This is a genomic window from Streptomyces tritici, from assembly GCF_048500665.1.
GTDB lineage: Bacteria > Actinomycetota > Actinomycetes > Streptomycetales > Streptomycetaceae > Streptomyces > Streptomyces tritici.
Genome location: NZ_CP183183.1, coordinates 1,462,604 through 1,519,910, shown reverse-complemented (window position 1 = coordinate 1,519,910; position 57,307 = coordinate 1,462,604). Strand labels below are relative to the sequence as shown.

Sequence of the window (57,307 nt, the reverse complement as noted above, 5' to 3'; positions counted from 1 at the left end):
AGAAGACCGACCGCTACGGCGGCTCCACCGCCCTGTCCGGCGGCGCGATCTGGGTCCCCGGCAACCTGCACCTCGACGCGGCCGGGCTCGGCGACACGTACGAGAAGGCCCGCGCCTACCTCGACGCGACCGTCGGCGACCGTGTCCCGGAGGACCGCAAGGACGCCTATCTGCGCCACGGGCCGCGCATGGTGCGGGAGTTCCACGAGCGCACCGAGGTGCGCTTCATGTACACCCCCGGATACTCCGACTACTTCCCCGAGGCGCTCGGCGGCATGGCGCAGGGCCGCTCCATCGAGCCGCAGATCATGGACCTCAGGCGGCTCGGCCCGCTCGCGGCCACGATGCGGCGGGCCGGACTGCCCACGTACGGGCTGACCATGACCTCGTACGACTTCCGGTACCTGAACATGGTCGCCCGCACCTGGGCCGGGAAGCGGACCGCCGTCCGCGTCGTCCTGCGCGCCGTCGGGGCCCGGCTCGCCGGCCGCAGGCCGCTCTCGCTCGGCGAGGCGCTGATCGCCCGCATGCGGTACGCGCTGGACCGGCTCGGCGGCGAGCTGTGGCTCTCCGCACCGGTGACGGCGCCGACCCGGGACGACACGGGCCGGGTCACCGGCGTACGGGTGCGGCGCGACGGCGCGGAGACGGAGGTGCGGGCCCGCCTCGGCGTCGTCCTCGCCTCCGGAGGCTTCTCGCACGACCAGGCGCTCCGCGAGAAGCACCTGCCCGCGCCGACCTCCACGGCCTGGACGCACGCCGCCGAGGGCCAGACCGGGGACGCGCTGCGGTTCGGCGAGGAACTGGGCGCGGCGACGGACCTGCTCGACAAGGTGTGGGGCGCGCCGTCGGTCTGCCCGCCGGGCGAGAAGCCGTTCTTCCTGGTCGCCGACCGGGGCATCCCCGGCATGGTGATCGTCAACGCGGCGGGGGAGCGGTACGCCAACGAGGCCGCGCCGTACCACGCGTTCGTGGACCGCATGTACGCCTGCGACCGGCCGGAGGCGACGACCGTCCCCTCCTGGCTGATCCTGGACGCCCGCTCCAGGGCCCGCTACATCTTCGCCGGGCTGTTCCCCGGGCAGCCGTTCCCGAAGAGCTGGCGGGACTTCGTCGTCGAGGCCCCGACGCTGGCGGACCTGGCCGCCCGGATCGGCGCACCGCGCCTGGAGGCCGAGATCGCCCGCTTCAACCGCTTCGCCGAGGCGGGCCGGGACGAGGACTTCGGCCGCGGCGACTCGGTCTACGACCGCTACTACGGCGACCCCACCCTGAAGAACCCGAACCTCGCGCCCCTGGACAAGGGCCCGTTCCACGCGATCCCCGTCCACCCCGGCGACATCGGCACCAAGGGCGGCCTGGTCACCGACGCCGACGCCCGCGTCCTGCGCGAGGACGGCACCCCGGTCGAGGGCCTGTACGCGGCCGGCAACTGCTCGGCAGCCGTCATGGGCGACACGTACCCGGGCCCGGGAGCGACGATCGGCCCGGCGATGGCCTTCGCCTGGGCGGCGGTCGACGCGATGGCGAAGGAACGGAGGGCGGGGGAGTAGAGCGCCACGCGGCACCCGCCCGGGCGGCGTCAGCGTGGCGTCGTCCACTCCAGGCGGGTGCGCAGTCGCGGGTCGCGGATGTACTCCAGGGCGGCCAGGGCCGTCTCGCGGGCCGGGCTCTCCGGGCCTTCGGAGGACAGCAGCCGCAGCAGCGCGTCCACCGCTCGCGGGTCCTGGCGGATCGCCAGCCCGCGGGCGGCCTCGGCCGCCGTGTCCGGGTCGGGGTCGGCGAGCCGCGCGGCCAGCGCCTCGCGGACCGCGGGCGCGTCGCCCGGCGTCTCCGCGAGGGCGAGCGTCGCCCAGTCCCGCACCCCCGCGTCCGCGTCGCGGCTCAGCGCCACCAGCGCGTCGACCGCGCGTGCGTCGCCCTCCGGGACCAGCCCGGTCGCCGCCACCGCGACCGTGCGGCGCACGTCCGGGTCCGGGTGGCCGGCGTGCCGCAGGATCTCCGGCAGCGCGGCCGGGTCCCCGTACTGGCCGAGCCCCGCCACCACGGCCTGCACCAGCACCCCGTCCCGCGCCTCCCGCGACAGCTCCCGCAGCAGCGGCAGCCCGCGCGCCGCGAAGTCCTTCAACCGGCCGAGCACGCTCGCCCCGAACGCCTGCCGCAGCTCGTCCCCGAGCCCGCAGTACGCGGCCGCCGCCCGGTACGTCTCCTCGTCGCCCCGCCGCCACAGCGCGGCGACGGACTCCGTCCAGTCGTCCAGCTCCGGGTCCGCGCAGTTCAGCGCCCGCTCCGCCAGCTCCTCGAACGGGGTGCGCAGCCCCAGCTCGCCCTCCAGGAGCGTGACGATCGCCGCGTGCCCGGTCTGCCGTTCGTCGCCCGCGCCGGGCGCGCCGTCCTCCCGCAGCAGCTCCACCACGACGGTGATCCCGCCGTCCTCCGGGATCCGCCGCACGACCGTCTCGTGCCCCGTCCCGTACGTCTCGGCCAGCGAGCGCCGCAGCACCCCCTCGATGTCGGCGCCCACCCACGTCCGCGCCTCCCGCAGCGCGTCCTCCACGGGGCCCGCCCCGAAGTCGAGCAGGGCCCGGACACAGCCGGTGGAGCCGCGGCGGGCCGCGGCGACCAGCGGCGGCAGCCCGTCGGGGCCGGGGAGATTGGGGTCCGCACCGTGCTCCAGGAGGGCCTGCACGGTGTCCGCGTGGCCCTGCCGGACCGCCCACGCCATCGCCGTGAAGCCGAACTCCTCCTGGCGGTCGGCCACCGCCCCCGCGGACAGCAGCGCCCGCACCGCCTCGGTGTGCCCGCCACAGGCCGCCCCGCACAGCGGCAGGTCGCCGCCGTCCTCGCCGCTGCCCCGCTCCGGATCGGCCCCGGCGGCCAGCAGGATCCGCACCGCGGCCGGCCGGTTCGCCACCGCCGCCAGATAGAGGGCGGTCTGCCCGTCCTCGTCCGCCGTGTCGGCGGGGACGCCGGAGCGCAGCAGCCGTACGAGGGCGTCGTCGTCTCCCGCGTGCACGGCCTCGAACAGATCGTCCATACACCGACCATCCCCCGCAAAGCCCCCGTTCGCCAAATCAACTCGGCGGACCGACGCGGCGCGAGCGCCTAGGGCTCGCAGTCGAGGACCGTCCGGCACAGCCCGCAGCGCGCCCGCAGCGGCCGTCCGGCCGCCGGCACGCGGATGCGCTGGCGGCAGGCCGGGCACGGGAACGAGACCCGCAGCGAGGAGCCCGCGCCCTCGAAGGCGTACGGGGCGTCCGGCCCCGCCCGGCCGTGCCGGCGCTCCTTCACGTACCGGTGCCGGCTCAGCCGGCCCGCGCCGGCGAGCGGCGGCCGGCGGGCCTCGCGCAGGGCCCGGTCCCGGCCGCGCGCATACGCCTCGTACGCCTGCGGGCTGGTGAACCAGGGGGAGGGGTCCTCGCCGAAGACCTCGGCCCGCAGCGCGAGCACGTAGCCGAACTCCTCCGGGGTGAGGTAGCCCAGCTTCTGGCTGGTCAGCGCGTCCTCGCGGAAGGCGTCGAGGAGCAGCCAGCCCGCGCCGAGGTAGGCGGTGACGGTGTCGGTGAGCACCTCGTTGGCGCGCCGGCCGGGGAACGCGAGGTCGAGCCGGTGCAGCAGCACATGGGTGATCTCGTGGGCGAGCGCCGCTCCGATGTCCCGGCGATGCCGCCGGAACCGGTCGTTCAGCTCGACGAAGTACTCGGGGCCCGCGGCCAGTTCGACGGCGGCCGCGTGCTCCATGGGACGGAAGCTCACGACCATCCGGGCCTCGGGCAGCCGCAGGTGCCGCACCAGCGCGCGGGCCACCCGCTGGGCGCCCAGGTGGAGGTCCTCGTCGTCGCGGAGGGCCACGTCGGCGGGGGTGACGCTGGCCGCGTAGGCGAGCACCCCGTCCGCCGAGAGCCGCCGGTACAGCGCGGTGATCGCGCCGTGGACCGTGTCCAGGTGCGGGAACCCGCGTACGACCTCGCCACCGTTCGCCACGACAGCCCCCTCAGCGTGTCCGCCCCCGTCTCCCACTGTACGGGCGGCCCCGCGCGCGTCCCCCATGGCCGAAAACGTGGTCTTGTGAGGCCGCCGCGCCGGTCCCGACAATCGGACGGCAGCTTGACGGGCTCATGCCATTCCCGTCGGGTCTGCGCGTCAACCCCCCACGAAAGGCAGTCAGTTGAAGAACACGCTTGCGCGTTTCCTGAAGAGAGCGGTGGCGGCCGGCGCGGTCGCGCTCGCCGCGGTCAGCCTCCAGCCCGTCTCCACCGCCACCGCCGCGCCCACCCCGGTCGTCGGCGGCACCCGCGCCGCCCAGGGCGAGTTCCCTTGGATGGTCCGGCTCTCCATGGGCTGCGGCGGCTCGCTGCTGACCCCGCAGATCGTCCTCACCGCCGCCCACTGCGTGAGCGGCTCCGGCCCCAACACGAGCATCACCGCCACGGCCGGCGTCGTCGACCTGCAGAGCAGCAGCGCCATCAAGGTCCGGTCCACGAAGGTGTACCAGGCCCCCGGCTACAACGGCCAGGGCAAGGACTGGGCCCTGATCAAGCTCGCCTCGCCGATCACCTCGCTGCCCACGCTGAAGATCGCCGAGACGACCGCGTACAACAGCGGCACGTTCACCGTCGCCGGCTGGGGCGCCACCCGCGAGGGCGGCAGCCAGCAGCGGTACCTGCGCAAGGCCACCGTGCCGTTCGTCTCCGACGCCGAGTGCAAGGCGGCCTACGGCAGCTCCCTGGTGGCCGCCGAGGAGATCTGCGCCGGCTACAACGAGGGCGGCGTGGACACCTGCCAGGGCGACTCCGGCGGCCCGATGTTCCGCCGCGACAACGCCGGCGCGTGGATCCAGGTCGGCATCGTGAGCTGGGGCGAGGGCTGTGCGCGGCCGGGCTACCCGGGCGTCTACACCGAGGTCTCCACCTTCGCCTCCGCCATCAAGTCGGCCGCGGCGACGCTGTAACGGCACCAGCCGCGGCGACGCCGTGACGGCACCACCCGGGGCGGACCGAACCGGACGGCCCGCCCCGGGCACGTCACCCGGGCGTGTCACACCCCTGGGCCCGTCGCACCCCCGGGCCCGTCACGCCCGGGCTCGCCGCACCGCGCGGCGCGTCACGTCAGGGCCGCGCCCGGGCCCGCCGGGCCCTCCAGCTCCAGGATCCACACCTCGTTCCGGCCCTCGCGCAGCACCGGACCCGGGACGTACAGCGACAGCTGCGGGCCCACCGACCAGTAGCGGCCCAGGCAGAAGCCGTTGACCCACACGAAGCCGCGGGTCCAGCCCGGGAGCGCCAGGTCGGCGTCGCCCGCCCCGGCGACCTCCACCGCCAGCCGGTACAGGCCCGGACCACCCGCGCCGTCCGCCCCGCCGTCCGCCCTCCGAGGCGCCGTGAACGGCAGCTTCGCCACCGCCTCCGGCTCGAACGCGTCCAGCCGCAGTCCCCGCGCCGTCACCCCGTGCAGGTACTGCCGCTCGTGCCGCAGCCCGCCGGTGATCCCCTTCGGCTCCGCCAGCCGCGGCCCGTAGTTCACCCGGCCCAGCGACTCCACCCACAGCTCCACCGCCGCCGGCCCGGCCACCGGCTCCGGCAGCACCGCGTCCTCGCCGTCCCCGGGCTCCAGGACCGCCGCCCGCACCCCGTCCACGTACACCACCGCGAGGTCCCGCAGCCCCGCCGCCGTCAGCGGGTACGGCTGCCGCGGCCCCGGGACGTCCACCCGGTACCGCACCACGCCCCGCTCCACGCCCAGCTCCTCGAACGTCGGCGGCAGCGGCGCCCACCGCTCCGCGTCGCCCAGCGCCTCCAGGACCTCCGGCAGCGGCAGCCATCCCTCCACCACCCCCGACACCGGCACGGCCAGCCGCGCCGGCGGCTCCGGCACCGGAGGCGGCGGCCCGTCCGCGTACGCGGCCAGGACCTCGCGGAACGCCCAGTACTTCGCCGTCGGCCGCCCTTGCTCGTCGACCGGCGCGTCGTAGTCGTACGAGGTCACCGTCGGCCGCAGCGGCCCGTCGTGCAGCTCGCCCGCCCGGTTCGCGCCCGCCCGGCCGCCGAAGCTCGTGCCGCCGTGCGCCATGTAGAGGTTCACCGACGCCCCGCACTCCAGGATCTCCCGCAGCGCCGCCGCCGCGTCGTCCGCGTCCCGCAGCGTGCGCTCCGTGCCCCAGTGGTCGAACCAGCCGCACCAGAACTCCATGCACATCAGCGGCCCGCGCGGCTGGTGCCGGCGCAGCGTCGCGAACGCCTCCCGCGCACCCGAGCCGAAGTTCGCCGTCGCCAGCACGCCCGGCACCGAACCGCCGGTCAGCATGTGGTCCTCGGGCCCGTCCGAGGTGAACAGCGGCACCGTCACCCCGCAGTCCCGCAACAGCTCCGCCATCTTCCGCAGATACCCCGCGTCACTGCCGTAACTGCCGTACTCGTTCTCCACCTGCACCAGCACCACCGGCCCGCCCCGGTCCACCTGCCGCTCCACCACCTGCGGCAGCAGCCGCCGGAACCAGCCGTCCACCGGCCCCAGGAACTCCGGGTCGTCCGTCCGCACCCGCCGCCCCAGCAGCCCGGTCAGCCAGTGCGGCAGCCCCCCGTTCTCCCACTCCGCGCAGATGTACGGCCCCGGCCGCACGATCGCCCACAGCCCCGCCCGCTCCGCCGCGTCCAGGAAGCGGCCGAGCGCGGCCACGTCCCCGTACCGGCCGGGCTCCGGCTCGTACAGGTTCCACGGCACGTACGTCTCCACGCAGTTGAGCCCCATCGCGCGGAGCATCCCGAGGCGGTGCTCCCACTGGCCCTCGTGCACCCGGAAGTAGTGCAGCGCCCCCGACAGCAGCCGCACCGGCCGCCCGTCCAGCAGAAAATCCGTCTCACCCACCGCGAACTCGCTCATGGGCCCCACCTTCGCCCTCTGGCGGAGGACGGGTCCATGGACAAAGATCGTCGCTGTTTGGACGTACGGGCGGACGCGGGAAGGGACGGCGGGGATGTACCACACCTGGATGCGCTACTTCACGCCCGGCCCGGTCCACCACCGCCTGGGCCTGGTCTGTCTCGGCGTCGGACTCCAGCACGGCGCCCTGCCCACCGTCGGCCCGCGCACCCTCGACCACCACGTCGCCGTCGTCGTCAGCGCCGGCAGCGGCTGGTACCGCACCCCCGACGGCCGGCGCACCACCGTCACCGCGCCCGCCCTGCTCTGGCTCACCCCCGGCGTCCCGCACCACTACTCCGCCGACCCCGGCACCGGCTGGGACGAGGCCTTCGTCGACTTCACCGGCCCGGCCACCGCCACCTACACCGAACTCGGCTACATCGAGCCCGAGCGCCCCGTCGTCCCCCTCTCCGACGCCGGCCCCGCCCGCGGCGTCGTCGGCCGCATCGCCCGCGCCGCCCGGCGCGGCAACCCGCTCCTGGAGGTGGAGACCGCCGCGGCCGTCCACGAACTGCTGGTCGCGCTGCGCCGGGCCCGCGCCGACACCAACGCCGAGGGCGACCCCGTGCTCACCGCCCTCGCCCGCGACGCGTTCCAGTCCCTGTCGGTCGCCGAGCACGCCGCCCGGCACGGCATGACGGCCGCCGAGCTGCGCACGGCCGTGCGGCGGGCGGCCGGCTGCAGCCCCAAGGACTATCTGCTGACCATCCGGCTCGGCCGGGCGAAGGAACTCCTCGCCGCCACCGAGCTGCCCGTCGCCGCCGTCGCCCGCCGGGTGGGCTACGACGATCCGGCGTACTTCTCCCGGCTGTTCACCCGCCGGGTGGGGATCGCCCCGGTCCGCTTCCGCGAGCAGCAGGGACGGGTGGTGCCCGGCGGCTGGAGCGACCGGATCCCGGATCCCGAACACCCTCCGACGATCGCCGGGTGATCGGGCTAGGCTCGCTGCCCATGAGCGACATCGACGAGTCCGTACGGGCCGAGCTGACCCGGCTGCGCGAGAGCATCGACAACATCGACGCCGCGGTCGTCCACATGCTCGCCGAGCGCTTCAAGTGCACGCAGCAGGTGGGCGTCCTCAAGGCGCAGCACCACCTGCCGCCGGCGGACCCGGCCCGCGAGGCCCGGCAGATCGCCCGGCTGCGGCAGCTGGCGGAGAGCGCCCGGCTCGACCCGGCGTTCGCCGAGAAGCTGCTGAACTTCATCATCGCCGAGGTCATCCGCCACCACGAGACCATCGCCGACTCGGCGGAGACGGACGCGGAGGCTCCGCCGACGGACGCGGAGACGCACGGGCCGGAGGCCGCGGAGACGCACGGGCCGGCGGGCGCGGGCGGCGCCCCGGAGGAGGCACGCTGATGGGGCGCGTCACCGTCTTCACGCTCGGCGGGACCATCTCCGCGCGGGGCGGTGACGCCAGCCGCATGTCCGGCGCCGAGGTCCTCGGCGCCGCCGGCGACGGCGTCGAGCTGCGCGACTTCCGCCGCCTGCCCAGCTCCTCCCTCTCCCTCGCCGACCTGCACGCCCTCGCCGGCGAGGTGCGGGCCGCGGTGGCCGCCGGCTCCGGCGTGGTCGTCGTCCAGGGCACCGACACCCTGGAGGAGACCGCCTTCCTCCTCGACCTGCTCGTCGAGACCCGGGAGCCCGTCGCCGTCACCGGCGCGATGCGCCGCCCCGACCTGCCCGGCGCGGACGGCCCCGCCAACCTGGCCGCCGCGGTCGCCGTCGCCGCCGACCCGCGCTGCCGCGGCCTCGGCGTCGTCGTGGTGCTCGCCGACGAGATCCACGCCGCCCGGCACGTCCGCAAGACCCACACCACCTCCGTGGCCACCTTCGCCTCGCCCGGCGCCGGCCCGCTCGGGCACGTCGTCGAGGGCGTCCCGCGGATCCTGCTGCGGCCCGCCGCCCCCACCACCGCCCACCCCCTGACCCTCGACCCGGACCTGCGGGTGGCCCTCGTCAGCCTGTCGCTCGGCGACGGCGGCGAACTCCTCGACGCCGTCGACGACCGCTTCGACGGCCTGGTCGTCGCCGCCTTCGGCGCCGGCCACGTACCGTCCTGGCTGGTCGGACCGCTGGAGGCGCTGGCCGCCCGGATGCCCGTCGTCCTCGCCTCCCGCACCGGCTCGGGCGCCACGCTGTCGCACACGTACCGCGGCCCCGGCTCCGAGCACGACCTGCTGCACCGCGGCCTCGTCCCCGCCGGCCCGCTGGACCCCGCCAAGGCCCGGCTGCTGCTGCACGCCCTGCTCTCCAGCGGCGCCAAGGGCCCGGCCGGCTACGACCGCCCGCGCATCACCGCCGCCTTCGCCCACCTCACCGGAACCGGCCTCGCCTGACGCGCGGGCGACCCCGGGCCCCGGTCCGGCCCCGCCGGGCTGCTCGCCCACAGCGGAACCCCGGCCCCTGCCCCGCCCCCGCCCCCATCAGGCAGCATGGGGCCCATGTCCGTACTCACGCGCGACGAAGCGCAGACCCGTGCCCGGCTCCTCGACGTCCACCACTACGCCGTGGAGCTCGACCTCACCACCGGAGACGAGACCTTCGACTCCACCACCCTGATCCGGTTCACCGCCCGCGCCACCGGGGACACCTTCGTCGAGCTGAAGCCGGACACCCTGCGCTCCGCCACCCTCGACGGCGTCCCGCTCGACCCCGCGGCGCTCACCGAGAACCGGCTGCCCCTCACAGGGCTCACCGAGGGCGCGCACGAACTGCGGATCGACGCCTCGATGCGGTACTCCCGCACCGGCGAGGGCATGCACCGGTTCACGGACCCCACCGACGGCGAGACGTACGTCTACACCCAGCTGTTCATGGAGGACGTCCAGCGCGTCTTCGCCGCCTTCGACCAGCCCGACCTCAAGGCGGTCTTCGAGCTGACCGTCACCGCCCCCGACGGCTGGACGGTCCTCGCCAACACCGTCACCGAACGGCAGGAGGACGGCCGCTGGAAGGCCGCCCCGACCCAGCTGCTGTCCACCTACTTCGTCGCCGTCGCCGCCGGCCCCTGGCACTCCGTCCGCACCGAACACGCCGGACTGCCCTTCGGCCTGCACTGCCGCCGCTCCCTCGCCCCCTACCTGGACGCCGACGCCGACGAGCTGTTCGACATCACCCGGGCCTGCTTCGACCGGTACCACGAGAAGTTCACCGAGCCGTACCCGTTCGACTCGTACGACCAGGCCTTCGTGCCCGAGTTCAACGCCGGCGCCATGGAGAACCCCGGACTGGTCACCTTCCGCGACGAGTTCATGTTCCGCTCCGCCGTCACCGACACCGAGCGGCAGACCCGCGCCATGGTCATCGCCCACGAGATGGCCCACATGTGGTTCGGCGACCTCGTCACCCTGCGCTGGTGGGACGACATCTGGCTCAACGAGTCCTTCGCCGAGTACATGGGCTACCAGACCGTCAACGAAGCCTGCTCCGACCGCTTCCCCGACACCTGGATCGACTTCGGCGTCACCCGCAAGTCCTGGGGCTCCGACGCCGACCAGCGCCCCTCCACCCACCCCGTCGCCCCGGACCCCGGCGCCGTCCCCGACACCGCCTCCGCGCTGCTCAACTTCGACGGCATCTCGTACGCCAAGGGCGCCTCCGCGCTGCGGCAGCTCGTCGCGTGGCTGGGGGAGAAGGACTTCCTCGCCGGCATCAACGCCCACTTCGCGCGCCACAAGTTCGGCAACGCCACCCTCGCCGACTTCATCGACAACCTCGCCTCCGCCACCGACCGCGACGTCCACGCCTGGGCCGAGCGCTGGCTGCGCACCACCGGCGTGGACAAGCTGACGCCCCTGGTCGCGCAGGCGGAGGGGTACTGGCACCTCACCGTCGACCAGGCCGGCGACCGCCCGCACCGCGTCGCCGTCGGCGCGTACGACCGCGACGACGCCGACGCCCGCCGCCTCGTCCTGCGCGAACGGTTCGAGATCGACGTGCCGCAGGGCGACTCCGTGACCGTCCGCCCCGGCCGCCGGCCCGACCTCGTCGTCCTCAACGACGGCGACCTCACCTACGCCAAGGTCCGCTTCGACGCGACCTCGGAGGAGACCGCGCTGCGCTCCCTGTCCGGCATCCCCGACGCGCTGACCCGCGCCGTCGTCTGGAACGCGCTGCGCGACATGGTCCGCGACGGCGAACTGGAGCCGGCCGCCTACCTGGAGACCGCCCTCGCGCACCTGCCCGAGGAGACCGACCTCGCCGTCGTCCAGGGCGTCCTCACCTTCGCCCGCACCCAGATCGCCGACCGCTACACCGCCCCCGAGGAGCGCCCCGCCGCCCTCGCCACCCTCACCGCCCTCGCCCGCGACCTGATCCGCCGCACCGAGGACGGCGACTCCCCGGGCCTGCGGCTCACGGCCGTGCGCACCCTCATCGACAGCGCCACCACCCCCGACAAGATCGCCTCCTGGCTCGACGAGGGCACCGTCCACGGCGGCCCCGAGCTCGACCCCGAACTGCGCTGGCGCATCCTCGCCCGGCTCGCCGTCCTCGGCGCCGCCGACGAGGCCGCCATCGAGGCCGAACTCGCCCGCGACCCCTCCGCCTCCGGCCAGGAGGGCGCGGCCCGCTGCCGCGCCTCCCTGCCCACGGCCGAGGCCAAGGCCGCCGCCTGGTCGGCCATGTTCACCACGGACGACCTCTCCAACTACCTGTTCACCGCCACCGCCCACGGCTTCTGGCAGCCCGAACAGGCCGACCTGGTCCGCGCGTACGTGCCCCGCTTCTACGAGGACGCCCCGGCCATGGCCGTCCGCCGCGGCCCTGCGATGGCCGAGGCCGCGGGCCGCTACGCCTTCCCCGTGCACGCGATCGACGCCGAGTCCCTCGCCGCCGGCGAGAAGGCCCTGAAGGACCCGGCCCTCACCCCCGCCCTCCACCGCAAGCTCGTCGACCAGCTCGACGACCTCGCCCGCGCCCTGCGCGTCCGCGAGGGCTGACCCGCCCCCCGACGAGCGGACGGGCGCCCCTGTCAAGGGCGCCCGTCCCCCGTTCGGGTCACACGATCCGGGAACCCGGGCCCGGCCCACCGCCCCGGCGGCACCCTGTCGTCCATGTGTGCCGCAACCCCGCCCCCGCCCCTCGCCGGAGGAGCGTCCGGCCCCGAAGCCCTGCGTCCGCTGCTCGACACCGTCCTCGACGCCCTGCGCTCCGGCGCCGCCGAACGCGGCGGGCCGCTGCCCGCCGGAGGCCCCCGCGCCGTCGCCGAGCGCGTACGCCAGGCCCTCCCGGAGGCCCTGCCCGAGACCGGCACCGGCGCCCGCGAGGCACTGCGGCGGCTCGTCCACGTCCTCGCCGCCGGCGCCGCCGACCCCGCCGAGCCGCTCTGCGCCGCACACCTCCACACCCCGCCGCTCGCGCTCGCCGCCGCCGCCGACCTGGCCGCCTCCGCGCTCAACCCCTCCATGGACTCCTGGGACCAGGCCCCCGCCGCCTCCGCCCTCGAAGCCCGGGTCACCGCCGCGCTCGCCGCCGAGGTCTACCCCGGCGCCCCGCGCCCCGACGCGCTGGTCACCACCGGCGGCACCGAGTCCAACCAGCTCGCCCTGCTCCTCGCCCGCGAACGCCACGGCTCCGTGCGGGCCGTCGTCGGCGCCAACGCCCACCACTCCTTCGCCCGCGCCGCCTGGCTCCTCGGCCTGCCCGAGCCCGTCCTCGTCCCCACCCCCAACGGCACCATCGACCCGGTCGCCCTCGACGAGGCCCTCACCGACCTCACCGGGCCCCTCCTCGTCGCCGCCACCGCCGGCACCACCGACACCGGCAGCGTCGACCCGCTGCCCGAACTCGCCGACCTGTGCGACGCGCACGGCGCCGAACTCCACGTCGACGCGGCCTACGGCGGACCCGTGCTGTTCAGCCCCACCCACCGCCCCCTGCTCACCGGCCTCGACCGCGCCCGCAGCGTCACCCTCGACCTGCACAAACTCGGCTGGCAGCCGGCCGCCGCCGGCCTGCTCGCCGTCCGCGACGCCGGCGACCTCGCCCCCCTCGCCCACACGGCCGACTACCTCAACGCCGACGACGACACCGACGCCGGCCTGCCCGACCTCCTCGGCCGCTCCCTGCGCACCACCCGCCGCCCCGACGTCCTCAAGACCGCCGTCACCCTCGGCGCCCTCGGCCGCAGCGGCCTCGGCGCGCTCGTCGACGCCTGCATGGCCCAGGCCCGGCACCTCGCCGACCTCGTCGAGAAGACCCCCGCCCTGGAGCTGTACGCCCGGCCCACCCTCACCACCGTCCTGTTCCGGCCCGCGGACGCCCCCGACGACACCGTCGCCACGATCCGCCGCACCCTCCTCGACGACGGCCGCGCCGTCCTCGGCCGCGCCCGCGCCGACGGCCGCCTCTGGCTCAAGGCCACCCTGCTCAACCCGCACACCACCCCCCGCGACCTCGAACAGATCCTCACCCTCGTGGAAGGCAGCACCGACCGATGACCGCCAGCACCCCGCGCAGCACCCACGAACACCCCCACGACCTCGTGGGCGTCGGCATCGGCCCGTTCAACCTCTCGCTCGCCGCCCTCGCCCACGGCGTGCCCGGCGGCCTCGACACCGCCTTCTACGAGCAGCGCCCCGCCTTCCACTGGCACCCCGGACTCCTCATCGACGGCGCCACCCTCCAAGTCCCGTTCCTCGCCGACCTGGTGACCCTCGTCGACCCCGCCAGCCCCTGGAGCTTCCTCAACTACCTGCGCGGCATCGACCGGCTCTTCCCCTTCTACTTCGCCGAGACCTTCCACATCCAGCGCGCCGAGTACGACGCCTACTGCCGCTGGGTCTCCACCCGGCTGCCCGGACTGCACTTCGGCCACCAGGTCGACTCCGTCCGCTGGAACCCCGAACGCGCCCTCTTCGAGGTCGACTACACCCAGCTCGACGCCTCCGGCCAGGCCGAGGCGCTCGGCCGCGCCCACGCCCGCAACGTCGTCCTCGGCGTCGGCACCGAGCCGTACGTCCCCGAACCGCTGCGGCCCCTCGCCGACGCCCCCGGCGTCCCCGTCCTGCACTCCGCGGACTACCTCGACCACCGCGAGAGCCTGCTCGCCGCCGGGCACGTCACCGTCATCGGCTCGGGCCAGTCCGGCGCCGAGATCTTCCTCGACCTGCTGCGCGCCCGCCCCGCCGGCGCCGAGAGGCTCCACTGGCTCAGCCGCACCGAGGCCCTCGCCCCCATGGAGTACTCCAAGCTCGGCCTGGAGCACTTCACCCCCGACTACACCCGCTACTTCCACGCCCTGCCCGAGCCCGTCCGCAACGAGCTCGTCCCCCGCCAGTGGCAGCTCCACAAGGGCGTCGACAGCGACACCCTCGCGGCCATCCACCAGGAGCTCTACCGCCGCACCCTGCACGGCGGCTGGCCCGACGCCGTCATCACCCCCGGCGTCCGCGTCCGCACCGCCGGGCGCGTCGCCACCACGAAGGTCGAACTGCACCTGGAACACGTCCAGCAGAGCAGCCGTTCCCGCCTCACCACCGACGCCGTCGTCCTCGCCACCGGCTACCGCGAACGCTCCGTCACCCGCATGCTCAGCGGCCTCGACCGGTACCTGCGGCACGACTCCGCCGGCCGGCCCCGCGTCGACCCGGCGTACCGCCTCGTCCTCGACCCGTCCGTCACCGGCCACGTCTACGTGCAGAACGCGGAGAAGCACACCCACGGCGTCGGCGCCCCCGACCTCGGCCTCGCCGCCTGGCGCAGCGCCGTCATCCTCAACTCCCTCACCGGCAAGGAGCCCTACCCGCTGCCCCGCCGCACCGCCTTCACCCGCTTCGGCCTCGACGCACGAGAGGCGCCCCGCGTCCCGGCCCAGAGCCCGGAGCTGACGCCTCTCGCACAGGACTGACCGGCGACCCGGTGACGGGCCCCCCGCCCCGTCACCGGCCCACCGGTCCGCACCGCCGTCCTAGAACACCGGCACGCCGTCCCGGGTCAGCTTCCAGTCCACCGACGCGAACTGCCCCGGGTTGATCGTCCCCCGGGCCTTCACCCACTGGATGATCGTGTTGCGGATCTCGTCCGAGTTCGCCCACAGCTGCGGGGCCTTCGCCACGTGCGGGAACGCGCCGCCGCCGCTCGCCCGGTAGTTGTTCACCGCCAGCACGAACCGCGCCGCCGGGTCGACCGGCCGGCCCTGGAAGGCCAGGTCGACGATCCGCGAGCCGGCCGGCTGCGCGATGTCGATCTCGTACGTCAGCCCCGACACCGCGTCGTAGTTGTAGTCCGGCGTGCCGTCCGCGTTCGTGAGCTTCGCGGTGTCCACGGGAGCGCCCGCCGGCGTCCGCACGTAGTACTTCGCCGAGTACTCCAGGTACTCCTTCAGCTGGGCGCCCGTCATCAGCCGCGCTTCCAGGGTGTTCTCGAACGGGTACAGGCCCGCCGCGTCCTTCAGCGTCACCTGGCCCGCCGGGATCCGCGCCGTGCGGGAGAAGCAGGACGCCTGCGAGAGCACCGGCAGATCCGCGTACGCGCCGCCCGCGAGGGCCGCCTTCACCGTCTCCGCCTGGACGTGGTTGATGAGGTCGATGATCGGCTCGTCCTTCCACGGCGCGTCGGCCGTGGTCATCGCGGCCGTGGAGGTGCCGATGACCTGGTTCACGTACGCCACGACCTTCGCGTGCTCGTCGCCGAGCAGCTTGGTGATCGCCGGGTCCTCGGCCACCGTGTTCGAGTTCAGCACCTGCGCGCCGACCTTCTCGACCACCCAGCGGCCCTTGCTCCACACCACCTCGAAGTCGAACAGGGTCAGCCGCTGGCCCCACTTCAGCGGCTCGGACAGCACGACGTCCTGTCCGGTCTCCTTGTTCCGCACGAGGTACTCAGGGATCTCGGTGTGCGCGTGGCCGACGAGGATCGCGTCGATCCCCGGCACCTGCTCGGCGACCAGGCCGGCCGCGTTCTCGATGTACGGGAGCTGGTCGCCGTACGAGGACGTGCCGCTGGAGCCGGAGTGCGCCGAGACGATCACCACGTCGGCGCCCATGGAGCGCAGCTTCGGCACCCAGGCCGCGGCCTGCTCCTCCAGGCCGGGGAAGACCATCCGCCCGGTGACGTTCGCCTTGTCCCAGATCGCGATGCCCGGGTTGGTCAGCCCGAGGATGGCCACCTTCACGTCCCGGCCGTGCGGCGTGCGCAGCCGGTGCATGCTGTACGGGGCGAACGCGGGCCGCAGCGTGGTCGCGTCCAGGGCGTTCGCGCCGAGCAGCGGGAAGTCGCACTGCTCCTCGAACTTCCGCAGCACCGGGATCCCGTAGTTGAACTCGTGATTGCCCAGCGCGGCGGCGTCGTAGCCGATGGCGTTCATGGCCTGGGCCATCGGGTGCACCGGGCCGCCGGTCTGCGTGATCGGGTCGACCTTGGCGTAGTAGTACGACAGCTGCGTGCCCTGGATGGTGTCGCCGGCGTCGATGAGCAGCGTGTTGTCGCGGCCCTTCGCCTCGCGGACCTGCTCCACCAGGGTCGAGATCTTCGCCAGGCCGACGTCGTTGTGCGCCTTGTCGTCGAACTCCCGGTCCGTGAAGTAGTCCCAGTTGAAGACGTTGCCGTGCAGGTCGGTGGTGCCCATGACGGTGAACGCGTACCGCTTGGCGCGCCGCCCCGGCCCGGCGGCGGCAGGGGCGGAGGCGGCCCGGGCCGGGGCGGCGACGCCCGCGGCGAGGGCGGCGCCCGCCCCGGCGGCGACCGAGCTCTCCAGGAACGTCCGGCGGTTCAGCGGCATGGGTACTCCTCGAATTCGATGTGCACAACGCGCGTAGATTCTGGCTCACCCGCCACTTCGGCAACAGCCCTCCCGGGTGACGGGATGGGAAAGTGTGCGCAGCAGGAGGCACGATCCGAGCCGCACGCGACGAGGGAGCCCGCCCATACCCACCGACGCCTTCACCGCCGAACCCGGCCCCCACCCCCACGCGCCCCGCGTCACCGTGCGCGGCGAGGCCCGTCTGGAGACCGACCCCGAACTCGCCCGCATCGGCGTCACCGTCGGCGCCCGCGGCGCCGACCGCGACGCCACGCTCCGCGACCTCACCCACCGCAACGACCGGGCCCTGGAGCTCGTCAGGAGCTACGGGGACGCCGTCGCGCGGCTGGAGACCGGCGCGTTCACCCTCACCCCCGAGCCCGCCCGGCACGGCCGCGGCGAACGCGTCCGCGCCTACACCGGCCGCGTCCACCTCACCGCCGAACTCACCGACTTCACCGCGCTCGGCGAGCTCGTCACCCGGCTGGCCGAACTCGACCTCACCCGCGTCGACGGCCCCTGGTGGACCCTGCGCCCCGACTCCCCGGTCCACGCCCGGGTCCGCCGGCTCGCCGTCCAGGCCGCCGTGCAGCGCGCCCGCGAATACGCCGACGCCCTCGGCACCCGCCTCGACGCGCTGCTCGAACTCTCCGACACCGGCGCCGACCTCGTCCCGCCCGCCCCGGCCGGCGGCCTGCGCATGGCCTTCGCCGCCGAAAGCGTCGAGGCCGCGCCCCCGCTCTCCCTGGAACCCCAGCTCCAGACCGCGTCCGCCGAGGTCACCGCCCGCTTCACCCTCCACCCGCCGACGCTCTGAGGCGCTTTCCGACGACGCCCGAAGGCGCTCATCGGAGCAGAGGCCCGCACATATTCAAGACTTGTCAACAACCTTTCATCCAAAGGTTGTTGGCGAGTCATGGCAGACCCCTGTACTACCCGTTGGTAATGCCTACGCTCGACCCATGCGCCGAGCGAAAATCGTCTGCACCCTGGGCCCCGCCACCGCCACATACGACCAGATCAAGGCCCTGGCCGAGGCCGGGATGGACGTCGCCCGCCTCAACCTCAGCCACGGCAGTCACGCCGAGCACGAGGAACGCCACCGGCACGTCCGCAAAGCCTCCGAGGAGACCGGACGCAACATCGGTATCCTCGCCGACCTTCAAGGCCCGAAGATCCGTCTCGGCCGATTCCGCGAAGGCCCCGTACTCCTTGAACGCGGCGACCGGTTCACCATCACCGTCGAACCCGCCGACGGCGACCGCCACGGCTGCGGCACCACCTACGCCGGCCTCGCCGCCGACGTCAGCCCCGGCGAACGCATCCTCGTCGACGACGGCCGCGTCGCCCTCGACGTCACCGAGGTCGACGGGCCCCGCGTCCACACCCGCGTCGTCGAGGGCGGCATGGTCTCCGACCACAAGGGCCTCAACCTCCCGGGGGTGGCCGTCTCCGTCCCGGCGCTCTCGGAGAAGGACGTCGAGGACCTCCGCTGGGCCCTGCGCACCGGCGTCGACGTCATCGCCCTGTCCTTCGTCCGCACCGGCCGCGACATCGACGACGTGCACCGGATCATGGACGAGGAGGGCCGCCGCGTCCCGGTCATCGCCAAGATCGAGAAGCCCCAGGCCGTCGAGAACATCGACGACATCGTCGCCGCCTTCGACGGCATCATGGTCGCCCGCGGCGACCTCGGCGTAGAAATGCCCCTGGAGCAGGTTCCCATCGTCCAGAAGCGCGCCGTCAAACTCGCCAAGCGCAACGCCAAGCCGGTCATCGTCGCCACCCAGATGCTCGACTCGATGATCGACAACTCCCGCCCGACGCGCGCCGAGGCGAGCGACGTGGCGAACGCGGTGATCGACGGCACCGACGCGGTGATGCTCTCCGGCGAGACGAGCGTCGGCCGGTACCCGGTGGAGACCGTCCGCACGATGAGCCGCATCGTCGAGGCGGCGGAGGAGGACATCCTCGCGAAGGGCCTGCCGCCCCTGACCGAACGCAACAAGCCCCGCACCCAGGGCGGCGCCGTCGCCCGCGCGGCCGCCGAGATCGGCGACTTCCTGGGCGCCAAGTACCTCGTCGCGTTCACCCAGTCCGGCGACACGGTCAAGCGCCTCTCCCGCTACCGCTCGCCCATCCCGCTGCTCGCCTTCACCCCGGACCCGGCGACCCGCGCCCAACTCAACCTCACCTGGGGCGTGGAGGCGTTCCTCGGCCCGCACGTCGACTCGACGGACGCGATGGTGGCCCAGGTGGACGAACACCTGCTGAGGATCGGCCGCTGCGGCAAGGGCGACACGGTGGTCATCACGGCCGGCTCCCCGCCCGGAGTGCCGGGCTCGACCAACCTGGTCCACGTCCACCACATCGGCGACCCGGTGACGGGCTGAGACGGCCGCGGCGCACCCGCGAACTCGCGACCATGGGAATGAAGGGAAAGTGCCCCGGGTGGGATTCGAACCCACGCTGGATGGTGTTTGAGACCACTGCCTCTACCGCTGGGCTACCGGGGCGCGCCTTCGAAACAAAGGGTGACGGTAACCCGTCGTGTCCCTACCTTACAGGAGGTGGGTAGGCTCGTGGTGAGCAGTATCGCCCCGCAACGAGGAGCCCCCGTGACCGCCCCCGAGTCGCCCCAGCCCGTCGCCGACGACGACCAGTCGCACGTCCCGCCGCTGACGACGCGAGTCGTCATCGCCGAGGACGAGGCCCTCATCCGGCTGGACCTCAAAGAGATGCTGGAGGAGGAGGGCTACTCCGTCGTCGGCGAGGCCGGCGACGGGGCCACCGCCGTGGAGCTGGCCCGGGAGCACCAGCCCGACCTGGTGATCCTGGACGTGAAGATGCCCGTCCTCGACGGCATCTCCGCGGCCGAGAAGATCGCCGGCGAGTCCATCGCCCCGGTCCTGATGCTGACCGCCTTCTCGCAGCGCGAGCTGGTCGAGCGGGCCCGGGACGCCGGCGCCATGGCGTACCTGGTGAAGCCGTTCAGCAAGAGCGACGTGGTGCCGGCCATCGAGATGGCCGTGTCCCGGTTCGCGGAGCTGAAGGCGCTGGAGAAGGAGGTCGCCGACCTCGCCCAGCGCCTGGAGACCCGCAAGCTGGTGGACCGCGCGAAGAGCATCCTGCAGACCGAGTACGGGCTGACCGAGCCGGCCGCGTTCCGCTGGATCCAGAAGACGTCCATGGACCGCCGCATGTCGATGCAGCAGGTCGCGGAGGCCGTCATCGAGGACTCCGAGGAGAAGAAGGCCGCGAAGGGGCAGCAGTAGCTCCGCCGGTACGTGAAGAAGGCCCGCCCCACAACGCTGTGGGGCGGGCCTTCCGCCTGTCGGGGAGCTCCCCGGGCTTACTCCTCGCCGAGGTAGGTCTTGCGGACCTCGTCGTCGACGAGCAGGTCCTGTCCGGTGCCGGACAGTTTGATCTTGCCGACCTCGAGCACGTAGCCGTAGTCCGCGAGGGACAGCGCGGCCTGCGCGTTCTGCTCGATGAGCAGGATCGTCATGCCCTCGGCCTTGAGCGTGGCGATGGTCTCCATGATCTTCTGCATCATGATCGGGGAGAGGCCCATCGACGGCTCGTCCAGCATCAGCAGCTTGGGCTGGGACATGAGCGCCCGGCCCATGGCCAGCATCTGCTGCTCACCGCCGGAGAGGGTGCCCGCCGCCTGCTTGCGACGCTCGCCCAGGATGGGGAAGAGGTCGTAGGAGCGCTGGATGTCCTTCTCGATGCCCGCCTTGTCCTTCCGGAGGAAGGCGCCGAGCTGGAGGTTCTCGGCGATGCTGAGCTTCGGGAAGATGTGCCGGCCCTCGGGGGAGTGGGCCAGGCCCAGCGAGACCACCTTGTGGGCCGGGATGCCGTTGAGCACCTGGCCGTCGAAGACGATCTTGCCGGACGACGGCTTGATGAGGCCGGAGAGGGTCCGCAGGGTCGTGGTCTTGCCCGCGCCGTTGGTGCCGATCAGGGAGACGACCTGGCCGGCGTCGACGGAGAAGGAGATGCCCTTGACGGCCTCGATCTTGCCGTAGGCGACCCTGAGGTCCTGGACCTCGAGCAGTGCGGTCACTTGGAGTCTCCTTCGGTGGTGCTGTCCGCGTCCGCAGCGTTCTCGGAGGCGGGGTCGGAGGCGGCTTCCGGGGCGTCGTCGGACGCGTCGGCGTCCGCGGCCTCGTCGGACTCGGCGTCCTCGCCGGACGCGTCGCCGGACTCGGCGGAGTCCTCCGCGTCGTCGGAGCCGGCCGCGTCCTCGGACGCGTCCGCGCCGGCCGGCGCCTCGGCGGCCTGGTCGGCGGCGTCCTCGGCGGTCTCCTCGGCCGCCGTCTCCTCCGCCGCGTGGGCCTCCTCCGCGTGCGCCTCCGCCGCCTCGACCTCGGCGACCTCCTCCGCGCCCGGAGCACCCTCGTACGGGGTGCCCAGGTACGCGGCGACGACGCGCTCGTCGCCCTGGACGACGTCGGACGTGCCCTCGACGAGCTTCTCGCCCTGGACGAGCACGGCGACCCGGTCGCACAGGTTGAAGATGAACTTCATGTCGTGCTCGATGACGAGGACGGCGATGCCCTTGTCGCGGATGGCGAAGACGAGCTCCTCGGTGGTGCGCGTCTCGTTCTGGTTCATGCCGGCCGTCGGCTCGTCGAGCAGCAGCAGACCGGGGTCGCTGGCGAGCGCCCGGGCGATCTCCAGCTTGCGCTGCTCGCCGTACGGCAGGTTGCGGGCGAGGTGCTCCGCCTTCGCGTCGAGGCCGACGAACTCCAGGAGTTCCATGGCCCGTTCGCGGGAGGCGGTCTCCGCCTTCTTGAAGCCGGGGCCGCGCAGCAGCGCGGACCACAGGCCCTCCTTGGTCCGGGTGTGGCGTCCGACGAGGACGTTCTCCAGGACCGTCATGTTGGAGAAGAGGCGGATGTTCTGGAAGGTACGGGCGATGCCCGCCTTCGTGACCAGGTGCGGCTTGGGCGGCAGCACCGTGCCCTTGTAGCTGACCTGTCCCTCGGTGGGGACGTACAGGCCGGTGAGGCAGTTGAAGAAGGTCGTCTTGCCGGCGCCGTTGGGGCCGATCAGACCGACGATCTCGCCCTCGCGGACGGTGAGGTTCACGTCGCGGACGGCGGTGAGGCCGCCGAAGCGCATCGTGACGCCGCTCGCCTCGAGGACCGGGGCGGCCGTGGCCGTGGTGGTGGTCGTCGTCATGGCGTTCACGCACCCGCCTTCGAGGATCCGACGATGGGGTCGGCGGCGGGCCGCGGCTCCGGTACGTCGGCAATCGTGTCGTCGTTCTCGTGGTACTCCAGCTGCGCCCGCTTGTTGGGGATGAGGCCCTCGGGGCGGAAGCGCATGAGCAGGATGAGCGCGAGACCGAACGCGAGGAGCTGGTAGTCCTTCAGGAAGGCCAGCTTCTCCGGGATCAGGAAGAGCAGCGCCGCGCCGAGGAGCGGGCCGCGGATGGTGCCCATGCCGCCCAGGATGACCGCCGCGAGGAGGAACGCGGAGTTCGGGGCGACCGGGCCGGCGAAGATGTACATCTCCGGGAGGACCGTGCCCTGGAAGTGGGCCTGGACCGTGCCGGCGACGCCGGCGAGCGTGGCGCCGAGGGCGAAGGCGATCAGCTTGACGCGGAAGCCGTTGATGCCCATGGCGGTGGCCGCGGTCTCGTCCTCGCGGATGGCGACCCAGGCGCGGCCGATGCGGGAGTCCTGCGCGCGGCTGAAGACCACCACGACGAAGACCATGACCAGCAGCATCAGCAGGTAGTAGTTGGCGTACGTGCTGAGTTCGAGGCCCAGGAAGCTGTGGGTCTCGCCGAAGTCGTACCCGAAGAGGTTCAGGGCCGGGATGTTCGGGATGCCGTTCGGGCCGTTGGTGATCTGCGGACCGTTGTCGCCGTCCATGTTGTTGACGGTGATGCGGAAGATCTCACCGAAGCCGAGCGTCACGATGGCGAGGTAGTCGCCGTGCAGCCGCAGGGTCGGTGCGCCGATGATGACGCCGAAGATCAGGGCCACGATCGCGCCGATGATCACCGCCGCCCAGAAGGGCAGCTGGATGCCGAGGGCGGAGGCCGTCGAGCCGGAGACCAGGGCCGCGGTGTACGCGCCGACGCCGAGGAAGGCGACGTAGCCGAGGTCGAGCAGGCCGGCCAGACCGACGACGACGTTCAGGCCGAGGGCGACCGTCGCGAAGATCAGGATGTTCACCGCGATGACGGTGTACGTGTCCGTGGTCTGCGTGAAGGGGAAGGCGGCCGCGGCCACGAAGGCGGCGATCGCGGCGACCTGCCGGTTCTTCGAGGCGATGGCCGACAGGCGGCCGACGAGGCCCGACTTGGACAGGGCCGCGGCGCTGAGGCCGGCGAGGATCAGGTAGCCGATGAACAGCTCGCCGTACTCGGTGGAGATGCCGTACGTGACGGCGTACATGCCGATGCCGAAGGCGACGACGATCAGCAGGATCTCCGCCCAGGAGGGGAGCTCCTGGGGCTTCGCCGGGGTGCGGGTGTCGTCCGGCAGCGCGAACGCGGCCAGCGGCACGAGCGTGACGACGGCGGCGACGAAGCCGCCGGGCTCCAGGTGGACGAGGCCGCCGAGCTGCACGGCGATCGCGAGCACGGTGTACCAGGTGGTGCCCACCACGGCGAGGGCGAGGAGACGCAGCGCCTTGGTGGAGCCGGCCGGGGTGAGCCAGCGCAGGCCCTTGATGCCGAGGGCCGACAGGGCGAACAGCGTCAGCAGCAGGCCGCCGACGAGGGTGAGGACCTGGAGGCCGCCGGGGTAGCCGTTGACCGTGAGGTTTCCGGGGAACTCGGGGGTGTAGGTCCAGGCCAGGAAGGTGCTGGCCGCGGTGGCGAGGCCGCCGCCGACGAGGGTCCAGTGGAGCGGGCCGGCGTTCTTCGTACCGGCCGGCGGGTAGTCGGCCGCCACGGCGGTCTCGTTCTCGGGGGTCTTGTCGAGATTGGTCGTCATCGTGATCACGCCCTGTCCGCGGAGCGCTGTCCGAGGAGGCCCTGTGGCCGGAACAGCAGGACGAGGATGAGGAGGGAGAAGACCCAGATGTCCTTCCAGGCTCCGCCGCCGAACTGGTCCATGCCGGGGATGTGCTGGACGTAGGCGATGGAGAGGGTCTCGGCGATGCCGAGCACGACGCCGCCGATCATGGCGCCGTAGATGTTGCCGATGCCGCCGAGGACGGCGGCGGTGAACGCCTTGAGTCCGAGGAGGAAGCCCATCTCGAAGCGGATCTGGCCCTTGTCGAGGCCCTCGGCGACCGCCGCGACCGCGGCGAACGCGGCGCCGATGGCGAAGGCCATCACGATGATGCGGTCGGTGTTGATGCCCATCAGCTTCGCGGTGTCCGGGTCCTGCGCCGTGGCCTGCATGGCACGGCCGCTGCGGCTCTTCGAGACGAAGAGGCCGAGGGCGAGCATGCAGAGAGGGGCGGCCACGAGGATGAAGGCGTCGGAGCGGCCGATGCTGAGGCCCTCGAAGATCTGGAAGCTGTCGCCCTTGAACTCGGGGAAGCTGATCGGCTTCTTGGCGCCGGGGTAGAAGCCCCAGACGAGCTGCTGGAGCACGATCGACAGACCGATGGCCGTGATCAGCGGGGCGAGGCGGGGGGCGCCGCGCAGGGGGCGGTAGGCGAAGCGTTCGGCAGCCATGGCGACGGCGACGGAGACCACCGCGCCACCTATGAGCATCACGGGTATCGCGATCGCCAGGGGCGTGCCCGAGGGCAGGATCGTGTACGTCGTGAGGGCGCCGAAGCCCCCGATCATGAAGATCTCGCCGTGGGCGAAGTTGATGAGCTGGACGATGCCGTAGACCATCGTGTAACCGATGGCGATCAGCCCGTAGAGGGCTCCGAGGGCAAGGCCGTCGGCCAGCTGTTGCGGCAGTTCGTACACCGCAGGGCCTCCGATGAGCGTGTCGGATATGAGTCCGCGCGAGGGCGCTGTTTGCGCCCTCGCGCGGCTTGGATCAAGTGGTGCGGGGCTGTGCTGTGGTGGGTCAGTCCTTGAAGGTCTCGGACTTCACGTCGACCCAGGCGCCGTTCTTGACCTGGTAGACGGTGAGCTGCTTGTTGGTCGTGTCGCCGTACTCGTCGAAGGAGACCTTGCCGGTCACGCCCTCGAAGGAGACCTTGGACATGGCCTCGGTGACCTTGGCGCGGGCGTCCTCGGGGAGCTTGCCGTTGTTGGCGGCGACGACGGCCTTGACGGCCTGGATGATGGACCAGGCGGCGTCGTAGGAGTAGCCGCCGTAGGCCGCGTACGCGTCCTTGTAGCCGGCCGCCTTGTAGTCGTCGATGAACTTCTTGGCGGTCGGGAGCTTCTCGACCGGGTAGCCGACCGAGGTGGCCAGGTCACCGTCGTTGGCCTCGCCGGACGCCTTGATGAACTCCGGGTCGTAGATGCCGTCGCCGCCCATGGTGGGGATCTTGGCGCCGGCCTTCTTGACCTGGTCGGAGAGCAGGCCGCCCTCGGGGTACTGGCCACCGAAGTAGACGGAGTCGGCGCCCGAGGCCTTGATCTTGTTGGCGGTGGAGGAGAAGTCGGTCTCCTTCACGGTCACGGAGTCGGTGTCGACGACCGTGCCGCCGAGGCGCTTGAACTCCTCGGAGAAGATCGCGGCGAGGCCGGCGCCGTAGGTCTGCTTGTCGTTGACGACGAAGACCTTGCGCTTCTTGGCGTCGTTGTACAGGTAGTTCGCGGCGAACTTGCCCTGGACGACGTCGGTGGTGGCGGTGCGGAAGTACGTCTTGAACGGACGCTTCTTCTCGCCCTTGCCCCAGTTGTCGCCCTGGGAGAGGGCCGGGTTCGTGTTGGCCGGGGAGACCTGGGTCAGGTTGGCCTTGTCGAAGTCCGCCTGCATGGACTGCGAGACGCCGGAGTTCAGCGGGCCGACGACGCCGAGGACGTCCTTCATGCCGACGAGCTTGGTGGCGTTGGCCTTGCCGGTGGCCGGGGTGGCCTGGTCGTCGAGGGCCTCGATCTTGAAGGTGACGCCCGGGACTTCCTTCGTCTTGTTGGCGGTCTGGACGGCCAGGTCGACGGAGTTCTTGATGCCCTGGCCCAGCGCGGACAGGGAGCCGGTGAGAGGAGCGTCGACGCCGATGACGACGGTCGTGCCGCCCCCGGCGTCGTTGCTGCCGCCCTTGTCGTCGCGCGAACCGCAGGCGGTGAGGGTGAGGGCTCCCGTGGTGAGCACGGTGGTGAGGACGAGCAACGAACGGTTGCGCACGATGAATCCTTTCCCTGGCGCGGCCCCCTCGAGCTGAGGTGGTGCCGTGTAGCTGGGGTAGCTAGAGGTGCCGTGTTTCAACGCCGGGCCGTACGGGGGTGTGGAACTGGGCCGTGCAGTGGACGCGCCCGGCGGCGCGGTGACTGGCCGTGACTCTAGGCGCAGCCGGCGAAGTCGGGGGAGCGCCCAGGTCAGGATGTGACTGTCTTGTTATGCCGACGGGGAGAGACGGTGCTCAGGGGGTGGGCAAACTGGGGTAAACCGGGCGGTTGCCGGGTGTTCACATGCTGAGAACGCCCAGTTCCGCTCAGGGGCTTGGGGAGATCATGCTCCTGACCAGGCCCCGGGGGGCGCGTCCGGATATCGGACATGCGCCCTTTCGTCACCGGACGGACGGGCGGGTGCCGGCGGCGGTCCCTCCGACCTGTCGAAGATCACTCAGGGTGACGGAACCGGGGTCGTCGAGGGGCCGGCCGGCGCGCCCGGTCCGGTAGGCGGTCTCCAGTTCTCGGAGCTTCCGGTCGCTCCGTTCGCCGCCGCGCACCGCCGGCGGACCTCCTCGTCGGCGAAGGCGCGGGCGGCGGCCCGCCCGTCGGTGCGTTCCTTCGCGCGGGCCGCGGCGAGCACCTCGTCGTGGATCACGAACTGCTCGTTCGACATGCCCTTCTGCTCCCAGTCGAGCCCGGCCCACGTGCTGCCGTCGAGGGCTTCCCCGACCCAGTACCCGACGAGGCCGGCGCAGAGGTCCGCGGGGGTGGTGGCCCGCGGGGGCGCGGTCCGGTCGCTTTCGCCGCCGCTGCTGCCGCTGCCGCCTTCGCCGCTGGTCGAGCAGGCGGTCAGGGCGCCGAGGGTCAGCGCGGCGGCCAGGGCCGCGCGCAGGGCGGCCCTGGCCGTGGTGTGCCGTGGGAGCCCCATGGGGGAACGCTAGGCGCTCCCCCGGGGATGCACAACCGGAGTACGTGTCAAGGGAGTTGGGTGGTGCGTCAGGGGAGCTGGACGAACGGCCGCAGGAAGTCGCGGGCGCCGGGGGTGTCGAGCCGGTACGTGACGTTCGTGGCGTAGCAGGGCGTGTCGCCGGTGATGGTGGTGGCGACCAGGGTCAGCCGGCCGTTCAGCACCGCGAAGTTCGGGCCGCCCGAATCGCCGTAGCAGGCACCGCCGTTGCCCTGCGGGGCGGTCATCGCGAGGCGGATCCAGGCGTCGTTGAGCGCGTCGAACGCGACCGGGGCCTTCATCCGGACGCCGCCGCCGGGGTGGGTGTGGCCGCCGGGACCGCGGCGGGCCTCCTGCGTGCCGTACCCGGCGACGGTGAAGGCGGTGTTCTTCAGGCCCTGCGGGCCGAGCGCCCCGAGCGCCCCCGCCGCGGGCAGCGCGGCCGGGGTGAACGACCAGCGGGCCTTGAGCTTCGCCGCGGGGAGCTCGATCACCGAGATGTCGTGGGTGTCGGAGGCCGGGCCGGGGTAGGCCGGGTGGTTGTGCGCGGTGCCCTCGACGGCGACGGCGCGGGCCACGGCGGCCGGGTCGCCGGGGTGCTCGGCGGCGGCCCGGTCGAGGGCGCCCTGCACGTCCTGGTCGAGGGAGACGTGGAACCTGACGTTCGCCGGCCAGTCGGTGGTGCAGTGCGCGGCGGTCAGGAAGGTGTCCGCGTCGATCATGGTGCCGGAGCAGACCCAGTCGACCCGGTCCGGGGTGGCCGGGTCGTCGTCGTTGTCCCAGGTGGCGACGAGGGCGCCGACCTCGGTGCGTTCGGGCGCGGGTGTCGCGTTGTACGAGTTGATCGCTGCGGACGGGATCGCGGTGGCGAGGACGGCAGCGCAGGCAGCGGCGGTGATCGCGGTGGCCGCGGCGGTGGCACGTCGTACGGCGGTCAAGAAGAACCCCTCGGTCGATGGGTGGATCGGGCGTGGTTCGGGTGTCCTCCTGTGGGGGGAGGGCGCCAGTGAATCCGCTGAGGGGTGGGAAGGGCAAGGGGTCGCGGGGATGCGGGAGTTGGCGGTGAGGCGGAGGTGACGGATTCCGCTTCCGGGCGGTGAGGGGCCGGGGCGGGGGCGGGGCCGGGCGTCCGGGGCGGGATGCGCGAAGCCCCCGGACGTCACCGTGGGTGACGTCGGGGGCGGAGGTCGACGGCTGCGGCCCGGGGCCGGGGCAGAGGCCCGGGCCGAGGCCCGCGGCCGGTCGGCCGGTCGGCCGGTCGGGCTCGGCCGGGGCTGGGTCAGGCCGAGGCGCCCGGCAGGTTCTCCGCGTCCTTCGGGGACACCTCGCGCAGCAGGCAGGTGAGCCGGGCGGTGCAGACCCGCTTGTCCGACTCGTCCGTGATCACGATCTCGTACGTCGCGGTCGACCGGCCCCGGTGCACGGGCGTGGCGACGCCCGTCACCAGGCCGCTGCGCACCCCGCGGTGGTGGGTGCAGTTCAGGTCCACGCCCACGGCGATCTTCGCGACCCCGCCGTGCAGCATGGAGCCGACGGAGCCCAGGGTCTCCGCCAGGACCGCGGACGCGCCGCCGTGCAGCAGCCCGTACGGCTGGGTGTTCCCCTCCACCGGCATCGTGCCGACGACCTTCTCCGCCGAGGCCTCGACGATCTGCACGCCCATCCGGTTGCCGAGGTGCCCGGCCGAGAAGAGGGCGGGAAGATCGACGCCCAGCGCGGCGTACTCGTCGATGACCTCCTGCGGGAACTTCACAGTCGTCTGCTCACCCATGGCCGGCTCCGTTCGTCGTTGGTCCCACGTGCTGTCGCAATGCTGTCGCGACGCCGTCGGGAGGCCGTCGCGATGCCTGAGCAAACGCTTAGGCGGAGCGTGATTGTTCCAGACGCACGATCACGGACTTGCTGGCGGGGGTGTTGCTGATGTCCGCGGTGGAGTCCAGCGGCACCAGGACATTGGTCTCCGGGTAGTACGCCGCGGCGCAGCCCCGGGCCGTCGGATAGTGCACCACCCGGAAACCGGGGGCCCGGCGCTCGACGCCGTCGTGCCACTCGCTCACCAGGTCCGTGTACGCCCCGTCCGCCAGGCCCAGCTCCGCCGCGTCCTCCGGGTGGACCAGGACCACCCGGCGGCCGCCCTTGATGCCGCGGTAGCGGTCGTCGAGCCCGTAGATCGTGGTGTTGTACTGGTCGTGCGAGCGCAGGGTCTGCAGCAGCAGCCGGCCCTCCGGGACCCGGGGGTACTCGACCGGGGCGGCCGTGAAGTTGGCCTTGCCGGTGGCGGTGGGGAAGCGGCGCTCGTCGCGCGGGGCGTGCGGCAGCGCGAAGCCGCCCGGGTTCGCGGCGAGGCGGGCGTTGAAGTCCTCGAAGCCCGGCACCACCCGGGCGATGCGGTCCCGGATCGTCGCGTAGTCCTTCTCGAACTCCTCCCACGGCGTCGCCGAGCCCTCGCCGAGCACCGCCCGCGCCATCCGGGCCACGATCGCCGGCTCGGAGAGCAGCTGCGGGCCCGCCGGGGGCAGATTGCCGCGCGAGGCGTGCACCAGGCCCATGGAGTCCTCGACCGTGACGAACTGCCGGCCGCTCGCCTGCACGTCGCGGTCGGTGCGGCCGAGCGTCGGCAGGATCAGCGCGCGGGCCCCGGTCACCACGTGCGAACGGTTCAGCTTCGTCGACACGTGGACGGTGAGCCGGGCGCGGCGCATCGCCGCCTCCGTCACCTCGGTGTCCGGCGTCGCCCCGACGAAGTTCCCGCCCATCGCGAAGAACACCTTCGCCTCGCCGTCGCGCAGCGCCTGGATCGAGCGCACCACGTCGTAGCCGTGGTGCCGCGGCGAGACGATGCCGAACTCCTTGTCCAGCGCGTCGAGGAACGCCGGCGCGGGCCGCTCGAAGATCCCCATCGTGCGGTCGCCCTGCACGTTGGAGTGGCCGCGCACCGGGCAGACGCCCGCGCCCGGCCGGCCGACGGCGCCGCGCAGCAGCAGAAGGTTCACCACCTCGCGGATCGTCGGCACGGAGTGCTTGTGCTGGGTGAGCCCCATGGCCCAGCAGACGATCGTCCGCTCCGAGGCCAGCACCATGTCCAGCAGCCGCTCGATCTCCGCCCGGGTCAGGCCGGTCGCGGTCAGCGTCTCGTCCCAGTCGGCCGTCCGGGCCGCGGCGGCGAACTCCTCGTAGCCGTGCGTGTGCTCACGGACGAACGCCTCGTCGACGGCGCCGTCCGTCTCCAGGACCAGCTTGTTCAGCAGCCGGAACAGGGCCTGGTCACCGCCGATGCGGATCTGCAGGAACAGATCGGCCAGCGCGGTGCCCTTCAGCATGCCGAGCGGGGTCTGCGGGTTCTTGAACCGCTCCAGACCGGCCTCCGGCAGCGGGTTCACCGAGACGATCCGCGCTCCGGCGGCCTTCGCCTTCTCCAGGGCGGAGAGCATCCGGGGATGGTTCGTGCCCGGGTTCTGCCCGGCGACGATGATCAGGTCCGCGCGGTGCAGGTCCTCCAGGGAGACGCTGCCCTTGCCGACGCCGAGCGTCTCGGTCAGCGCCGAGCCGGACGACTCGTGGCACATGTTGGAGCAGTCCGGCAGGTTGTTGGTGCCGAACTCGCGGGCGAACAGCTGCAGCAGGAACGCGGCCTCGTTACTGGTGCGGCCCGAGGTGTAGAAGAGCGCCTCGTCGGGGGAGTCGAGGCGGCGCAGTTCCTCGGCGATGACCGAGAAGGCGAACTCCCAGCTCACCGCCTCGTACCGGCGAGCCCCGTCGGCGAGGAACATCGGCTCGGTGATGCGGCCCTGCTGGCCGAGCCAGTACCCGCTGCGGTCCGCCAGCTCCGCCACCGTGTACCGGCGGAAGAAGTCCGGGGTGACGCGGCGCAGCGTCGCCTCCTCGGCGACCGCCTTCGCCCCGTTCTCGCAGAACTCCGCCATGTGCCGCTCGTCGCCCTCCGGCCAGGCGCAGCCGGGGCAGTCGAAGCCGCCCTTCTGGTTGACCTTGAGCAGGGTCCGCGCCGTGCGCGCGAGGCCCATCTGCTCCCGGGACATCCGCAGGGTGTGCGCGACGGCGGGCAGTCCGGCGGCGGCGTGCTGCGGCGCCGTGATTTCCGGCGCGTCCTGGACCGGGTCGCCTGCGGGCGGCTTGCTGACCATCGCGCTCTCCTTCGAGCGGTCGACGTGGGGCGTACGTTCCCGATCCTGTCACGGACCGCCGACAACGGGCCCCGCACGGTCGACGGGCTCCGCGCGGGCGGGGGCCGCACTGGTCCGCGGTCGCGGGCCGGCGCGGACCGCGGGCCGGGTCCGCATGGTCCGCGGGCCGGGTCCGCATGGTCCGCGGGCCGGGATTGTCAGTGGTCCGTGGGAGGATCCTTCCGTGGCCGAGACAGCATCGAAGAAGACCCAGAAGACCGAAGAGACCCGCCCGCGCCTGCTCCTCATGGACGGACATTCCCTGGCGTACCGGGCGTTCTTCGCGCTGCCCGCGGAGAACTTCACCACCGCGACGGGGCAGCCCACGAACGCGATCTACGGATTCGCCTCGATGCTGGCGAACACACTCCGCGACGAGGCGCCCACGCACTTCGCGGTCGCGTTCGACGTCTCGCGCAAGACCTGGCGCTCCACGGAGTTCCCCGAGTACAAGGCGAACCGCTCCAAGACCCCCGACGAGTTCAAGGGGCAGGTCGAGCTGATCGGCGAACTGCTCGACGCCATGAACGCCCCCCGCTTCGCGATCGACGGCTTCGAGGCCGACGACGTCATCGCCACGCTGGCCACGCAGGCCGAGGCGGCGGGCTTCGAGGTCCTGATCGTCACCGGCGACCGCGACTCCTTCCAGCTCATCTCGGACCACGTGACGGTCCTGTACCCCACCAAGGGAGTCTCCGAGCTGACCCGGTTCACCCCGGAGAAGGTCGTCGAGAAGTACGGGCTCACCCCCGCGCAGTACCCGGACTTCGCGGCCCTGCGCGGCGACCCGTCGGACAACCTGCCCGGCATCCCCGGCGTCGGCGAGAAGACCGCCGCGAAGTGGATCAACCAGTTCGGCTCCTTCGCCGAGCTGGTCGAGCGGGCCGACGAGGTCAAGGGCAAGGCCGGGCAGAACCTGCGCGACCACCTGGAGGCCGTGAAGCTCAACCGCGTGCTCACCGAGATGGTCCGCGACGTGGAGCTGCCCAGGACAGTGCAGGACCTGGAGCGCCTCCCGTACGACCGCACCGCCCTCGCGCTGGTCCTCGACACCCTGGAGATCCGCAACCCGTCGCTGCGCGAGCGACTGCTCGCCGTCGACCCGGGCGCGGCCGACGAGACGCCCGCCGCGCCGGCCCCCGGCCTGGAGCTGGACGCCACCGTCCTCGGCGCCGGCGAGCTGGCCCCGTGGCTGGCCGAGCACGGCACGCAGCCGCTGGGCGTGGCCACGGTCGACAGCTGGGCGCTCGGCACCGGCAACGTCAGCGAGATCGCCCTCGCCTCCGCCACGGGCGCCGCCGCCTGGTTCGACCCGAGCGAGCTGGACGAGGCCGACGAGCGCGCCTGGGCCGAGTGGATCGCCGACCCCGAGCGCCCCAAGGTGCTGCACAACGCCAAGGGCGCGATGCGGGTCTTCCCCGAGCACGGCTGGTCGGTCGCCGGCGTCACCATGGACACCGCGCTGGCCGCGTACCTGGTCAAGCCCGGCCGCCGCTCCTTCGCGCTGGACGCGCTGTCGGTCGAGTACCTGGGCCGCGAGCTCGCCCCGGCCGCCGCCGCGGACGGCCAGCTGGCCTTCGGCGCGGACGACACCGCCGAGGCCGAGGCCCTGATGGCGCAGGCACGGGCCGTGCTCGACCTCCGCGACGCCTTCGACGAGAAGCTCGGCGAGGTCGGCGCCCGCGAGCTGCTGCACGAGGTCGAACTGCCCACCTCGGCGCTCCTCGCCCGCCTGGAGCGGCACGGCATCGCCGCCGACCGCGACCACCTGGAGGCGATGGAGCAGCAGTTCGCCGGCGCGGTCCAGCAGGCGGTGAAGGAGGCGCACGCCTCGGTGGGGCACGAGTTCAACCTCGGCTCCCCGAAGCAGCTGCAGGAGGTCTTCTTCGGCGAGCTGAACCTGCCCAAGACCAAGAAGACCAAGACCGGCTACACCACCGACGCCGACGCGCTGGCCTGGCTGGCCGCCCAGACCGAGCACGAGCTGCCGGTGATCATGCTGCGCCACCGCGAGCAGGCCCGGCTCCGCTCCACCGTCGAGGGCCTGATCAAGACGATCGCCGCCGACGGCCGGATCCACACCACGTTCAGCCAGACCGTCGCCGCCACCGGCCGCCTGTCGTCCACCGACCCGAACCTGCAGAACGTGCCGGTGCGCACGGACGAGGGCCGCGCGATCCGGCACGGCTTCGTGGTCGGCGAGGGCTTCGAGGCCCTGATGACCGCCGACTACAGCCAGATCGAACTGCGCGTCATGGCCCATCTGTCGGAGGACGAGGGCCTGATCGAGGCGTTCAGCTCCGGCGAGGACCTGCACACCACGGTCGCCTCGCAGGTCTTCGCCGTCGAGCGGTCGGCGGTCGACGCCGAGATGCGGCGCAAGATCAAGGCCATGTCGTACGGCCTGGCGTACGGCCTGTCCGCCTTCGGTCTCTCGCAGCAGCTGGGCATCGAGCCCGCCGAGGCCCGCGGCCTGATGGACACGTACTTCGAGCGCTTCGGCGGGGTGCGCGACTATCTGCGCCGCGTCGTCGACGAGGCCCGGGCCACCGGCTACACCGAGACCATGCTCGGCCGCCGCCGCTACCTCCCGGACCTCAACAGCGACAACCGCCAGCGCCGCGAGGCGGCGGAGCGGATGGCGCTCAACGCGCCGATCCAGGGCACGGCCGCCGACATCGTGAAGGTCGCGATGCTCAACGTCGACCGTGCGCTGCGCGAGGCCGGCCTGGCCTCCCGGATGCTGCTCCAGGTCCACGACGAAATCGTGCTCGAACTCGCCCCCGGCGAGCGGGAGCGCGTCGAGGAGCTCGTCCGGCGCGAGATGTCCGGCGCCGTGGAGCTCCGTGCGCCGCTGGACGTCTCCGTGGGCGTCGGCCCGGACTGGGACTCCGCCGCCCACTGACGCCGGAGGTCAGTCGCCCGAGCGGGCGGCGGCGGTCACGGGGACCCGGTGCGCCGAGGGCGCGCCGGTGTCCGGGCCGCCGCCGCGCCGCCACCGCATCCGGACCGCCGCACCGTACAGCACCAGCCCGGCGGCCAGACCCGCGCCCGCGCCGAAGCAGGCCGTGGGGATGATGTCCAGCGGGGTGTCGACCCGGCCCCAGTACGCGTACCAGCGCAGGCAGCGGTGCACCACGCCCGCGGTCACGCACGCCCCGAGCAGTGCCCAGGCCGCCCACCGGCCGCGGCGGCTCAGCGCGGGGACGCCGCCCTCCGCGCGGGGCGCGCGCCGCAGACCGGTGCCGGCGAACCACAGCAGCACGACCGCCGCCACCGCCGAACTCCCGTACTGCAGATACGTGTAGACCGGGAAACCGGCCACCAGGTCGCCGAGGGCGGGAAAGGCCCGCGTGCCCCAGCGGTCCAGGTGCGTGAACGAGTCCCAGACCACGTGCGTCGCGGCACCGATCACCGCCGACACCGCGAACCACGCCGCCCGCGCCCACGGGCCGCCCCGCGCCCGGCCGCGCGGGGCGCCGCGGACGAAGCCCAGCACCCGCCCCCGCCACCGCCGCGGCAGCAGCGCCACCAGCGGCTCACGGACCATCAGCCACAGCCCCACCAGCGCCGCGGCGATCGCCACGTCGACGGTCAGCACGCCCCACGGCGCGTGGGTGACGTCGCCGAACGGCATCGCCGCGGGGTGCACGCTCGCCGCGTAATAGGTCATGTCGGGCGCGAACGAACCCGCCACCAGCGCCGACGGCACCAACGGCCCCCGACCCGAGCCGTCCCGCCGGATGCCCGGCAGTACGGCGGCGGCATGGCTGAGCGTGAACGGCATGCGCAGGTCCCCCTCCTGTCCTTCCCGGGCGGTCCGGGAGGCGTCGCCCAGTATGCGCGACACCAGGCTCCGGCCATCGGACGAGCAAGGGGTGACGAAAGCGTGAAAAGCGGTCAGACACCGGTGTGCGGCCGCCCCCGGGTGCCGTAGGGTCGCCTGAGGTCCGCGCGCGGGGAGCGCGAGTCGACAGGGGAGGGAACCCATACCTATGGCAGCGCATTTCGGCCGCCGGCTCCGCAAGGGTGCCACGACCACCGCGATAGCCGCCGCGGCAGTGGCCGCACTCTCCGCCTCGCAGGGGCCCGGGGCGATACCGCCGCCCTCCGACACCGCGAGCGGGGACACCCCCCTCGGCTCCGGTGACGCGAGCACCCCTCCGGGCGGCTCCGCCACCGGCGACTCGCCGTACTACACCGACCTGCCGCCCCTCAACACCCCGAACGCGCCCGGCACTTCGCCGGAGATCCCGATCATCGCCGGCCCCGCCGAGGCCGGCATACCCGCGACCGTCCTCGCCGCCTACAAGCGGGCCGAGAGCTCGCTGCAGTCCTCCGACCCCGGCTGCCACCTCCCCTGGCAGCTGCTCGCCGGCATCGGCAAGGTCGAGTCCGGGCAGGCGCGCGGCGGCCGCGTCGACGCCAACGGCACCACCCTCTCGCCCATCCTGGGCCCCGTCCTCAACGGCGTCGGCTTCGCCAACATCAGCGACACCGACGACGGCGCCTACGACGGCGACACCACGCACGACCGGGCCGTCGGCCCGATGCAGTTCATCCCGTCCACGTGGAAGGACTGGGGCCGCGACGCCAACGGCGACGGCCGCAGGGACCCGAACAACATCTACGACGCCGCCCAGGCCGCGGCGCTCTACCTCTGCGCCGCCGACCGCGACCTCGCGGTGAAGGCCGACCTCGACAAGGCGATCCTCAGCTACAACCGCTCGACGGAGTACCTCCACACGGTGCTCTCCTGGTTCGAGTACTACAAGCGCGGCAGCCACCAGGTCCCGGACGGCACCGGCGTGCTGCCGGGCGACCGCAGCGACACCCCGGACCGGGAGCTGCCGTCGCCCGGACCGACCCCGACGCCCAAGCCCCCGGCGGCCAAGCCGCCGGCCCCCAAGCCGACGCCCACGCCGAAGCCCCCGACGCCGCCGGCGAAGCCCACCCCGACGCCCACGCCGTCCGTGGTGCGCATCAAGGACAACGGCACCGGCACGCTCACCGCGACCGCCGGCACGCTGTTCTCCGAGCGTCCCGCCGTCGCCGCGGTCGACTCCGCGGGCAAGCCGGTCGCCGGGGTCTCCCTGAAGTTCGAGCTGGTCGGCGACACCGACGCCCGCTTCATTGGCGGCGCGACCTCGGCGACGCTGCGCACCGCGGCGAACGGCGTGGCCGTCGCGCCCGCCCTGCGGGCCGGCGAGAAGACCGGCACGTTCACCGTCAAGGTCACCGTCGTCGGCCGCAGTCTGGCCGCCGTCGAGTACCGCGCGACCGTCACCGCCCGCACCGCCGACACGCTCGCCCGCACCGACGACAAGGCCCTCACGGCCGTCGCCGGCGCGGAGTTCGCCGACGCACTCCAGGTCAAGGCCACCCTCGACGGCGCGGCCGCCTCCGGCGTGGGCCTCACCGCCACCCTGATCACCTCGGCGGAGGACACCCGGCCCCGGGACAGCGGCCCGTACTTCAAGGACGCCGACGGCAACCCGGTCCGCACCCTCACCGGCCTGAAGACCGACGCCGACGGCCTGCTCACGCTGCCGAAGCTCTACGCCGACGACCGGACCGGCACCTTCCTGCTGCGCCTGACCGCGCCCGGCGGCGGCACCCTCACCGTCGAGCTCCTGGTCACCGCTCCGGCCCCGGCGCCCTCCGAGTCCCCGTCGGAGACGCCGACCACGACCCCGTCGGAGAGCCCCTCGGCCACCCCGGCCCCCTGACGGAGCGGGGGCGTCCACGCCTCCGTCACCTCCGGCCTCCCTCGCGCCCCTGCGTCCGCACCCGGACGGAGGGGCGCGAGCTGTTCTCATCTCACCGCCGCGTTGCTACGGTGCCCCAGCCCACCTGACGCTGCATCAGATCGAGCACCGGGAGGCCGACTTGCGCGCCCTCGCAGCCGCCGCCATCGGACTGGCCCCAGTCCTCCTGTTCGTGCTGCTCGTCGCCCTCGTCGAGCTGCCGCCCGAGGGCCCCACCTCGCCCCGGCCCCTGCTCACCGCCGACCCCGGCCCCAAGAAGTAGGGGAGCCCTCCATGCGCCGCCCCGCCGGCCTCGTCCTGCTCGCCGTCGCCGTCTTCCTCGCCGCGATGGCCCCCACCCTGCGCTGGTACGCCTTCCCGAGGCTCGCCAAGATCCCCTCGAACCAGTACCAGGAGATGGTCCTGGAGGCGAAGCCGGCGACCCTGCTCAACTACTCGACGCTCGACGCCGAACAGGTCGAGAAGATCACCATCGTGCAGACCCTCAAGGGCAACGTCGAGGAGTCCCGCCGCATCGAGCGCGACGCCGGCCGTGACGTCGTCGTCTGGGACGCGCTCTCCCACGTGATGGGACCCGACGGGAAGATGGTCTCCCAGATCCCCGAGCGGTACATCTTCGACGCCCACAGCCAGGACCCCGTCAACGCCACCGGCGAGATGGTCGACGGCGACCCGGTCCGCCGCCAGGGCATCGAGTTCAAGTGGCCCTTCCTCACCGAGAAGCGGGACTACCAGTACTTCGACGCCCAGACCCGCACCTCCGCCCCCATCCGCTACAAGGGCACCCGCGACTTCCGCGGCCTGGAGGTCTACTACTTCGAGCAGACCATCCCCTGGACCAAGGTCCCCATGCCGAAGAAGATGCCGGTCCAGGGGATCACCCCGCAGCTCGTCGAGAGCACCGGCATGACCCGCTGGTACACCACGAAGCGGATGTTCTGGGTCGAGCCCGTCACCGGCGCCCCCGTCAACGGCGAGGAGATCCACACGGAGGAGATGCGCAACGCCGAGAAACTCATGGGCAAGCCCAAGGTGACCGCGTTCTCCGGCCATGTGAAGATCCGCGAGGACTATCTCGACGCCACGGTCGAGCTGGTGAAGTCCAACCGTCTGACGGTGCTCCTGCTGGTCTCCTATCTGCCGTGGAGCTTCACGGTCATGGCGCTGCTCCTGTTCGCCCTGGCCCTCTGGCTGGAGGCCAGGGGCCGCCGCCCCGACGTCCTCACTCCCTCCTGAGCCGCGCGTTGGTGTGACGGGTCGCGGTCGCCGACGCCGGGTCCTCCGGCCACGGGTGCTTCGGATAGCGCCCGCGCAGCTCCGCCCGCACCGCCCGGTAGCCGTCCCGCCAGAACGAGGCCAGGTCCGAGGTCACCGCCGCCGGCCGGCCCGCGGGGGAGAGCAGATGCACCAGCACCGGGACCCCCGCCACCCGCGGGGTCTCCGTCAGCCCGAACAGCTCCTGCAGCTTCACCGCCAGGACCGGCCGCTCGCCGGCGTAGTCCACCCGTATCCGCGAGCCGCTCGGCACCTCGATCCGCTCCGGGGCCAGCTCGTCCAGGCGCGTCGCCTCGCCCGACGCCCACGGCAGCAGCCGCCGCAGCGCCTCGCCCGCGGGTATCCGCCCCAGGTCCGCCCGCCGCCGGGCCCGCGACAGCTCCGGTTCCAGCCAGTCGTCGACCCGCGCCAGCAGCGCCGCGTCCGACACGTCCGGCCACGCCCCGCCGGCCTCGCGGTGCAGGAACGCCAGCCGCTCCCGCAGTTCCCGCGCCTCCCGGCTCCACCCGAGCAGCCCCAGCCCCTCGCGCTCCAGCCCGTCGAGCAGCGCCCGCCGCACGAGCCCGGGGTCGGCGTCCCCGCCCAGCGGCCGCACCGCCAGCTCCACGGCCCCCAGCCGCTCCACCGACCGGGCCACCACGTCCCCGTCCTCCCAGCGCACCTCCTCGCCCGAGGTCAGCAGATGCCCCGCCGCCGCCCGGGCCGCGGCCTCGTCGACCACCGCCGCCAGCCGCACCCGGGCCGTCGTGCTCCGCGCCGTCCGGTCCGCCACCGCGACCGCCAGCCACGGCGAGGCGCGCAGCCGCGACGCCTCCGCCAGTTCCGCCCCGCCGCCCGACACCATCAGGTACCCGCCCTGCTCCCGCGCCCTGGCCACCCGCTCCGGAAACGCCAGCGCCGTCACCAGCCCCGCCACCGCGTCGTCGCTCCCCTCGGCCGGTTCCGCGCCGCCCGGGTTCGCCCCCGCTCCGGTGCCGGTGCCCTCGTTCGCCTCGCGCAGCGACCGCTCCAGGCGTCGCGCCTCCGTCTTCCAGCGGGCTCCGTACGCGTCGCCGCCCCGCCGCGCCTCTCGCCAGGCGGCCGCCAGATCGTCCCCGTACTCCCGCGGCGGTTCCTCGCTCAGCAGCGCCACCACCTCCGCCGCCCGCCCCGCGCCCACCTCCGGCGCGCTGTCCAGCAGCGCCCGCGCCAGCCGCGGGTGCAGCCCCAGGCGAGACATCCGCAGGCCCCGCTCCGTGGCCCGCCCCGCCGCGTCCACCGCGCCGACCGCGGCGAGCACGGAACGCGCCGCGGCCATCGCCCCTGCCGGCGGCGCGTCCAGGAGCGCCAGACCGGCCGCCGTCGGATCGCCCCAGCAGGCCGCGCGCAGCGCGAAGTCCGCCAGGTCCGCCGTCGCGATCTCGGGGGAGGGGAACCGGGCCTGCCGCGCGTCCTCGACCGGCGACCAGCAGCGGTACACCGTCCCGAAGCCCTCCCGGCCCGCCCGCCCCAGCCTCTGCGTCGCCACCGCCTGCGACACCGTCACCGTCGCCAGCGAGCTCAGCCCCCGCGCGTGGTCCGTGCGCGGCTCCCGCGCCAGCCCGGAGTCCACCACGATCCGCACGCCCGGCACGGTCAGGCTGGACTCCGCCACGGAGGTCGACAGCACCACCCTGCGCCGGCCGCCGGGCTCCGCGCCCCTCAGCACCGCGTCCTGCACCGCCGCCGGCGCCCGCCCGTGCAGCTGGAACACGTCGGCGTCGACGTCTGCCAGCAGCCCCGCCGTGCGGGCGATCTCCCCGACGCCGGGCAGGAAGCAGAGGACGTCCCCCTCGTGCCGCTCCATCGCCTCCCGCACCGTCGCCGCGATATGTCGCAGCAGCGCCGGGTCCACCCATGTGCCGTGCGCGGGCCTGACCCCGGCCGGCGGCGGGGCGAAGTGGACCGCGCAGCCGTGGATCTTCCCCGTGCCCTTCACGATCGGCGCCGGGCCCCCGCTCCCGTCCAGCATCGTGAGCAGATGCGCCCACGCCTCCGCGTCGCTGGTGGCCGAGGCGGCGATCAGCCGCAGCTCCGGCCGCAGGGCCGCCCGCACGTCGACGAGGAACGCCATCGCCGTGTCCGCGTCCAGATGACGCTCGTGGCACTCGTCGAGCAGCACGACGTCCACGCCCGACAGCTCCGGATCGCGCTGCAGCCGCTGCAGCAGCACGCCCGTGGTCACCACCTCGACGCGGGTCGCAGGTCCGGCCCGGCGCTCTCCGCGCACCGAGAAGCCGACCGCCTGGCCGACCTCCTGGCCCAGCAGCCAGGCCATCCGCCGCGCCGCCGCCCGCACCGCCATCCGGCGCGGCTCGGCGACCAGCACCCGCCGCTTGGGCCCTTCCCCTATGAGCCCGGCGAGCACGAGCGGCACCAGCGTGGTCTTGCCGGTGCCGGGAGGCGCGTACAGCACCGCCGTGCCGCGCTCCTCGAGCGCGCTCAGCAGCTCGGGGACGGCATGGCGGACGGGAAGACGGTCGAGTGCGTCGTTTCGGATCACGCACTCAGTTTCTTACCTCGCGCGAGTGGCGCGGGCCGGCTGTCCACAGGCCCGCGCCACTCGTATGACTAATGACGCCGCGAGCGCTGGCCCAGGCGCGCTCGCCTACGCGCCCGCCGGACCCCGCGCGTCCATCCGCTCGTCGTCCATCCGCTCGCAGACGAAGATCGCCGTCCCCGGGATCAGATTCCCCCGCAGCGGGGACCAGCCGCCCCACTCCTGGCTGTTCCACGCCGGCCACTCCGGCTCGACCAGGTCCACCAGCCGGAACCCGCCGGCGACCACGTCCCGGACCCGGTCGCCGATCGTCCGGTGGTGCTCGACGTACACCGCGCGCCCCGACGCGTCCTGCTCCACGTACGGCGTGCGGTCGAAGTACGAGGCGGCCACGCTCAGCCCCTCGGGCCCCGGCTCGTCCGGGAAGGCCCAGCGGATCGGATGGGTCACCGAGAACACCCAGCGCCCGCCCGGCCGCAGCACCCGCCGCACCTCGCGGAACACCCGCACCGGGTCCGCCACGAACGGCACCGCCCCGTACGCCGAGCACGCCAGGTCGAAGGCCCCGTCCCGGAACGGCAGCGCCCCCGCGTCGGCCTCCACGAGCGGCACCCCGCCGCCGATCCGCAGCGCGTGCTGGAGCTGCCGGTGCGAGAGGTCCAGCGCCACCGGGCGCGCGCCCTGCGCCGCGAGCCACCGCGAGCACTGCGCCGCGCCCGCGCCGATCTCCAGGACGTCGAGCCCCTTCAACGACTCCGCCGGGCCCAGCAGGCCCGCGTCCGCCTCGTCGAGCCCCTCCGGTCCCCAGACGAACCGGTCGTCGCCCAGGAACGCTCCGTGCTCGCTCTGGTACTCGTCGGCGTTCCGGTCCCACCAGCCCCGGCTGGCGCGGCTGCTCTCCGCATCGCCGGCGTCACGGCGGGTCGCCTCCGCGTCCTCGTACGGTCCGTGGTCTTGGTTCATCTCGCCCGTCGTTGTAGTTTGCGGTCCAGTGTCGGCCTGCCGACTCCACGGCCGCATGGCCTGGGGAGTCACAATTTGTGCCGGGTATGGGGCGAACTGCCCCGGCTGCGCGCTTCGCGCATTGACCGTGTCCGGCTGCCCCCGTATGCTAAAGGTTGCGCTGCGGGCCTGCGCGCCTCAGACGGAGCAGGCCGCGCTCGCATCTGTTGTATGCCCCCTCGGTTGTCGAGGCGCCACCCCCTCTCGGGGCGGGCGTTTCATTGGCTGTCCGGCTTCTGCAGAGGCGATACGGGCTCTCGGCGTAGCAGTACCTACGACTTCAATGTCCGTACCGGAGCCCTTTCCCACATGACGAGCAGCACCGAGACCACCGCCACCACCCCGCAGGTTGCGGTCAACGACATCGGTAACGAGGAAGCCTTCCTCGCCGCGATCGACGAGACGATCAAGTACTTCAACGACGGCGACATCGTCGACGGCGTCATCGTGAAGGTCGACCGGGACGAGGTCCTGCTCGACATCGGTTACAAGACCGAAGGTGTCATCCCGAGCCGCGAGCTCTCGATCAAGCACGACGTCGACCCGAACGAGGTCGTCAAGGTCGGCGACGAGATCGAGGCCCTGGTTCTCCAGAAGGAGGACAAGGAAGGCCGCCTGATCCTCTCGAAGAAGCGCGCCCAGTACGAGCGTGCCTGGGGCACCATCGAGAAGATCAAGGAAGAGGACGGCATCGTCACCGGTACCGTCATCGAGGTCGTCAAGGGTGGTCTCATCCTCGACATCGGCCTCCGCGGCTTCCTCCCGGCCTCCCTGGTCGAGATGCGCCGTGTCCGCGACCTCCAGCCCTACGTGGGCAAGGAGCTCGAGGCGAAGATCATCGAGCTGGACAAGAACCGCAACAACGTGGTCCTGTCCCGCCGTGCCTGGCTCGAGCAGACCCAGTCCGAGGTCCGCCAGACGTTCCTCACCACCCTGCAGAAGGGTCAGGTCCGCTCCGGCGTCGTGTCCTCGATCGTCAACTTCGGTGCCTTCGTGGACCTGGGTGGCGTCGACGGTCTCGTCCACGTCTCCGAGCTGTCCTGGAAGCACATCGACCACCCGTCCGAGGTCGTCGAGGTCGGCCAGGAGGTCACCGTCGAGGTTCTCGACGTGGACATGGACCGCGAGCGTGTCTCCCTGTCGCTGAAGGCGACGCAGGAGGACCCGTGGCAGCAGTTCGCCCGGACCCACCAGATCGGCCAGGTCGTCCCCGGCAAGGTCACCAAGCTGGTTCCGTTCGGTGCGTTCGTCCGCGTGGACGAGGGCATCGAGGGTCTGGTCCACATCTCCGAGCTGGCCGAGCGCCACGTGGAGATCCCGGAGCAGGTCGTCCAGGTCAACGACGAGATCTTCGTCAAGGTCATCGACATCGACCTCGAGCGCCGTCGCATCAGCCTCTCGCTGAAGCAGGCCAACGAGTCCTTCGGTGCCGACCCGGCCTCGGTCGAGTTCGACCCGACCCTGTACGGCATGGCCGCGTCCTACGACGACCAGGGCAACTACATCTACCCCGAGGGCTTCGACCCGGAGACCAACGACTGGCTGCCGGGCTACGAGGCCCAGCGCGAGGCGTGGGAGACCCAGTACGCCGAGGCGCAGCAGCGCTTCGAGCAGCACCAGGCCCAGGTCATCAAGTCCCGCGAGGCCGACGAGGCCGCCGCTGCCGAGGGTGGCGCCGCCGCTCCGGCCGCCGCGCCGACCGGTGGCTCCTACTCCTCGGAGTCGGACGACAACTCCGGCGCCCTGGCGTCGGACGAGGCCCTCGCCGCCCTGCGCGAGAAGCTGGCCGGCGGCCAGAGCTGAACAGGCTCTGCGCTAGCAGCCAGTAGCTAGCCGCTCGTACGGAGGCCCGCCCCCCGGTTCACCCCGGGAGGCGGGCCTTCGTCGTGCCCGCGGCGCGAAACTCCCGCGGACGGACTGGCGTATGCACGCCACGAGGGAATGCACCGACGGTGACCGGCGTTGACACGTACGGACACGAGGAGGAGCGGTAATCGTGGTTGATCCCCAGGATTTGTACGCGTGGGACCCGAAGGGCCTGGCCGTGGTCGACATGGCGCTGGCGCAGGAGTCGGCCGGACTGGTCATGCTCTACCACTTCGACGGATACATCGACGCGGGCGAGACGGGCGAGCAGATCGTCGACCGCATCCTCGACACCCTTCCGCACCAGGTCGTGGCCCGCTTCGACCACGACCGGCTGGTCGACTACCGGGCCCGCCGGCCCCTGCTGACCTTCCGCCGCGACCGGTGGACCGCCTACGAGACCCCCGCCATCGAGGTCCGCCTCGTCCAGGACGCCACCGGAGCGCCGTTCCTGCTGCTCTCCGGCCCCGAGCCGGACGTCGAATGGGAGCGGTTCGCCCTCGCCGTGCGTCAGGTCGTCGAGCGGCTCGGCGTCCGGCTCTCGGTGAACTTCCACGGCATCCCCATGGGCGTGCCGCACACCCGCCCCGTCGGCCTGACCCCGCACGGCAACCGCACGGACCTCATGCCCGGCCACCGCAGCCCCTTCGACGAGGCCCAGGTCCCCGGCAGCGCCGAGTCCCTGCTCGAGTTCCGGCTCACGGAGGCCGGACACGACACCCTCGGCGTCGCCGCCCACGTGCCGCACTACGTCGCGCGCTCGCCGTACCCCGACGCCGCGCTGACCGCCCTGGAGGCGATCACCGCCGCCACCGGCCTGGTGCTGCCCGGCGTCGCGCACGCCCTGCGCACCGAGGCGCAGCGCACCCAGACCGAGATCGAGCGCCAGATCGGCGAGGGCGACGAGGAGCTGACCGCCCTGGTCCAGGGCCTGGAGCACCAGTACGACGCCATGGCCGGGGCCGAGACCCGGGGCAACCTGGTCGCCGAGCCCGTCGACCTGCCCTCCGCGGACGAGATCGGCCGCGAGTTCGAGCGCTTCCTCGCGGAGCGGGAGGGCGAGATCTGAGGGCCGGACGCCCCTGGCTAAGCTGCCGCTCATGCTGAAGGTGGGCCTGACCGGTGGAATCGGCGCCGGCAAGAGCGAAGTGTCGCGGCTGCTCGTCTCGTACGGCGCCGTCCTGATCGACGCCGACAAGATCGCCCGGGAGGTCGTCGAGCCCGGCACCCCCGGGCTCGCGGCGATCGTCGAGGAGTTCGGCATGGACGTCCTCACCCCCGAGGGCGCCCTCGACCGGCCCCGCCTCGGCTCCCTGGTCTTCGCCGACCCCGAGCGGCTGGCCGCGCTGAACGCCATCGTGCACCCGCTGGTCGGAGCCCGCTCCGCCGAGCTGGAGCGGCTCGCCGGCCCCGACGACGTGGTCGTCCACGACGTGCCGCTGCTCACGGAGAACGGGCTCGCCCCGCTGTACGACGTCGTGGTCGTCGTCGACGCCTCTCCCGAGACCCAGCTCGACCGGCTCGTCCGGTACCGGGGCATGGACGAGACCGAGGCCCGCAACCGGATGGCCGCCCAGGCCGGCCGCGAGCAGCGGCGCGCCGTCGCCGACCTGGTCATCGACAACGACGGCCCCCTGGAGGCGCTGGAACCGCAGGTCCGCAAGGTGTGGGAGCAGCTGCGCGAGCGGGCCGCGGAAAGCCGGTAGCCGTCCGGCAGATCCTTTCGCGGCCGGCTGGGTAGGGAAACACCGGGCCGGCGCGCCGGTACGGCGTCGGAATACCGCTGTCCGGCCCGGTGTTGCACCACCCGAGCGAGGGAGGATCCAGCGTGGCCGAGCAGACACCGGAGACCCACGTCATCGCCTTCCGTGCGGCCGAGCAACTGCTCGACGCCCGGGACCCGCGCGGCGCGATCAAACTGCTCGATTCCGTGCTCGCCGCCCACCCCGAGAGCGGCGCCGCCCGCCTGCTGCGGGCCCGTGCCTACTTCGCCTCCGCGCAACTGCGCGCCGCCGAGCGCGAGTTCCAGCACATCGTGGACCAGGAGCCGGACAACGCCTTCGCGCACTTCGCGCTGGCCCGCACCTTCCAGCGGGCCGGGCGGGCCGAGCAGGCCACCCGGCACTTCCGGCTGGCCGCCGCGCTCGACCCGAAGCCCGAGTACCTGGAGGCGGCGGGCTTCGACGCGGCGGAATGACCGGCGCGACCGAACCGTCGCCACCCACCGCGGCCGCCCTGCGCCACCGCGGACGCCTCCGCGACCCACCGTTGCGGCCCGGCGGCGCTCAGCGCCGCCCGTCGCCGCCGTGGTCGGGCTCGTACGGGGGGACGTCGCGACCCGGCTGGTAATGCGGCCCCTGGCGCAGATGGCGCAGCACCATCGCCAGGTCGACGGCGACCACCACGAACAGCACCCCGCAGGCCGCCGCCCAGCCCGGCCGGTCGAGCAGCGCGAACACGACGGTGCCGAAGGCCGCCCACAGCAGACCCCATAGACTCAGCCACAACCGCATCCGCAGAGGACTGCGCGCGGTCGACGGCTCATTCCCGGTACGCATGACGTTCGCCTCTCCTACGGGAGAGGTACCCGCACCGTCGTGGTTCACCGGTACGGATCGAAACGGGGGCGGAACATGGGCGGCACGGCGCTGGACGGCACGGACTGGCAGCGGACGGCGGTGCGCCGCTCCCGGGTGCGCGGCTGCCTGCTGGGCGGCGCGATCGGCGACGCGCTCGGCAACCCGATCGAGTTCCTGTCCCTGGACGGCATCCGCCGCACGTACGGCGCACGCGGCGTCACCGGCATGGTGCCGGACGCCGAGGGGGTGACCGGCCGCGTCACCGACGATACGCAGATGACCCTGTTCACCGCCGAGGGTTTGATCCGGGCGCACGCACGAAGTGCCGCCAAGGGCATCGGCTGCGCGGAGACCGGCTGCGTCCAGCGCGCGTACCGGCGCTGGCTCGACACCCAGAACTACCCGGCCCCGCCGGCGCGCGGCGGCGACGACCCCGTCCGCACCGGCTGGCTGCGCACCCAGCCCTGGCTGTACGCGCGCCGGGCACCGGGCAACGCCTGTCTGACCGGCCTCGCGGCCGGGCACGTCCCCGACCCGTCCGGCGCGCCCGGGGAGCCCGGCCCGGTGAACCCTCAGTCCAAGGGCTGCGGCACCGTCATGCGGTCCGCGCCCTTCGGACTGACCGGCGACTCCCCGGAGCGGATGTTCGCGCTGGCCGCGGCGGCCTCCCGGATCACCCACGGCCACCCCACCGCCTCCCTGTCCGCGGGCGCCTTCGCCGTGATGATCGGCTACCTGCTGCAGGGCGAGTCCGGGCCGGCCGCGGTGCTGAGGGCGATGGAGCTGCTGCGCGGCCACGCCGGGCACGAGGAGACCACCGCGGCGCTCCGGAAGGCCGTCGACCTGGCGGGCGCGCCGGGCGCGCCGAGCGCCGAGCGGGTGGAGTCGCTGGGCGCGGCCTGGATCGCGGAGGAGGCGCTGGCCATCGCCGTGTACTGCTTCCTCGCGCCGACCGCCTCGGTCGCCGACGCCCTGCTGCTCTCGGTCAACCACTCCGGCGACAGCGACTCGACGGGCTCGCTCTGCGGCAACCTGCTCGGCGCCGCGTACGGCGACGTCGGACTCCCGCCGCAGTGGCTGATGCTGACGGAGGGCCGGACCGTGATCGCCGAACTCGCCGACGACTTCAGCCTGCAGTTCGAGCACGGCGCGATCGCGCCCGGGGTGCCGGTGCACTCCGCCGACCGCTACCCGGGGAACTGAACGAGTAAAAACCCCTGGGAAGCGATGAGTTCGGGCGGCTGGTGCCGTCTACCTCTGTGACAAGCGCACGAGACGCCGACACGAGGAGCCCCCCATGACCGCCCTGACCCCCGAGGCCGCCCCCGCCACCGACACCACCGCCGCTGACGCCACTTCAGGCGCGCGCCTGGGCCGCAAGGCCGACATCGCCGTCCGTGTCCTCCAGGTGCTGCTCGCCCTGTTCTTCGCGATCCCGAGCGCCGCGCCCAAGCTGGTCGGCCACTGGTCGGCGGCGGAGAGCTTCGACAGGATCGGCTGGGGCGACTGGTTCATGTACACGGTCGGCGGTCTGGAGCTGGCCGGCGCGATCGCCCTGGTGATCCCCATCCTGTCCGGCGCGGCGGCGACGGCCCTGATCGGCCTGATGGCCGGCGCGTTCGTCTTCACGCTGACCTTCTTCGACGGGCAGTACGCGGCCACCCCGGTGATTTTCGCCGTGCTGCTGGCCGTGGTCGCCTGGACCCGCCGCGGGCAGAACGCCCGCCTGTTCGCCCTGCTGCTGCGCCGGGCATGACAACCCCGTGGAGGGGACCGACGGAAGCCCGGGAAGCGCGCGCGGAACGGCCGAGCTGCTGCGCAGCGAAGCCGTCCGCCGGCGGCGCGGCGCGATGTGCGGGCGCTTCGAGGCCGCCGGGCTCACGGTCGTCGACATCCTGTGCTGCGAGGACCGCCCGTCGTTCGTCGGGCCTGGGCGACAGGAGCACTACAGCGTGGTGCTCACCCGCTCGGGCGGGTATCTGCGGGAGGTGGCCGGCGAGGAGTTCTTCGTCGACGCCACCGGCGGCTATCTGACCAGGCCGGGCGACGAACACCGGGTCGCCCATCCCGCGGGGGCCGGCGACCGGTCCACCGAGATCCGCATCGGCCCGCAGCTCTACGCCGACCGCTTCGACGGCGCCGTCCCCACGCGCCGGCTCGCCGTCACCGCCTCCGCCGATCTGCGGCACCGCACCCTGCTGGCGGCCGCGCGGCGCGGTGCGGAGACCTTCGAACTGGCCGAGCGCATCCACCTGTTGCTCGACGACCTCGCCGCCACGGCGGGCCACTGGAACCCCGACAGCCCCGCGCGCCGCAGCACCGAGCGCGTCCACCGGCGACTCGTCCGCGACACCTGCGCCGTGCTGGCCGGCGGCGTCCCGGCGCTTCTGCTGCCGCTGGAGGACCTGGCCCGTGTCGTCGGCGTCTCGCCGCACCACCTCAGCCGCGTCTTCCGCGCCGTCACCGGCACCACGCTGACGCGCTACCGCAACGAACTCAGGGTCCGTGGAGTGCTGCACGCCCTGGAGGAGGGCGCGGACGGCCTGCGGACGCTGGCGGCCGCGTACGGCTTCGCCGACCAGGCGCATCTGACGCGGACCTGCCGCGCCCATACGGGTCAGGTGCCCAGCGCCGTACGGCGACTTCTCTCCGATCGCGCATGAATCTTCAACGCCGCAGAAGGGGACCGGCCGCACGATGTCGGTGATCCGGGCGGCGGCCCGCCGGCGGATCGGACCGAGGACTTCCGAAGCTTCGACGGGGGACACCGACGATGACCCTGTTCACCCGCGCCGGTGCGGCGCTGGCGACCTTACTGACCGCCGCCCTGTGCGTCGGCTCCGCGCCCGCCGGCGCCGCCGGGACCTCCGGCGCGCCGACCGCCACGGCCACCACGGCTGTACCGGCCGCCACGGCCGCGCCCGGGCTGACGGACCACCGGCCCTGCCCGGGGCAGCCCGACGTGACCTGTGCCGACCTGACCGTGCCGCTCGACCGCGCCGGCGCGAAGCCCGGCACGCTCAAGCTGCGCACCGCCCTCTTCGGCGCGGCCGACGCGCCCCGGGGCACGCTGCTGTTCCTCACCGGCGGCCCCGGCCAGCCGGGCGTGCCGTACGTGGCGCGGATGCGGGAACGGCTGCCCAGGGCGCTCGCCGAGTACCGCCTGGTGATGATCGATCAGCGCGGCACGGGGACCGGGGCGATCGACTGCCCGGATCTGCAGAAGCAGGTGGGCAGCAGCGACACCATCGCCCCCACACCGGACGCGGTGCGCGCCTGCGCCGAACTGCTCGGCGAGGACCGGAACTTCTACACCACCGCCGACACCGTGGCCGACCTGGAGGACCTGCGCCGGGCGCTGCGGCTGTCGTCCTGGACCCTGGACGGCGTCTCGTACGGCACCTTCACGGCCGCGCAGTACGCGCTGCGTCACCCCGACCGGGTGCGCCGGCTCGTCCTGGACTCGGTCGTCCCGCTGAACGGCGCGGGGGTCCTCTACGAGGACGCGATGGGCCACGCCGGGTGGGTGCTGCGCACCGCCTGCCGGGAACAGCGCTGCGGCTTCGACCCGGCGAAGGACCTCGCTCGGGTCGTCCGGCGCGACGGCAACGGCGTCGGCGTCTTCAACCTGCTGGCGATCGCCAGCATCATCGACCCGAAGCTCGCCGACCCCCGGTTCGGCATCCTGGACGCGCTGCACGCCTCCGCGGGCGGCGACCGCGGCCCGCTGGACCGGCTGGTCGCCGGGTTCGCCGACCCGGGCGGCGAACCGGCCGGGTCCTTCAGCGCGGGTCTGCACGCGGCCACCCTGTGCGCCGACTCGGCCTGGCCCTGGGGCGACTCGGCCGCGCCGCCCGCCGGACGCGAGAAGGCCCTGGCGCGGGCGGTCCGGGCGATCCGGCCCGCCGACGTGTGGCCGTTCCAGCGGGAGACCGCGGGCGCCCAGGGCATCCCGCGGACCTGTCTGCCGTGGCCGTCCTCCCGGCCGCTGCCCGCGGCGCCGGACCGGCCGCTGTCCATGCCCGTCCTGCTGCTGGCCGGCGACCGCGACCTGTCGACGCCGGTGAAGTGGGCCCGCCAGGTCGCCGCGGCCACCCCGCACGCCGAACTCGTCGTCCTGCCCGGCGGCGGGCACTCCACGCAGAGCCGGGGGGACGGCGCCCGCGCGGCCCAGGACTTCCTGCTCAGGTAGCGGGAGGCCGCACGGCGACGGCGCGCCGCGCCCGGGACGGGGGTCCGGGCGCGGCGCGCCGTCGTGCGCCGGGAGCCGCCCGCGTCAGTGGACGACGGTGTAGCTGCGCCACGGCAGGGTGCCCGGCACGACCGAGTTGCCGCTGTTGCTCGGCACGTACGTCGAGGGTCCGCGGCAGTCCCGCGTCGGGTACAGGACGACGTCGACGAGCGTCTCGTTCTCGATCCGCGTCGCGCCCGCCGGAGCGAGCCGGTGGCAGCCCTTGACCGAGGGGCTGGTCACCGTGACCTCCACCTCGTGCCCGGTCTCGTACGTGATCGTGCCCACGGCGCTGCGGCCGAGGCCGGAGCAGCCCGCGACGGCGAGGGGCAGGAGCGCGGCCGCGGCGGCGAGGCCGAGGCGCCGGTGAGCAGACATGGCGGATCCTCGTCTGTGTGCTGGGTCCGGGACGATCCGGACTCCAGGCCACCATGCCCCGCCCCGAGAAACCTGTCACCCGCTGCTCCGCCGCCCGGGCGACGGCCCGCCGGGGGCCACCGGGCTACGTCGTGCGGGCCCCGCGCGGCTAGCGCCGCGCCGGGCCGCCGGGGCCACGCCGCGCCCGAGCCACGCCACGCCGGACCACACCCGCCCGCCCGGTTGGGCCGTGCCGGCCGCGGGGCTACCGCCGGACCGGGCCGTCGACGCCTCGCCGCGCCCGGCCGCCGGTGCACGCCTGCCGGGGCCGCCGCGCCGTCGCCCGTGCCGTGCCACCCACGCCCCGCCGCGCCGCCCGTGCCGTCCGTGCCGCGCCGCCCGCGCCGTCGGTGCCGCGCCGCCTCCCGCCGCGCCGCCCGCGCCGCCCGTGCCGCCCGTGCCGCGCTGGCCTACCGCCCCGCCGGCCCCCCGCCCCGTCGGCTGCGGCCGTTGTCAGACCTCGCCCGTATGGTCGGAGGTCCAGTCGTCAGTCGTCGCGGATCGGGAGGTGACCAGGTCGTGGACCCCGCATGGCACAGCTGTGCCGCCGTGTTCCTGCCCGCCGCGCTGCCCCGCGAGGGACGGGTCGCCTTCTGGTCGCCCGACGGCGGCCCCCTGCCCGACCCCCCGGACGGCACCGGGGTCCGCTCCGAGATCACCGTCGTGCGCCGGCACGGCAACGGGGCCCGCGGGCGTACCGTGCCCGCCGTCGTCCTGCCCGTCGGCGCGGCCCTGCCCCGGCTCGTCGCCGCCCGACGGCATCCCGCGGCGCACCCCGCCGCCGCCTGCTGGGGCGCGGCCGCGCTGCACGCGCTGCAGCTCACCGCCCGGGGCCGGCTGCTGCCCGGACTGACGGCCGAGGACCTGGACGCCTGGCGGGCCGGCCCGCTGGACCCCGCCGACATCGCCCATCTGCGGGCCGTCGCCGCCGCCATGCCGTACGAGGCGCACGCCGTGCCCGTCCCCGGCGCCGGGCCGCTGCGGCTGCCCGACCCCGAGGCGCTGGTCCGCGCCTTCCTCGACGCCGTCGCCGACACCCTGCCCCGCAGCCCGGCCGCCGCCCACGCCGCGGGCCGGCCCTTCGCCGCCCCCGAACCGCAGCATCTGCCCGGCGCCCGCGCCTGGGCGGCGGAGGCCGCGGCCGGGATGGACGCCGGGGTCCGGGTGTCGCTGCGGCTCGACCTGTCCGGGTACGAGCTCTTCGACATCGCGGAGGAGGGCGGCGCGGAGCGCCAGGCCGCCGCCGCGCTGCTCCAGGTGCACAGCCTCGCCGACCCCACCCTCGTCATCGATGCCGCCGCCCTGTGGGCGGGCGACGGCGACGAGACCTTCGGGCCCCGCGCCCGGATCGACGCGGTCCTCGCCCTGCGCCGCGCCGCCCGCGTCTGGCCGCCGCTCACCCGGCTCCTGGACCGGGACGTCCCCGACGTCCTGTCGCTCACCGAGGACGAGCTGTACGAGCTCCTGGGCCCGGCCGCGGCCCGGCTCGCCGACGCAGGGGTGGCCGTGCACTGGCCGCGCGAACTGGTCCGCTCGCTGACCGCGACGGCCGAGGTCCGGCCCGCGCGCTCCGCGCCCGGCTCCGCCACCGACGGGACCTCGTTCTTCGACAGCACGGAACTGCTCCGCTTCGACTGGCGGCTCGCCCTGGACGGAGACCCGCTCACCGAGCGGGAGATGGACGCGCTCGCCGAGTCGCACCGCCCCGTCGTCCGGCTGCGCGACCAGTGGGTCGTCGTCGACCCCGCCCTCGTCCGCAAGGCCCGCAAACGCGAACTGGGCCTGCTGGAGCCGGCCGACGCCCTTGCCGTGGCCCTCACCGGCACCGCCGAGGTCGACGGCGAGACCGTCCCCGCGGTGCCCACCGGCGCGCTCGCCGAGCTCCGCGACCGCCTCGCCGCCGGGCCGATGGCCGTCCCCCAGCCGCCCGGCCTGGACGCCACCCTGCGCGACTACCAGCTGCGCGGCCTGGCCTGGCTGGACCTGATGACCTCCCTCGGCCTCGGCGGCTGCCTCGCCGACGACATGGGCCTCGGCAAGACCGTCACCCTCATCGCCCTGCACCTGCGCCGCGCCCGCAGCGCCCCCACCCTCGTCGTCTGCCCGGCGTCCCTGCTCGGCAACTGGGAGCGCGAGGTACGGCGGTTCGCGCCCGGCGTGCCCGTCCGGCGCTTCCACGGCGCCGACCGCTCCCTCGACGGAGCCGGCGGCGGCTTCGTCCTCACCACCTACGGCACCATGCGCACCAGCGCGCCCGAACTGGCCGCTCGGGACTGGGGGATGGTCGTCGCCGACGAGGCGCAGCACATCAAGAACCCGTTCTCCGCCACGGCCAAGGCCCTGCGGACGATCCCGGCGCCCGCCCGCGTCGCCCTCACCGGCACCCCCGTGGAGAACAACCTCTCCGAGCTGTGGGCGCTGCTCGACTGGACCACCCCCGGACTCCTGGGCCCGCTCAAGGCCTTCCGCGCCCGCCACGCCCGCGCGGTGGAGAACAACGAGGAGGTCGAGCACCGGGAGGCGGTCGAACGGCTCGCCCGGCTGGTGCGGCCGTTCCTGCTGCGCCGCCGCAAGTCCGACCCCGGCATCGTGCCCGAGCTGCCGCCCAAGACCGAGTCCGACCATCCCGTGGCCCTCACCCGCGAACAGGCCTCCCTGTACGAGGCCGTGGTCCGCGAGACCCTGGGGCGGATCGAGGGCGCCGAGGGCATGGCCCGCCGCGGCCTGGTGATGAAGCTCCTGACCTCCCTCAAGCAGGTCTGCAACCACCCCGCCCAGTACCTGAAGGAGCCCGCCGGACGCGGCGGTCACCGCCTGGCCGGCCGCTCCGGGAAACTGGCCCTGCTCGACGAACTGCTCGACACGATCCTCGCCGAGGACGGCTCCGTCCTGGTCTTCACCCAGTACGTGACCATGGCGCGGCTGCTCTCCGAGCACCTGGCCGCACGCGGGATCACCGCCCAACTGCTCCACGGCGGCACGCCCGTGGCCGAACGGGAGCGGATGGTCGACCGCTTCCAGTCCGGCGAGGTCCCCGTCTTCCTGCTGTCGCTGAAGGCGGCCGGCACCGGCCTCAACCTCACCCGGGCCGGCCATGTCGTCCACTACGACCGCTGGTGGAACCCGGCCGTCGAGGACCAGGCCACCGACCGCGCCTACCGCATCGGCCAGACCCAGCCCGTGCAGGTGCACCGGCTCGTCGCCGAAGGCACGGTCGAGGACCGCATCGCCGAACTGCTGCGCTCCAAGAAGGCCCTCGCCGACGCGGTCCTCGGCTCCGGAGAGGCCGCGCTCACCGAACTGACCGACCGCGAACTGGCCGACCTGGTCTCCCTGAGGAGGTCGTCGTGACCGCCCGCCGCTTCCCCGCCGGCCGCTCCGGCCCAGGCCCGGCGGCCCGCCATGACGACCGGCGCCGCACCTTCCCGCCGGTGCCCCCGCGCCAGGCCCCCGACGGCCGCTTCGCCGCCACCTGGTGGGGCAACGCCTGGGTGGAGGCCCTGGAGGACACCGCCCTCGACCCGGCCCGCCTCGCCCGGGGCCGGGCGTACGCGGGCCGCGGCCAGGTGGACGCCATCACCGTCACGCCCGGCCGGGTCGTCGCGTACGTGCACGGCAGCCGGCCCCGCCCGTACCGCACCGAGATCCGGCTGCGGGTCCTCGGCGACGACGACTGGGAGCGGTTCCTCGACGCGGCGGCCGACCGCCCCGAGCACATCGCCGCCCTCCTCGACAAGGACGTGCCGCACGCCCTCGCGGCCGTCGCCGACCTGCTGCCCGCGCCCGGCGACCTGATCCCCGACTGCTCCTGCCCCGACGACGGCTTCCCCTGCAAGCACGCCGCCGCCCTGTGCTACCAGGCGTCCCGGCTGCTCGACGAGGACCCGTTCGTGCTCTTCCTGATGCGCGGCCGCGGGGAACAGGAGCTGCTCGCCGCGCTGACCCGGCGCAACGCGGCCCGCTCCGCCGCCGAGCGCACCGGCGCCGCGCCCGAACTGCCCACGGTCCCGGCCCGTTCCGTACTGCCGGCGGGCACCGGCGACCGCGCCCTGCCGCCGCTGCCCGAACCCCTGCCCGCCCCCGCGCAGCCCGGCCGCCCGCCGCTGCCGCCGCCGGACCGCGCCGCCCCCGACCCCCTGGCGCTCGACCTGCTCGCCACCGAGGCCGCCGCCCGGGCGCACGCCTTCCTGACCACCGGCCGGGACCCGGTCGCCGACCTCACGCCCTGGCAGGACGCCGTCCGGCTGGCCGCCGCGCACCCCGGCTCCGGTCTGACCGCCTCCACCCGGGCGCTGTACCGCGACCTCGCCGCCGCTCTGGACCGCACCCCCACCGACCTGGCCCGCGCCGTCGCCGCCTGGCGCCAGGGCGGCGCGGCCGGCCTGGAGGTCCTGGAGGAGCCCTGGGACCCGCCGGCCGGCCCCTTCGACCGGGCCAGACCCGCGCTGCTCGCCGCCGACCTCCCGGCCTTCCGGCCCTGGCGCAACCGGCTGTCCACCCGCACGCTCCAGCTCCGCCTCGGCCGCGACGGCCTCTGGTACGGCTACGAGTCGGACGCCGACCGCGAGGACTGGTGGCCCCGCGGCGCGCCCGACGCCGACCCGGTCGGCGCCGTCACCGCCCTGATGGGCCGCTAGGCAGCTGAGCCGCTAGACGGCGCCCCGCCCCGCCCCGCCGCCCCGCCGTGCTCCTCCGCCCAGCGGGTCAGGGTCAGGAAGTCCGCCTCCCGCAGCCCGCGCCGCGGGTGGATGCGCAACAGCAGCGCCGGGGCGTCGTGGCGGGCCGCCACGTACGTCTCGTCCCGCCGCGTGATCATGTCGTCGACCCAGGCGAACGGCCGCCCCGCCGCCCACTCCAGGAGCGGCCGGGTCTTCCAGTACAGGCCGTCGTCGTTCTTGGCGAACAGCTCGGGCCACTCGATGACCGGCAGGTCGGACGGCAGCCCGACGACCGGGGCGATCATCTCGTTCGCCTCGTGCATCCAGGTGGTCGCCCAGGCCAGTTCGAACGGCAGCGCCCGCAGCCGCGGCCCGTGCGCCGGATTCAGCACCACCTTCAGGCCGCGCCGCAGCCGGCGGGACCCGGGGGCCTGCCGGGAGGACCAGTTCGACGGCCGGAGGCGGTGCGCGGTGTAGCCGCGCAGACGGGGGAGACGGGCCGCGTACGGATTGAGCGGCCCGTCGACGTCGAGAAGGAGGAGCGGACGGTCGGTCATGGCAAGAGCGTTACCCCGAACGGCCGCGCGACAGTCCCGGCCCCCGCCCCCGCCGGAGCCCGGACGGGGCCTGAACACCGGGTGCGACCCCGGAAGGGTTCCCCGTCGCGATCAACGCCACTCCACCCGATCGGGTGAAACCGGCGACCGGCCTGATCCGGACGCTCCCGGCCGGCGTTATTTCCGGTACGGGCGCATGCCCGTGCACACCTCCGGAAGGCAGGAAGCCATGAGGCAGATTCGCCGAAGTGGTCTGGCCACACTGATGGTCACGGGCGGCGCGCTCGCCCTCTCGGCGGGCTACGCACACGCCGACTCGGCCGCGGAAGGCGCCGCCGCCGTCGGCTCGCCGGGTGTCGGCTCCGGCAACGCGATCCAGCTGCCGGTGCACGTCCCGGTCAACGTCTGCGGCAACACCGTGAACGTCGTGGGCGTGCTCAACCCGGCGTTCGGCAACGGCTGCGCGAACGGCTCGGGCGGCTCCGAGGCTGCGGGCAGCCGGTCCGGCTCCCACAAGGACCAGCCGGGCACCACCCGGTCCGGCAGCACCCGGTCCGGCGGCGGCCAGGGCGGTCACGGCGGGCAGGGCGGCGACGGGAGCCAGGGCGGTTCCCACAACGGCGGCGGCGCCACCGCAGACGGGACCGCCGAGGGCTCGCCCGGCGTGCTCTCCGGGAACGGCATCCAGCTGCCGGTCCACCTCCCCGTGAACGTCAGCGGCAACTCCGTCAACGTCGTCGGCATCGGCAACCCGGTGTTCGGCAACAGCTCGGTCAACGGCCCTGGCACCCCCGACACCCCCGAGGAGCCGCCCGCCCCCGGCACGCCCAAGCCCGCGCAGCCCGCGCCCGGCCAGAGCGTCGCCGAGCCGCCGGCCCACGCGCCGCAGGGCGACTCCTCGCAGCTCGCCGAGACCGGCGCGGACCTCACCGGCTACGGCCTCTCCGCCGGCGCGGCCCTGCTGATCGGCGGCGCGATCCTCTACCGCCGCTCCCGCGCGGCCGGCGCCCGCGTCTGACGCCGCGCCCCGCGCCGGCGCCCGCGTCTGACGCCGCGCCACACACCGGCGCCCAAGGGCGCCCGCGTTCACCCCTGCCAGGCCCGGAGCACCGTCTCGATGACCGGCGCCACCCTCGTCCGGGCCTGGTGGCGGGGCACGCCGCGCATCAGCAGGGCGTCGTACTCCGTGTCCACGTGCCGTACCGACGCCCGCACCGCGGCCGTCACCGCACCCGGCTCCAGCGCCCGGCCGGCCGCCGTACGGCCCACCCGGCCGCTGCCCCGCTGCGAGGCGTGCGCCGCGATCTCGGCCACCCGGTCCTCCGGGCAGCGCGGGAACAGCCGCCGGATCTCCGCGGCCAGCGACTCCCGGACCCGTGCGTCCTGGGCCTCCCGGCGCACGGCGTCCCGGGCCCGGCGCCGC

General features: G+C 73.8%; 46 protein-coding genes and 1 tRNA gene (2 of these 47 cut by a window edge). 26 read left to right on the top strand and 21 right to left on the bottom strand.

From position 1 onward, the window contains the following. Positions 1–1,553, top strand: partial view of an FAD-dependent oxidoreductase gene (locus tag ACNJ93_RS07035; protein WP_418956466.1) — the 3' portion only. The gene continues 106 nt to the left of window position 1, outside the view; only the last 1,553 of its 1,659 coding nucleotides appear in the window; its start codon lies off the left edge, out of view; the stop codon is at positions 1,551–1,553. A 29-nt stretch (positions 1,554–1,582) separates the two neighbouring features. Here ACNJ93_RS07035 and ACNJ93_RS07030 read toward each other — a convergent pair whose 3' ends face one another. Next, positions 1,583–3,037 carry an ankyrin repeat domain-containing protein gene (locus ACNJ93_RS07030; RefSeq protein WP_418956465.1) on the bottom strand — a complete coding sequence of 485 codons (1,455 nt, stop codon included), beginning with the start codon at positions 3,035–3,037 and terminating at the stop codon, positions 1,583–1,585. A gap of 68 nt (positions 3,038–3,105) precedes the next feature. Beyond that, complete coding sequence (locus ACNJ93_RS07025) at positions 3,106–3,984, bottom strand: hypothetical protein (RefSeq protein ID WP_418956464.1); 879 nt, start codon at positions 3,982–3,984, stop codon at positions 3,106–3,108. Positions 3,985–4,168: 184 nt separating this feature from the next. On the opposite strand from ACNJ93_RS07025, the gene ACNJ93_RS07020 reads away from it, so the two are divergent. Next, a complete protein-coding gene (locus ACNJ93_RS07020) occupies positions 4,169–4,951 on the top strand; it encodes a S1 family peptidase (protein WP_418956463.1) in 783 nt (260 codons plus the stop codon). 152 nt (positions 4,952–5,103) lie between these two features. Here ACNJ93_RS07020 and ACNJ93_RS07015 read toward each other — a convergent pair whose 3' ends face one another. After that, positions 5,104–6,879, bottom strand: coding sequence for a glycoside hydrolase family 35 protein (locus ACNJ93_RS07015; RefSeq protein ID WP_418956462.1), 1,776 nt, complete (start codon positions 6,877–6,879; stop codon positions 5,104–5,106). 94 nt (positions 6,880–6,973) lie between these two features. On the opposite strand from ACNJ93_RS07015, the gene ACNJ93_RS07010 reads away from it, so the two are divergent. From ACNJ93_RS07010 to ACNJ93_RS06985, 6 genes are all read left to right on the top strand, one after another. Then, entirely contained in the window at positions 6,974–7,852 is an 879-nt protein-coding gene (locus ACNJ93_RS07010; protein WP_418956461.1) for a helix-turn-helix domain-containing protein, read from the top strand. Positions 7,853–7,872: 20 nt separating this feature from the next. Then, entirely contained in the window at positions 7,873–8,280 is a 408-nt protein-coding gene (locus ACNJ93_RS07005) for a chorismate mutase (protein ID WP_418956460.1), read from the top strand. Next, entirely contained in the window at positions 8,280–9,260 is a 981-nt protein-coding gene (locus ACNJ93_RS07000; protein WP_418956459.1) for an asparaginase, read from the top strand. The genes ACNJ93_RS07005 and ACNJ93_RS07000 overlap by 1 nt, the downstream gene beginning before the upstream one ends. 105 nt (positions 9,261–9,365) lie before the next feature. Continuing rightward, positions 9,366–11,864: an aminopeptidase N gene (gene pepN, locus ACNJ93_RS06995; protein ID WP_418956458.1), complete on the top strand. Its 2,499-nt coding sequence runs from the start codon at positions 9,366–9,368 to the stop codon at positions 11,862–11,864. 114 nt (positions 11,865–11,978) lie between these two features. Then, the gene (locus ACNJ93_RS06990) at positions 11,979–13,364 is read left to right on the top strand and encodes a pyridoxal phosphate-dependent decarboxylase family protein (RefSeq protein WP_418956457.1); all 1,386 of its coding nucleotides are present in this window, start codon (positions 11,979–11,981) and stop codon (positions 13,362–13,364) included. Then, entirely contained in the window at positions 13,361–14,773 is a 1,413-nt protein-coding gene (locus tag ACNJ93_RS06985; protein WP_418956456.1) for a lysine N(6)-hydroxylase/L-ornithine N(5)-oxygenase family protein, read from the top strand. Before ACNJ93_RS06990 ends, ACNJ93_RS06985 begins: the two co-directional genes overlap by 4 nt. Before the next feature lie 60 nt (positions 14,774–14,833). Here the strand turns inward: ACNJ93_RS06985 and ACNJ93_RS06980 are convergent, their stop codons facing one another. After that, the gene (locus tag ACNJ93_RS06980; RefSeq protein WP_418956455.1) at positions 14,834–16,645 is read right to left on the bottom strand and encodes a bifunctional metallophosphatase/5'-nucleotidase; all 1,812 of its coding nucleotides are present in this window, start codon (positions 16,643–16,645) and stop codon (positions 14,834–14,836) included. Between the two features lie 145 nt (positions 16,646–16,790). Between ACNJ93_RS06980 and ACNJ93_RS06975 the strand changes: the two genes are divergently transcribed. Next, complete coding sequence (locus ACNJ93_RS06975) at positions 16,791–17,483, top strand: SIMPL domain-containing protein (protein ID WP_418961337.1); 693 nt, start codon at positions 16,791–16,793, stop codon at positions 17,481–17,483. 145 nt (positions 17,484–17,628) lie between these two features. Next, complete coding sequence (pyk, locus tag ACNJ93_RS06970; protein WP_418956454.1) at positions 17,629–19,059, top strand: pyruvate kinase; 1,431 nt, start codon at positions 17,629–17,631, stop codon at positions 19,057–19,059. A 50-nt stretch (positions 19,060–19,109) separates the two neighbouring features. Here pyk and ACNJ93_RS06965 read toward each other — a convergent pair. Then, positions 19,110–19,182 (bottom strand) — tRNA-Leu (locus ACNJ93_RS06965). 102 nt (positions 19,183–19,284) lie between these two features. Between ACNJ93_RS06965 and ACNJ93_RS06960 the strand changes: the two genes are divergently transcribed. Continuing rightward, positions 19,285–19,941 carry an ANTAR domain-containing response regulator gene (locus ACNJ93_RS06960; RefSeq protein WP_418956453.1) on the top strand — a complete coding sequence of 219 codons (657 nt, stop codon included), beginning with the start codon at positions 19,285–19,287 and terminating at the stop codon, positions 19,939–19,941. 77 nt (positions 19,942–20,018) lie between these two features. On the opposite strand, the gene ACNJ93_RS06955 is transcribed toward ACNJ93_RS06960, so the two are convergent. The 9 genes from ACNJ93_RS06955 to ACNJ93_RS06915 form a co-directional block, all read right to left on the bottom strand. Then, a complete protein-coding gene (locus ACNJ93_RS06955; RefSeq protein WP_418956452.1) occupies positions 20,019–20,735 on the bottom strand; it encodes an ABC transporter ATP-binding protein in 717 nt (238 codons plus the stop codon). Beyond that, positions 20,732–21,856, bottom strand: coding sequence for an ABC transporter ATP-binding protein (locus ACNJ93_RS06950; RefSeq protein WP_418961336.1), 1,125 nt, complete (start codon positions 21,854–21,856; stop codon positions 20,732–20,734). Before ACNJ93_RS06950 ends, ACNJ93_RS06955 begins: the two co-directional genes overlap by 4 nt. A 5-nt stretch (positions 21,857–21,861) precedes the next feature. Beyond that, the gene (locus ACNJ93_RS06945) at positions 21,862–23,625 is read right to left on the bottom strand and encodes a branched-chain amino acid ABC transporter permease (protein WP_418956451.1); all 1,764 of its coding nucleotides are present in this window, start codon (positions 23,623–23,625) and stop codon (positions 21,862–21,864) included. A 5-nt stretch (positions 23,626–23,630) separates the two neighbouring features. Then, positions 23,631–24,563 carry a branched-chain amino acid ABC transporter permease gene (locus ACNJ93_RS06940; RefSeq protein ID WP_418956450.1) on the bottom strand — a complete coding sequence of 311 codons (933 nt, stop codon included), beginning with the start codon at positions 24,561–24,563 and terminating at the stop codon, positions 23,631–23,633. Between the two features lie 103 nt (positions 24,564–24,666). After that, positions 24,667–25,899, bottom strand: a complete 1,233-nt coding sequence (locus tag ACNJ93_RS06935) for a branched-chain amino acid ABC transporter substrate-binding protein (RefSeq protein ID WP_418956449.1) — start codon at positions 25,897–25,899, stop codon at positions 24,667–24,669. A gap of 438 nt (positions 25,900–26,337) precedes the next feature. Beyond that, positions 26,338–26,814: a hypothetical protein gene (locus ACNJ93_RS06930; RefSeq protein WP_418956448.1), complete on the bottom strand. Its 477-nt coding sequence runs from the start codon at positions 26,812–26,814 to the stop codon at positions 26,338–26,340. 68 nt (positions 26,815–26,882) lie between these two features. Further along, positions 26,883–27,770: a trypsin-like serine protease gene (locus tag ACNJ93_RS06925; RefSeq protein WP_418956447.1), complete on the bottom strand. Its 888-nt coding sequence runs from the start codon at positions 27,768–27,770 to the stop codon at positions 26,883–26,885. A gap of 341 nt (positions 27,771–28,111) precedes the next feature. Further along, a complete protein-coding gene (locus tag ACNJ93_RS06920; protein WP_418956446.1) occupies positions 28,112–28,603 on the bottom strand; it encodes a PaaI family thioesterase in 492 nt (163 codons plus the stop codon). Positions 28,604–28,691: 88 nt separating this feature from the next. Further along, positions 28,692–30,974 (bottom strand): FdhF/YdeP family oxidoreductase, encoded by a 2,283-nt coding sequence (locus tag ACNJ93_RS06915; protein WP_418956445.1) that lies wholly within the window; start codon positions 30,972–30,974, stop codon positions 28,692–28,694. A 223-nt stretch (positions 30,975–31,197) separates the two neighbouring features. On the opposite strand from ACNJ93_RS06915, the gene polA reads away from it, so the two are divergent. Further along, positions 31,198–33,918, top strand: a complete 2,721-nt coding sequence (polA, locus tag ACNJ93_RS06910) for a DNA polymerase I (RefSeq protein WP_418956444.1) — start codon at positions 31,198–31,200, stop codon at positions 33,916–33,918. 9 nt (positions 33,919–33,927) lie between these two features. Here the strand turns inward: polA and ACNJ93_RS06905 are convergent, their stop codons facing one another. Beyond that, positions 33,928–34,800, bottom strand: coding sequence for a DUF4184 family protein (locus tag ACNJ93_RS06905; protein WP_418961335.1), 873 nt, complete (start codon positions 34,798–34,800; stop codon positions 33,928–33,930). 208 nt (positions 34,801–35,008) lie between these two features. On the opposite strand from ACNJ93_RS06905, the gene ACNJ93_RS06900 reads away from it, so the two are divergent. From ACNJ93_RS06900 to ACNJ93_RS06890, 3 genes are all read left to right on the top strand, one after another. After that, positions 35,009–36,742: a lytic murein transglycosylase gene (locus tag ACNJ93_RS06900; protein ID WP_418956443.1), complete on the top strand. Its 1,734-nt coding sequence runs from the start codon at positions 35,009–35,011 to the stop codon at positions 36,740–36,742. 160 nt (positions 36,743–36,902) lie between these two features. Further along, positions 36,903–37,043 (top strand): SPW_0924 family protein, encoded by a 141-nt coding sequence (locus ACNJ93_RS06895; RefSeq protein WP_418956442.1) that lies wholly within the window; start codon positions 36,903–36,905, stop codon positions 37,041–37,043. 11 nt (positions 37,044–37,054) lie between these two features. Beyond that, positions 37,055–38,017: a DUF3068 domain-containing protein gene (locus tag ACNJ93_RS06890; RefSeq protein ID WP_418956441.1), complete on the top strand. Its 963-nt coding sequence runs from the start codon at positions 37,055–37,057 to the stop codon at positions 38,015–38,017. On the opposite strand, the gene hrpB is transcribed toward ACNJ93_RS06890, so the two are convergent. Further along, entirely contained in the window at positions 38,004–40,577 is a 2,574-nt protein-coding gene (hrpB, locus tag ACNJ93_RS06885) for an ATP-dependent helicase HrpB (protein WP_418956440.1), read from the bottom strand. The genes ACNJ93_RS06890 and hrpB overlap by 14 nt on opposite strands. 105 nt (positions 40,578–40,682) lie before the next feature. Beyond that, positions 40,683–41,537, bottom strand: coding sequence for a class I SAM-dependent methyltransferase (locus tag ACNJ93_RS06880; RefSeq protein ID WP_418956439.1), 855 nt, complete (start codon positions 41,535–41,537; stop codon positions 40,683–40,685). Between the two features lie 348 nt (positions 41,538–41,885). Between ACNJ93_RS06880 and rpsA the strand changes: the two genes are divergently transcribed. From rpsA to ACNJ93_RS06860, 4 genes are all read left to right on the top strand, one after another. Beyond that, a complete protein-coding gene (gene rpsA, locus ACNJ93_RS06875) occupies positions 41,886–43,379 on the top strand; it encodes a 30S ribosomal protein S1 (protein WP_031072721.1) in 1,494 nt (497 codons plus the stop codon). Between the two features lie 193 nt (positions 43,380–43,572). Further along, complete coding sequence (locus ACNJ93_RS06870) at positions 43,573–44,511, top strand: PAC2 family protein (RefSeq protein WP_418956438.1); 939 nt, start codon at positions 43,573–43,575, stop codon at positions 44,509–44,511. A 31-nt stretch (positions 44,512–44,542) separates the two neighbouring features. Further along, positions 44,543–45,148, top strand: a complete 606-nt coding sequence (gene coaE, locus ACNJ93_RS06865) for a dephospho-CoA kinase (protein ID WP_418956437.1) — start codon at positions 44,543–44,545, stop codon at positions 45,146–45,148. A gap of 122 nt (positions 45,149–45,270) precedes the next feature. Continuing rightward, positions 45,271–45,639 carry a tetratricopeptide repeat protein gene (locus tag ACNJ93_RS06860; RefSeq protein ID WP_418956436.1) on the top strand — a complete coding sequence of 123 codons (369 nt, stop codon included), beginning with the start codon at positions 45,271–45,273 and terminating at the stop codon, positions 45,637–45,639. 88 nt (positions 45,640–45,727) lie between these two features. Here the strand turns inward: ACNJ93_RS06860 and ACNJ93_RS06855 are convergent, their stop codons facing one another. Beyond that, positions 45,728–46,000: a DUF6343 family protein gene (locus ACNJ93_RS06855; RefSeq protein WP_418956435.1), complete on the bottom strand. Its 273-nt coding sequence runs from the start codon at positions 45,998–46,000 to the stop codon at positions 45,728–45,730. Between the two features lie 75 nt (positions 46,001–46,075). Here ACNJ93_RS06855 and ACNJ93_RS06850 point away from each other — a divergent pair, with 75 nt between their 5' ends. The 4 genes from ACNJ93_RS06850 to ACNJ93_RS06835 all read left to right on the top strand — a co-directional run bounded on the left by ACNJ93_RS06850 (position 46,076) and on the right by ACNJ93_RS06835 (position 50,213). Further along, a complete protein-coding gene (locus tag ACNJ93_RS06850; RefSeq protein WP_418956434.1) occupies positions 46,076–47,224 on the top strand; it encodes an ADP-ribosylglycohydrolase family protein in 1,149 nt (382 codons plus the stop codon). A 94-nt stretch (positions 47,225–47,318) separates the two neighbouring features. Next, complete coding sequence (locus ACNJ93_RS06845) at positions 47,319–47,777, top strand: DoxX family protein (RefSeq protein ID WP_418956433.1); 459 nt, start codon at positions 47,319–47,321, stop codon at positions 47,775–47,777. Positions 47,778–47,784: 7 nt separating this feature from the next. Beyond that, the gene (locus ACNJ93_RS06840) at positions 47,785–48,684 is read left to right on the top strand and encodes a helix-turn-helix domain-containing protein (protein ID WP_418956432.1); all 900 of its coding nucleotides are present in this window, start codon (positions 47,785–47,787) and stop codon (positions 48,682–48,684) included. Between the two features lie 110 nt (positions 48,685–48,794). Beyond that, positions 48,795–50,213, top strand: a complete 1,419-nt coding sequence (locus ACNJ93_RS06835) for an alpha/beta fold hydrolase (protein ID WP_418956431.1) — start codon at positions 48,795–48,797, stop codon at positions 50,211–50,213. A gap of 84 nt (positions 50,214–50,297) precedes the next feature. On the opposite strand, the gene ACNJ93_RS06830 is transcribed toward ACNJ93_RS06835, so the two are convergent. Further along, on the bottom strand, positions 50,298–50,630 hold the full coding sequence (locus tag ACNJ93_RS06830) for a hypothetical protein (RefSeq protein ID WP_418956430.1): 333 nt from the start codon (positions 50,628–50,630) through the stop codon (positions 50,298–50,300). 507 nt (positions 50,631–51,137) lie between these two features. Here ACNJ93_RS06830 and ACNJ93_RS06825 point away from each other — a divergent pair. Next, the gene (locus ACNJ93_RS06825; protein WP_418956429.1) at positions 51,138–54,020 is read left to right on the top strand and encodes a DEAD/DEAH box helicase; all 2,883 of its coding nucleotides are present in this window, start codon (positions 51,138–51,140) and stop codon (positions 54,018–54,020) included. After that, entirely contained in the window at positions 54,017–55,306 is a 1,290-nt protein-coding gene (locus ACNJ93_RS06820) for an SWIM zinc finger family protein (RefSeq protein ID WP_418956428.1), read from the top strand. Before ACNJ93_RS06825 ends, ACNJ93_RS06820 begins: the two co-directional genes overlap by 4 nt. On the opposite strand, the gene ACNJ93_RS06815 is transcribed toward ACNJ93_RS06820, so the two are convergent. Then, entirely contained in the window at positions 55,303–55,884 is a 582-nt protein-coding gene (locus ACNJ93_RS06815) for a hypothetical protein (protein ID WP_418956427.1), read from the bottom strand. The two genes, ACNJ93_RS06820 and ACNJ93_RS06815, sit on opposite strands and share 4 nt — an antisense overlap. 229 nt (positions 55,885–56,113) lie before the next feature. Here ACNJ93_RS06815 and ACNJ93_RS06810 point away from each other — a divergent pair, with 229 nt between their 5' ends. Continuing rightward, positions 56,114–56,902, top strand: a complete 789-nt coding sequence (locus ACNJ93_RS06810) for a chaplin family protein (protein ID WP_418956426.1) — start codon at positions 56,114–56,116, stop codon at positions 56,900–56,902. A 68-nt stretch (positions 56,903–56,970) separates the two neighbouring features. Here ACNJ93_RS06810 and ACNJ93_RS06805 read toward each other — a convergent pair whose 3' ends face one another. Further along, positions 56,971–57,307, bottom strand: the 3' portion of a protein-coding gene (locus ACNJ93_RS06805) for a DUF2293 domain-containing protein (protein ID WP_418956425.1). 320 nt of this gene lie beyond the right edge of the window; only the last 337 of its 657 coding nucleotides appear in the window; the start codon falls outside the window, past its right edge; it ends in the stop codon at positions 56,971–56,973.

Excerpts from the sequence above, each read along its gene's own strand:
- ACNJ93_RS07030 (WP_418956465.1), bottom strand. The coding sequence starts at position 3,037 with ATGGACGATCTGTTCGAGGCCGTGCACGCGGGAGACGACGACGCCCTC.
- ACNJ93_RS07015 (WP_418956462.1), bottom strand. The coding sequence starts at position 6,879 with ATGAGCGAGTTCGCGGTGGGTGAGACGGATTTTCTGCTGGACGGGCGG.
- ACNJ93_RS07010 (WP_418956461.1), top strand. The coding sequence starts at position 6,974 with ATGTACCACACCTGGATGCGCTACTTCACGCCCGGCCCGGTCCACCAC.
- ACNJ93_RS07005 (WP_418956460.1), top strand. The coding sequence starts at position 7,873 with ATGAGCGACATCGACGAGTCCGTACGGGCCGAGCTGACCCGGCTGCGC.
- ACNJ93_RS07000 (WP_418956459.1), top strand. The coding sequence starts at position 8,280 with ATGGGGCGCGTCACCGTCTTCACGCTCGGCGGGACCATCTCCGCGCGG.
- pepN (WP_418956458.1), top strand. The coding sequence starts at position 9,366 with ATGTCCGTACTCACGCGCGACGAAGCGCAGACCCGTGCCCGGCTCCTC.
- ACNJ93_RS06990 (WP_418956457.1), top strand. The coding sequence starts at position 11,979 with ATGTGTGCCGCAACCCCGCCCCCGCCCCTCGCCGGAGGAGCGTCCGGC.
- ACNJ93_RS06985 (WP_418956456.1), top strand. The coding sequence starts at position 13,361 with ATGACCGCCAGCACCCCGCGCAGCACCCACGAACACCCCCACGACCTC.
- ACNJ93_RS06980 (WP_418956455.1), bottom strand. The coding sequence starts at position 16,645 with ATGCCGCTGAACCGCCGGACGTTCCTGGAGAGCTCGGTCGCCGCCGGG.
- pyk (WP_418956454.1), top strand. The coding sequence starts at position 17,629 with ATGCGCCGAGCGAAAATCGTCTGCACCCTGGGCCCCGCCACCGCCACA.
- ACNJ93_RS06950 (WP_418961336.1), bottom strand. The coding sequence starts at position 21,856 with ATGACGACGACCACCACCACGGCCACGGCCGCCCCGGTCCTCGAGGCG.
- ACNJ93_RS06945 (WP_418956451.1), bottom strand. The coding sequence starts at position 23,625 with ATGACGACCAATCTCGACAAGACCCCCGAGAACGAGACCGCCGTGGCG.
- ACNJ93_RS06930 (WP_418956448.1), bottom strand. The coding sequence starts at position 26,814 with ATGGGGCTCCCACGGCACACCACGGCCAGGGCCGCCCTGCGCGCGGCC.
- ACNJ93_RS06920 (WP_418956446.1), bottom strand. The coding sequence starts at position 28,603 with ATGGGTGAGCAGACGACTGTGAAGTTCCCGCAGGAGGTCATCGACGAG.
- ACNJ93_RS06915 (WP_418956445.1), bottom strand. The coding sequence starts at position 30,974 with ATGGTCAGCAAGCCGCCCGCAGGCGACCCGGTCCAGGACGCGCCGGAA.
- ACNJ93_RS06905 (WP_418961335.1), bottom strand. The coding sequence starts at position 34,800 with ATGCCGTTCACGCTCAGCCATGCCGCCGCCGTACTGCCGGGCATCCGG.
- ACNJ93_RS06900 (WP_418956443.1), top strand. The coding sequence starts at position 35,009 with ATGGCAGCGCATTTCGGCCGCCGGCTCCGCAAGGGTGCCACGACCACC.
- ACNJ93_RS06890 (WP_418956441.1), top strand. The coding sequence starts at position 37,055 with ATGCGCCGCCCCGCCGGCCTCGTCCTGCTCGCCGTCGCCGTCTTCCTC.
- ACNJ93_RS06880 (WP_418956439.1), bottom strand. The coding sequence starts at position 41,537 with ATGAACCAAGACCACGGACCGTACGAGGACGCGGAGGCGACCCGCCGT.
- rpsA (WP_031072721.1), top strand. The coding sequence starts at position 41,886 with ATGACGAGCAGCACCGAGACCACCGCCACCACCCCGCAGGTTGCGGTC.
- coaE (WP_418956437.1), top strand. The coding sequence starts at position 44,543 with ATGCTGAAGGTGGGCCTGACCGGTGGAATCGGCGCCGGCAAGAGCGAA.
- ACNJ93_RS06855 (WP_418956435.1), bottom strand. The coding sequence starts at position 46,000 with ATGCGTACCGGGAATGAGCCGTCGACCGCGCGCAGTCCTCTGCGGATG.
- ACNJ93_RS06850 (WP_418956434.1), top strand. The coding sequence starts at position 46,076 with ATGGGCGGCACGGCGCTGGACGGCACGGACTGGCAGCGGACGGCGGTG.
- ACNJ93_RS06845 (WP_418956433.1), top strand. The coding sequence starts at position 47,319 with ATGACCGCCCTGACCCCCGAGGCCGCCCCCGCCACCGACACCACCGCC.
- ACNJ93_RS06835 (WP_418956431.1), top strand. The coding sequence starts at position 48,795 with ATGACCCTGTTCACCCGCGCCGGTGCGGCGCTGGCGACCTTACTGACC.
- ACNJ93_RS06830 (WP_418956430.1), bottom strand. The coding sequence starts at position 50,630 with ATGTCTGCTCACCGGCGCCTCGGCCTCGCCGCCGCGGCCGCGCTCCTG.
- ACNJ93_RS06825 (WP_418956429.1), top strand. The coding sequence starts at position 51,138 with ATGGTCGGAGGTCCAGTCGTCAGTCGTCGCGGATCGGGAGGTGACCAG.
- ACNJ93_RS06815 (WP_418956427.1), bottom strand. The coding sequence starts at position 55,884 with ATGACCGACCGTCCGCTCCTCCTTCTCGACGTCGACGGGCCGCTCAAT.
- ACNJ93_RS06810 (WP_418956426.1), top strand. The coding sequence starts at position 56,114 with ATGAGGCAGATTCGCCGAAGTGGTCTGGCCACACTGATGGTCACGGGC.